General features: G+C 71.9%; 38 protein-coding genes and 3 pseudogenes. 21 read left to right on the plus strand and 20 right to left on the minus strand.

Features of this window, described 5'->3' with window-relative positions:
* Nucleotides 1-47 precede the first annotated feature (47 nt).
* Nucleotides 48-1577: a GTPase HflX gene (gene hflX / locus FHS13_RS19560; RefSeq protein ID WP_184293418.1), complete on the plus strand. Its 1530-nt coding sequence runs from the start codon at nucleotides 48-50 to the stop codon at nucleotides 1575-1577.
* A 523-nt stretch (nucleotides 1578-2100) separates the two neighbouring features.
* Nucleotides 2101-3309 carry an amidohydrolase family protein gene (locus FHS13_RS19565; protein ID WP_184293419.1) on the plus strand — a complete coding sequence of 403 codons (1209 nt, stop codon included), beginning with the start codon at nucleotides 2101-2103 and terminating at the stop codon, nucleotides 3307-3309.
* 81 nt (nucleotides 3310-3390) lie between these two features.
* On the opposite strand, the gene holA is transcribed toward FHS13_RS19565, so the two are convergent.
* From holA to FHS13_RS19590, 5 genes and pseudogenes are all read right to left on the minus strand, one after another.
* Nucleotides 3391-4353, minus strand: a complete 963-nt coding sequence (gene holA / locus FHS13_RS19570) for a DNA polymerase III subunit delta (RefSeq protein WP_184293420.1) — start codon at nucleotides 4351-4353, stop codon at nucleotides 3391-3393.
* A gap of 124 nt (nucleotides 4354-4477) precedes the next feature.
* A pseudogene (locus FHS13_RS19575) lies at nucleotides 4478-6799 on the minus strand (ComEC/Rec2 family competence protein); the annotation flags it as partial.
* Nucleotides 6800-6817: 18 nt separating this feature from the next.
* Complete coding sequence (locus FHS13_RS21785) at nucleotides 6818-8122, minus strand: helix-hairpin-helix domain-containing protein (RefSeq protein ID WP_281388857.1); 1305 nt, start codon at nucleotides 8120-8122, stop codon at nucleotides 6818-6820.
* A gap of 157 nt (nucleotides 8123-8279) precedes the next feature.
* Complete coding sequence (gene rpsT / locus FHS13_RS19585) at nucleotides 8280-8549, minus strand: 30S ribosomal protein S20 (protein WP_184293421.1); 270 nt, start codon at nucleotides 8547-8549, stop codon at nucleotides 8280-8282.
* A gap of 200 nt (nucleotides 8550-8749) precedes the next feature.
* Nucleotides 8750-9724: a hypothetical protein gene (locus FHS13_RS19590; protein WP_184293422.1), complete on the minus strand. Its 975-nt coding sequence runs from the start codon at nucleotides 9722-9724 to the stop codon at nucleotides 8750-8752.
* A gap of 220 nt (nucleotides 9725-9944) precedes the next feature.
* Here FHS13_RS19590 and lepA point away from each other — a divergent pair, with 220 nt between their 5' ends.
* Nucleotides 9945-11783 carry a translation elongation factor 4 gene (gene lepA, locus FHS13_RS19595; RefSeq protein ID WP_184293423.1) on the plus strand — a complete coding sequence of 613 codons (1839 nt, stop codon included), beginning with the start codon at nucleotides 9945-9947 and terminating at the stop codon, nucleotides 11781-11783.
* An 84-nt stretch (nucleotides 11784-11867) separates the two neighbouring features.
* On the opposite strand, the gene FHS13_RS19600 is transcribed toward lepA, so the two are convergent.
* The 5 genes from FHS13_RS19600 to FHS13_RS19620 form a co-directional block, all read right to left on the minus strand.
* Nucleotides 11868-12773, minus strand: a complete 906-nt coding sequence (locus FHS13_RS19600) for a sugar ABC transporter permease (RefSeq protein ID WP_184293424.1) — start codon at nucleotides 12771-12773, stop codon at nucleotides 11868-11870.
* Nucleotides 12773-14389 carry an ABC transporter permease subunit gene (locus FHS13_RS19605; protein ID WP_184293425.1) on the minus strand — a complete coding sequence of 539 codons (1617 nt, stop codon included), beginning with the start codon at nucleotides 14387-14389 and terminating at the stop codon, nucleotides 12773-12775. Before FHS13_RS19605 ends, FHS13_RS19600 begins: the two co-directional genes overlap by 1 nt.
* Before the next feature lie 2 nt (nucleotides 14390-14391).
* Nucleotides 14392-15642 carry a sugar ABC transporter substrate-binding protein gene (locus FHS13_RS19610; RefSeq protein ID WP_184293426.1) on the minus strand — a complete coding sequence of 417 codons (1251 nt, stop codon included), beginning with the start codon at nucleotides 15640-15642 and terminating at the stop codon, nucleotides 14392-14394.
* Between the two features lie 299 nt (nucleotides 15643-15941).
* The gene (locus FHS13_RS19615; RefSeq protein ID WP_184293427.1) at nucleotides 15942-17195 is read right to left on the minus strand and encodes a sugar ABC transporter substrate-binding protein; all 1254 of its coding nucleotides are present in this window, start codon (nucleotides 17193-17195) and stop codon (nucleotides 15942-15944) included.
* A gap of 260 nt (nucleotides 17196-17455) precedes the next feature.
* Nucleotides 17456-19060, minus strand: a complete 1605-nt coding sequence (locus FHS13_RS19620; protein WP_184293428.1) for a glycoside hydrolase family 13 protein — start codon at nucleotides 19058-19060, stop codon at nucleotides 17456-17458.
* Between the two features lie 96 nt (nucleotides 19061-19156).
* On the opposite strand from FHS13_RS19620, the gene FHS13_RS19625 reads away from it, so the two are divergent.
* Nucleotides 19157-20227 (plus strand): LacI family DNA-binding transcriptional regulator, encoded by a 1071-nt coding sequence (locus tag FHS13_RS19625; RefSeq protein WP_184293429.1) that lies wholly within the window; start codon nucleotides 19157-19159, stop codon nucleotides 20225-20227.
* 51 nt (nucleotides 20228-20278) lie between these two features.
* Here FHS13_RS19625 and FHS13_RS19630 read toward each other — a convergent pair whose 3' ends face one another.
* Entirely contained in the window at nucleotides 20279-20818 is a 540-nt protein-coding gene (locus FHS13_RS19630; RefSeq protein WP_184293430.1) for a hypothetical protein, read from the minus strand.
* 226 nt (nucleotides 20819-21044) lie between these two features.
* On the opposite strand from FHS13_RS19630, the gene hemW reads away from it, so the two are divergent.
* Entirely contained in the window at nucleotides 21045-22277 is a 1233-nt protein-coding gene (hemW, locus tag FHS13_RS19635; protein WP_184293431.1) for a radical SAM family heme chaperone HemW, read from the plus strand.
* Nucleotides 22278-22334: 57 nt separating this feature from the next.
* On the opposite strand, the gene FHS13_RS19640 is transcribed toward hemW, so the two are convergent.
* From FHS13_RS19640 to FHS13_RS19650, 3 genes are all read right to left on the minus strand, one after another.
* Complete coding sequence (locus tag FHS13_RS19640) at nucleotides 22335-22937, minus strand: DUF4870 domain-containing protein (RefSeq protein ID WP_184293432.1); 603 nt, start codon at nucleotides 22935-22937, stop codon at nucleotides 22335-22337.
* Nucleotides 22938-22982: 45 nt separating this feature from the next.
* Nucleotides 22983-23867 carry a DUF4870 domain-containing protein gene (locus FHS13_RS21580; protein WP_246405494.1) on the minus strand — a complete coding sequence of 295 codons (885 nt, stop codon included), beginning with the start codon at nucleotides 23865-23867 and terminating at the stop codon, nucleotides 22983-22985.
* 106 nt (nucleotides 23868-23973) lie between these two features.
* A complete protein-coding gene (locus FHS13_RS19650; RefSeq protein ID WP_184293433.1) occupies nucleotides 23974-24831 on the minus strand; it encodes a DUF3097 family protein in 858 nt (285 codons plus the stop codon).
* Nucleotides 24832-25021: 190 nt separating this feature from the next.
* Here FHS13_RS19650 and hrcA point away from each other — a divergent pair, with 190 nt between their 5' ends.
* Genes hrcA through FHS13_RS19665 form a run of 3 tightly spaced genes read left to right on the plus strand, consistent with a single transcriptional unit; the run spans nucleotide 25022 to nucleotide 27913 of the window.
* Nucleotides 25022-26035: a heat-inducible transcriptional repressor HrcA gene (hrcA, locus tag FHS13_RS19655; protein WP_184293434.1), complete on the plus strand. Its 1014-nt coding sequence runs from the start codon at nucleotides 25022-25024 to the stop codon at nucleotides 26033-26035.
* 4 nt (nucleotides 26036-26039) lie between these two features.
* Entirely contained in the window at nucleotides 26040-27179 is a 1140-nt protein-coding gene (dnaJ, locus tag FHS13_RS19660; RefSeq protein WP_184293435.1) for a molecular chaperone DnaJ, read from the plus strand.
* Nucleotides 27176-27913, plus strand: a complete 738-nt coding sequence (locus FHS13_RS19665; protein ID WP_184293436.1) for a 16S rRNA (uracil(1498)-N(3))-methyltransferase — start codon at nucleotides 27176-27178, stop codon at nucleotides 27911-27913. The genes dnaJ and FHS13_RS19665 overlap by 4 nt, the downstream gene beginning before the upstream one ends.
* A 79-nt stretch (nucleotides 27914-27992) precedes the next feature.
* Here the strand turns inward: FHS13_RS19665 and FHS13_RS19670 are convergent, their stop codons facing one another.
* Together FHS13_RS19670 and FHS13_RS19675 are read right to left on the minus strand one after the other, a co-directional pair.
* Complete coding sequence (locus FHS13_RS19670; protein ID WP_184293437.1) at nucleotides 27993-28682, minus strand: hypothetical protein; 690 nt, start codon at nucleotides 28680-28682, stop codon at nucleotides 27993-27995.
* Nucleotides 28679-29209, minus strand: a complete 531-nt coding sequence (locus FHS13_RS19675; protein ID WP_184293457.1) for a SigE family RNA polymerase sigma factor — start codon at nucleotides 29207-29209, stop codon at nucleotides 28679-28681. Before FHS13_RS19675 ends, FHS13_RS19670 begins: the two co-directional genes overlap by 4 nt.
* A 313-nt stretch (nucleotides 29210-29522) precedes the next feature.
* Here FHS13_RS19675 and FHS13_RS19680 point away from each other — a divergent pair, with 313 nt between their 5' ends.
* From FHS13_RS19680 to era, 7 genes and pseudogenes are all read left to right on the plus strand, one after another.
* A complete protein-coding gene (locus FHS13_RS19680; RefSeq protein WP_184293438.1) occupies nucleotides 29523-29876 on the plus strand; it encodes a histidine triad nucleotide-binding protein in 354 nt (117 codons plus the stop codon).
* A gap of 216 nt (nucleotides 29877-30092) precedes the next feature.
* Nucleotides 30093-30791, plus strand: a pseudogene (locus FHS13_RS21900) (PhoH family protein); the annotation flags it as partial.
* Between the two features lie 993 nt (nucleotides 30792-31784).
* Nucleotides 31785-32180 (plus strand): annotated as a pseudogene (locus tag FHS13_RS21590) (PhoH family protein); the annotation flags it as partial.
* Nucleotides 32181-32289: 109 nt separating this feature from the next.
* Nucleotides 32290-32781: an rRNA maturation RNase YbeY gene (gene ybeY / locus FHS13_RS19690; protein WP_184293440.1), complete on the plus strand. Its 492-nt coding sequence runs from the start codon at nucleotides 32290-32292 to the stop codon at nucleotides 32779-32781.
* Nucleotides 32778-34163: a hemolysin family protein gene (locus tag FHS13_RS19695; RefSeq protein WP_184293441.1), complete on the plus strand. Its 1386-nt coding sequence runs from the start codon at nucleotides 32778-32780 to the stop codon at nucleotides 34161-34163. The genes ybeY and FHS13_RS19695 overlap by 4 nt, the downstream gene beginning before the upstream one ends.
* Nucleotides 34160-34504 (plus strand): cytidine deaminase, encoded by a 345-nt coding sequence (locus tag FHS13_RS19700; RefSeq protein ID WP_184293442.1) that lies wholly within the window; start codon nucleotides 34160-34162, stop codon nucleotides 34502-34504. Before FHS13_RS19695 ends, FHS13_RS19700 begins: the two co-directional genes overlap by 4 nt.
* A 10-nt stretch (nucleotides 34505-34514) precedes the next feature.
* Nucleotides 34515-35483, plus strand: a complete 969-nt coding sequence (gene era, locus FHS13_RS19705) for a GTPase Era (RefSeq protein WP_184293443.1) — start codon at nucleotides 34515-34517, stop codon at nucleotides 35481-35483.
* A 25-nt stretch (nucleotides 35484-35508) separates the two neighbouring features.
* Here the strand turns inward: era and FHS13_RS19710 are convergent, their stop codons facing one another.
* Complete coding sequence (locus tag FHS13_RS19710; protein WP_184293444.1) at nucleotides 35509-36297, minus strand: IclR family transcriptional regulator; 789 nt, start codon at nucleotides 36295-36297, stop codon at nucleotides 35509-35511.
* Nucleotides 36298-36667: 370 nt separating this feature from the next.
* Here FHS13_RS19710 and FHS13_RS19715 point away from each other — a divergent pair, with 370 nt between their 5' ends.
* Nucleotides 36668-37015, plus strand: coding sequence for a hypothetical protein (locus tag FHS13_RS19715; protein WP_184293445.1), 348 nt, complete (start codon nucleotides 36668-36670; stop codon nucleotides 37013-37015).
* A gap of 48 nt (nucleotides 37016-37063) precedes the next feature.
* Here FHS13_RS19715 and FHS13_RS19720 read toward each other — a convergent pair whose 3' ends face one another.
* Nucleotides 37064-38329, minus strand: coding sequence for a M14 family metallopeptidase (locus tag FHS13_RS19720; protein WP_420220855.1), 1266 nt, complete (start codon nucleotides 38327-38329; stop codon nucleotides 37064-37066).
* Between the two features lie 308 nt (nucleotides 38330-38637).
* Between FHS13_RS19720 and FHS13_RS19725 the strand changes: the two genes are divergently transcribed.
* Nucleotides 38638-39702 (plus strand): oxidoreductase, encoded by a 1065-nt coding sequence (locus FHS13_RS19725; RefSeq protein WP_184293447.1) that lies wholly within the window; start codon nucleotides 38638-38640, stop codon nucleotides 39700-39702.
* A gap of 474 nt (nucleotides 39703-40176) precedes the next feature.
* Nucleotides 40177-41877: a 2-isopropylmalate synthase gene (gene leuA, locus FHS13_RS19730; protein ID WP_184293448.1), complete on the plus strand. Its 1701-nt coding sequence runs from the start codon at nucleotides 40177-40179 to the stop codon at nucleotides 41875-41877.
* 46 nt (nucleotides 41878-41923) lie between these two features.
* Here leuA and FHS13_RS19735 read toward each other — a convergent pair whose 3' ends face one another.
* Entirely contained in the window at nucleotides 41924-42634 is a 711-nt protein-coding gene (locus tag FHS13_RS19735; RefSeq protein ID WP_184293449.1) for a DUF2625 family protein, read from the minus strand.
* A gap of 152 nt (nucleotides 42635-42786) precedes the next feature.
* Nucleotides 42787-43638 carry a CAP domain-containing protein gene (locus FHS13_RS19740; RefSeq protein ID WP_184293450.1) on the minus strand — a complete coding sequence of 284 codons (852 nt, stop codon included), beginning with the start codon at nucleotides 43636-43638 and terminating at the stop codon, nucleotides 42787-42789.
* Nucleotides 43639-43942: 304 nt separating this feature from the next.
* Here FHS13_RS19740 and recO point away from each other — a divergent pair, with 304 nt between their 5' ends.
* From recO to FHS13_RS19755, 3 genes are read left to right on the plus strand one after another with little or no spacing between them, the layout of a single operon-like run.
* The gene (gene recO / locus FHS13_RS19745) at nucleotides 43943-44674 is read left to right on the plus strand and encodes a DNA repair protein RecO (RefSeq protein ID WP_184293451.1); all 732 of its coding nucleotides are present in this window, start codon (nucleotides 43943-43945) and stop codon (nucleotides 44672-44674) included.
* Nucleotides 44671-45492, plus strand: a complete 822-nt coding sequence (locus FHS13_RS19750; RefSeq protein ID WP_184293452.1) for an isoprenyl transferase — start codon at nucleotides 44671-44673, stop codon at nucleotides 45490-45492. Before recO ends, FHS13_RS19750 begins: the two co-directional genes overlap by 4 nt.
* A 35-nt stretch (nucleotides 45493-45527) precedes the next feature.
* Complete coding sequence (locus FHS13_RS19755; protein WP_184293458.1) at nucleotides 45528-46283, plus strand: SGNH/GDSL hydrolase family protein; 756 nt, start codon at nucleotides 45528-45530, stop codon at nucleotides 46281-46283.
* Nucleotides 46284-46518 lie beyond the last annotated feature (235 nt).

Raw genomic sequence — 46518 nt, forward strand, 5'->3', positions numbered from 1 at the left:
CGCGGGAAGAATCGCGGCGGTGGGCGCGTTGACCCAGCTGGAGGGATATGAATACTGCTGACACCCGCGGAGGCTTCCGAGACGGCCAGGAGGCCGGGGAGGAGCTCCGCGAGGGGATCGCCGTCAGGGACGGGATCGACACCGAGGACGCGCCGGGCTCCGGCGGCGACCGACACGACTTCAGGGACGACGCCCCGAACCAGGGCGAGATGGAACTCGCCGACCGGCACGCACTGCGCCGGGTCCAGGGGCTGTCCACGGAACTCACCGACGTCACCGAGGTCGAGAACCGCGCGCTGCGGCTGGAACGCGTCGTCCTCATTGGCGTGTGGGCCGGCAGCAACGGCACCCAGGCCGACGCCGACAACTCGCTCACCGAGTTGGCCGCGCTGGCCGAGACGGCCGGTGCGCAGGTCCTGGAGGGCCTCACCCAGCGCCGGTCCAGGCCCGACCCCGCGACCTACGTCGGCAAGGGCAAGGCCGCCGAGCTGCGCGACATCGTCGAGGCCACCGGCGCCGACACCGTCATCTGCGACGGAGAGCTCACACCGGGCCAGCTGCGCCAGCTGGAGGAGACGGTCAAGGTCAAGGTCGTCGACCGCACCGCGCTGATCCTCGACATCTTCGCCCAGCACGCGCGCAGCAGCGAGGGCAAGGCCCAGGTCGAGCTCGCCCAGCTCAACTACCTGCTGCCGCGGCTGCGCGGCTGGGGTGCCACGCTGTCCCGGCAGGCCGGCGGATCCGGAAGCGGCTCCGGCGGCGGCGTGGGCCTGCGCGGTCCCGGTGAGACCAAGCTGGAGACCGACCGCAGGCGCATCAACGACAAGATGGCCAAGCTGCGGCGGCAGCTCGGCCACATGCGCACCGCACGCGACGTCAAGCGCGACGTCCGGCGCACCCGTGAGGTGCCCTCCGTCGCGATCGCCGGCTACACCAACGCCGGCAAGTCGAGCCTGCTCAACCGGCTGACCGGTGCCGGCGTCCTGGTGGAGAACGCCCTGTTCGCCACCCTGGACCCGACCGTCCGCCAGGCGCGCACGCCCGACGGCAGGGCCTTCACGCTCAGCGACACCGTCGGATTCGTCCGGCACCTGCCGCACCAGCTGGTGGAGGCGTTCCGCTCCACCCTGGAGGAGGTCGCCGACGCCGACCTGATCCTCCACGTGGTCGACGGCTCGCACCCCGATCCCGAGAGCCAGATCAGGGCCGTGCGGGAGGTGTTCGCCGACATCGAGGCCACCGGTGTGCCCGAGCTGATCGTGGTCAACAAGGTCGACGCCGCCGACCCCGACGTCCTCAAGGCGCTGCGCACGCGCCATCCCGGCATGGTCGGGGTCTCCGCCCGCACCGGCGAGGGGGTCCCCGAGCTGGTGGAGGCGCTCGCCGAGGCGCTGCCCGAGCTGGCGCACGAGGTGAGGGCACTCGTCCCGTACTCGCGCGGGGATCTGATCGCCAAGGCGCACGAGACGGGCCGTGTGCTGCGCGAGGAGCACACACCCGAGGGCACGGAGCTGCATGCCTTCGTCCCCGAGCATCTCGCGGGCAAGCTGGAGGAGTACGTCCTCAGCACCGCCTGACGACGTCTCCGCGACCCGGCCCGGGCACCTCGCCCGGGCCGGGTCGCGTGTGCGGGCCCCACCGCCTCCGGGAGCGGCGTCCGCCCTCGCGGCCTGCCGTGCCCGCGGTGCCGCACACCGATGCGCGCACCTTCCCCGGCCCCGCCGCGATGCGGCAGAAGGCGGGCGTACCGGCCGTCCCCGTACCCTCTTCCGAAGGGGCGCCGGAGGCGGAAGGCACCTGGTTCCGAACCGGACCCACCTGCGGGAACATCCCCTTCCGGGACCCGGAGATCGGTATCGAGGTCTCTGGAGAGGTGTACACGGGCTCCGGGGATGGTCTACCGTTCTGGACACCGGCCGCTGTTCCCCGAGCAGCCGACGCGACCCCGCGGTCGTCGTCACGGCTCCGCGGCGGTGCCCAGGCCGCGCCACCGGCTCCCACCGGATCGTTCCAGAACAGCAACGAGGTCGCCATGCCCGCCCGTGTCCCCCACGATCCCGCCTCGCGGCCTGTTCGGCCGTACTGACCGGCGGGCATCCCATGACGGTCGTACTCCTCAGCAACATCGGTCGGTTGTGGACCGGTAGAGAGATGCTGACCAGGGCCGCGCTGCTCATCGACAACGACCGCGTGGCGTGGGCGGGGCCCGCCGCGGAACTGCCGCAGCGGCTTCCCGGCGTGTACGAGGACATCACCGACGTCGACGAGCTCGTCAACATCGGCGGCGGCCTCATCACCCCCGGCCTGGTCGACGCCCACTGCCACCCCGTGTACGCGGGCGACCGCTACGCCGAGGTCAACATGTGGGCCAAGGGGGCCTCCAAGGGCGACATCTTCGCGGCGGGCGGCGGCGTCTCCACCACCGTCACCATCACCCGGGGCACCGACCCCTGGACCCTGTGCAACGCGGTCCGGGAACGGCTGCGCCACTGGGTGATGACCGGCACCACCACGGTGGAGGCCAAGACCGGCTACCACCTGACCCGCGACGGCGAGCTCGCCGACGTGCGGCTGCTGCGGTCCCTGGAGGAGGAACCGGGAATGCCGCGCCTGCACGTCACCTTCTTCCCCGCACACGGCGTACCGCCGGAGTTCTTCGGGCGGCCGCGGGAGTACGTGTCGGCCGTCGCCTCCTGGCTCGGCGACGCCGCCATGGCGGGTGCCGACGGGGTCGACGTCTACTGCGACAACCAGCAGTTCACCACCGAGGACGCGCGCATGCTGCTGGGTGTGGGCCGGGCGGCGGGGCTGCGCACCACCATGCACGCGTGCTCGCGGCCCCGGCACGGTGCGGTGCGGATGGCGGCGGAACTCGGCTGCACCTCGGTGGACCTGCTGCACGAGACCGACGAACAGGACGTCCTCGCCCTGGCCGCCACCCGCACCCCGGTCGTGGCGTGCCCGACCACGTCGCTGCACGAGCGCCGTACGCCGCCGGTACGGGCACTGCTCGACCACGGGGTGCCCGTCGGCCTGGGCACCGACCACAACCCCGGACTGACCGGGGCCATGTCGATGCCGCTGGTGATGTCGCTGGCCATCTCCATGTTCGAGATGACCGTCCAGGAGGCGCTGCACGCCGCCACGGTCGGCAGCGCGCACGCCCTGGGCCTCGGCGACCGGGGCATGATCGCCCCGGGCAGCCTGGCCGACCTCGTCCAGTGGGACGCCGACCACGAGGGCGCCTTCGCCTGGTCGATGGGCCTGCCGGCGCTGCGTGTGTGGCAGGGCGGCCGCACCATCCGCTGACACGGGGCCCCGCGCGGAAGGGCCGGGAAGCGCAGGCGCCGGGGGCGGAGAGGCCCCGCCCGGATCTCTCGGGAGCGGGGGTCAGCGCATGCCGCGGGCCCGGGCGATCTCGATGACGGCGCGCTCCAGCGCGTACTCGGGGTCGCGTCCGGCGCCCTTGATGAGGGCGTCGGTCTCGGCGACCACCGCCATCGCCCGGCTGATCCCCGCCGGGCTCCACCCGCGTGCCTGCTGCCGGAGGGTGCGCAGCTTCCACGGCGGGACCTTGGCGCGCTTGGCCAGCTCCGCGTCACCGGTACCGCGCGGAGGCGAGGCGGCCACCGCCACACCGCGCACCGCACCGGCCAGGGCGCTGTTGAGGAGCACGGGCGCGGTACCCACCGACAGCGACCAGCGCAGCTGCTCCAGGGCCTCGGGCAGGCGGCCCTCCACGGCGCGGTCGGCGACGGTGAACCCCGAGGCCTCGGCCCGGCCCGAGTGGTAGCGGGCCACGGCGGCGGCGTCCACCTGCCCCTCGGTGTCGGCGATCAGCTGGGTGCAGGCCGCGGCGATCTCGCGCAGGTCGGTACCGACCGCGTCCAGGAGCGCCTGCGCGGCGTCGGCGGAGATCCGCCGCCCCGCGGCGGAGAACTCGCCCTTGACGAACGCCAGCCGCTCCGCCCCCTTGGAGGGGCCCTTGCAGTCCACCCGCCGGGCCCCGGCCTTGACCGCGGCCTGCAGCAGGGCCTTGCCCTTGTTGCCGCCCGCGTGGGTGAGGACCAGGCTGACGTCGTCGGCAGGGTTCGCGAGGTAGGCGGTGACGGTCTCGGCCAGGTCCTTGACCAGGTCCTGGGCGGAGCGCAGGACCACCACCCGGCGGTCGCCGAACAGAGAGGGCGAGGTCACCTCGACGACGGTGGAGGGGCCCACCTGGGAGGGCAGCAGGTCGTGGACGTCCACGTCGGGATCGGCCTCCCGAGCCGCGGCCACGACGGCGGCGACGGCCCGGTCGACGAGGAGCTCCTCGTCGCCGACGATGAGCGTGATCGGGGCGGGTGCAGGCATACCCCGAGCATGCCACGTCCCGCGGACACCCGTACGCGCTCCCGGGCGTTCGGCGGCAGGGGAACTGCCCGCGTCCGCGGCGACCGGCCCCAGGCAGGCCCCTCCCCGGCCCGTGCCGCTCCCGAGGACCGCGGACGACGGCCCGCGCGGGGGACGTGCCGTCTCCGCCGAGGACGGCGATGTCGCCGTGCAGATCGGTGCGCAGGTTGACCGGCGCGATTCCGTGCAGCACGTTCTCGGTGAACGGCGCCGGATGCCCGTAGGGGTTGCCGGCGCCCACGGAGGTCAGGGTGACGTGGGCGTCGGTGGCCTCCAGGAACCGGGGGATCTGCGTTCCCGCACCGTGGTGCGGGGTGGTCAGCACGGTCACGGCCAGCAGGTCGGGGTCGGGCCCTGCCAGCAGCCGGGCCTGGGCCTCCTGCTCGACGTCCCCCGTCAGCAGTACCGACAGGTGGGAACTGTCGGCGCGGACCACCGCCGAGGTGTTGTTGACCGACCCGCGGTACCCCGGGGCGGGCCAGAGCACCCGGAGCAGCCAGGGGCCGAGGCGCAGCGACCGGCCGCGCTCGGCGTCCTCCACCCGCACGCCCGCCTCGGTGAGGAGGCCGCCCACAGGGGTGTCGGAGAACCCGGGCGGAGCCAGGGCCGTGTGCACATCGCGGTTCCTCAGCACACCGGGGGCGCCGTCCACGTGGTCGGCGTGGTCGTGGCTGAGCAGCAGGAGCGGTACCTCGTGCACCCCCAGGCGCTCGAGGCAGGCGTCCACCGCCCCCGGATCCCGCCCTGTGTCGGCGACCACCGCAGACCTCCGCCCCACCGACAGCACGAACGCACTGCCCTGCCCCACGTCGCAGGCGGCCACGGCCCACCCCGGCGGAGGCCAGCCGCCCGGCAGGCAGCGGACGGCGAGGCCGAGGACCAGGACCGCCGCCACGGCGGCGGCGGCCGTGCGGCGCCACCGCCCGCGGGTGAGCAGCAGCACGCACAGGACGGCGGTCAGCGCCAGCGCGCCTGCGGCGTCGGAGCGCCAGGGCACCGCCCCGTGGGGGACCTGCGCCCCCGCCTCGGCCACGGCGGCGATCCACGCCGCTCCGAGCCCCGGCAGGGGCGCCGCGACGGCCGCCGCCCCCGGGGCCACCGCGGCCAGGGCGGCGAGCACGGACCCCGCGACGGTCACGGCCGCCACCACGGGGGAGGCCAGGACGTTCGCCGGGACGGCCACCCACGACAGCTCGCCCGAGAGCAGCACCAGGACCGGGGCGACCGCCACCTGCGCGGCCGTCGCGACCGCGAACGCCTCGGCCACCGGCCGGGGCAGCCTCCGCGACCACGCCCTGCTCCACGGCGGCACCAGCAGCAGGATGCCCGCCGTCGCCAGCACCGACAGGGCGAAGCCGAACGACGACGCCAGCGACGGGGCGACGAACAGCACGCCGACCACGGTGACGCCCAGCGCGCCGAGTCCGGCGTGGGCGCGTCCGGTGGCCAGCGCCAGCAGCCCCACCGAACCCATGAACGCCGCGCGCACCACACTCGGTTCGGGGCGGCACACCAGGACGAACAGCCAGATCACCGCGGCACCGCCGAGCACGGTGCACCACGGCGGTGCCCGTACCAGCCGGGCCGCGGCCAGGGCGAACCCGGTCAGGACCGCCAGGTTGGCCCCGGAGACCGTCAGGAGGTGCGTCATCCCGGTGGCCCGGAAGTCCTCCGCCGTCCGCGGCGGGATCTCCGAGTCGTCGCCCACGATCAGTGCGGGAAGCAGGCCGCGCTCGGGCTGCTCCAGCCCCGCGGCGGCCTCGTGCAGCCCCGCACGCACCCGCCCGGCCATCGCCTGCGTCCGCGACGGTGCGCCGATCTCCTCCGGCGGCCCGCGCACCAGCACCAGCGCCGCGGTGAACGGGTCGTCCTCGGCCTCGACGAACAGGCCCCGCGCCCGGAAGGGCTGCCCCGGCAGCAGGCGGGCCCACTCCTCTCCCGAGGCCATCACCACGACCGGAACCCGTGGGCCGGGGGCACCGTCCCCCACCCGTGCGGTGCGCGCCTCCACCACCCACTCCGCCCGCCCCGGCCGGGGGTTTCCCGTCCGGGCGCGCGGATCGGCGCTCACCACCGCCGAGAACTCCGTCTGCGCCCGCTGCACCGCGGCCTCCTTCGCCGCGCTCGACGACACGCGGTGCACGTGGATCCCGGTCACCACCGCCACCGTCGCCGCGCACCCCAGGCTCGCGACCACGCCGAGCACCAGCGCCTCCGCCGGCACGCGTGCCGTGAGGAACAGCAGCAGGGCCGCGGCCCCTGCGGCTCCGCCCGCCCACCACGCCACCTGCGGCGGAATGCCCGGAACGGCCAGTGCCGTGAGCCAGGCCGCCGCCGCGGGCACCACCAGCCTCAGGTCCGCCGGGCGCCCGAGCCCGTGTCCGTCGGTTCCCAGCCAGGCGACCACCCGGTCCTCCTCGGCAGGTCAGCCCACGGTCACGAGGGGGCGGAGGGCGTCCAGGGTCTTGGGGCCGACGCGGTCGACCGAGGCGAGGTCGTCGACGCTCGCGAAGGGGCCGTTGGCCTCCCGGTGGGCGATGATGTTGGCGGCGGTCACCTCGCCGATCCGGGGAAGCGACTCCAGTTCCTCCTGGGTCGCCAGGTTGAGGTTCACCAGCGGCCCGGGGCTCCCGGGTGCTGCCGCGGCCTGGGGGACGCCCACGAGGATCTGCTCGCCGTCGGCAAGGGGGCGGGCGAGATTGAGCAGGTCGAGGTCGGCGTGGGGGAGCGGGCCGCCCGCCGCCTCCACCGCGTCGGAGACACGGGAGTCCGGCGGCAGCGTGTACAGGCCCGGTTCCCGGACATCGCCGCCCACGTGCACCACCAGGTCCGCCGCGGGGGCGGCCGAGGCCGCCGGGGACACCTCGGCGGGCGCGACCGGGGTGACCGCCTCGGGGGCCTCCACCGCGGTCGGCCGGCCGCCGAGGAAGAGGACCGCGGCGACCGCCAGCGCGCCCAGGGTGAGAAGGGCGGCCACGGCACGGCGGGACAGGGTCGCCTCGGGTGCCCACCGGCGCGACAGCCGCTCCAGGAGGGTGCCCTGCCGATCGGGCAGGAACTCCGTGTAGCCGACCGGTGGCCGGCTCGGCCGGACCGCGGGCTCCCCGTTCCGCCCCGCATCCCGGCGCCGCACCCGCGCGGACGCCCCGCCCGGCTCCGGGAGAGGAGGCGCCGGAGCGGGTGGGTCGGAGGTGTTGCGGGGATCGTGCCGGAGCGGGACCGCCAGCGCGTAGGGGGCGCTCGGAAGCCGGTCGGGGCCGGTGCGGGTCGGAGCCGGCGGGTCCGCTGCGGCCCGGCCGCGATGCTCCGGGGAAGGAGGTGCCGGGCGGGGCTGTACGGAGGTGTCGCGGGGGACGCCCTCCTGCGGGCCTCCCGGTGCGCACATGCCCTCGGGAAGCCGCTCGGGGGCCGTGCGGGGCGGTGCCTGCCGGGCCTCCTGGGGCCTGCCCCGGTGGTGTGCGGCCCAGGGCGGAGGCGCGGCGGTGCCTGCGGGGGCGGGCGTGCGGACGGTGAGGGCGTTCTCGAGGTCGTCCTCCGGGCAGGGGGTGCCGGGAGGGCCGCTGCGGCCGTGCCCGGGGGCGGGGACGCGGACGGTGGGGACGTCGTCGGGGGACGGCCTGGGGCGCGGGGCACCCGCCGGGGCGGGAGGGCGGGGGATGCGGGCGCGCAGGCGCTGCTCGGCGGGGGCGGCGCAGGGACGGTGCCGCCGGCCGGCGCGGGAAGAGGTCATGAACCCACGGTAGGAAGGCCGCGGGCTCCGTGCCAGGGCGTCCTCCGTACCTGTGGACAACTTCCCCGGACACACCGAGGGCCCGGTCGGCATCATGTGCCGGCCGGGCCCCGGAAGAACCTCTCGGCCTCCGACCGCCCGTCGCGGGCGGCGGGGGTCAGGCGGACTGCAGTTCGTGCAGGCGCTTGGCGATCGCGCTCTTGCGGTTCGCGGCCTGGTTCTTGTGGATGACGCCCTTGCTGACGGCCTTGTCCAGGGCGCGGGCAGCGGCGCGCTGGGTGGCGGTGGCCTGCTCGACGTCCCCGGCCTCGGCAGCCTCACGGAACTTGCGGACGGCCGTCTTCAGCGAGGAGCGCACCGCCTGGTTGCGGACACGGGCCTTCTCGTTCTGGCGGTTCCGCTTCTTCTGCGACTTGATGTTGGCCATGCGAAAACGTGCTCCAGTTGTTCTGATTCTGCGCGCCGGACGAACAGGCGGCTCAGCTCAAGGGCAGCCGTTCCGAGAGCGGCCGGCGTGATCTCCGGCGCAGGGTGTGTGAGTCCACAGGGCTCGAATTCGAACGTGGAAGTCCGAGACACGGGCTTCCAGTATGCCGTACCCGTGCAACCGCTCCGTGCACCGACTTCTCAGGTGAGGAGCCAGCCGGCGGTGTAGGCCGCCAGGTCCTCCTCGTCGGCCTGGTCGCCCAGGTAGAGGGCCACGCCCAGGGTCATCCCCTCGGGTGCCTCCGCCTCCGTCAGACCCAGGCGGACGGCGGCCAGGGCGGTCCCGGGGGTCTCGGCCCCGTCCAGCGGGCCCCACGCGGCGTCGTGGTAGGTCGGCACCCCGAAGCGCACGGCGACCTCGTCGCGCAGGCGCAGGGCCGACACCGACTGGGTGACCTGCCGGACCATGAAACCGCCGTACAGGGCGTCCCCCGCCATGCCGGTGTCCACGCCCGGCAGCACGACCTCGTCGGCGTGTTCGGCCACCCGCTCCAGGTAGCCCTGGGACCAGTACTTCTCCTCGCGCTCCACGACGAACGACGGCACCCGGCCGCCCGGCACCAGTTCCACGTGCTGGGCCTGCACCGAGAGCACGGGATCCTCGCCCAGCTCCTCGCGCACCGCCTTCACGAGCGCGGGCATCGACGGGTCGTTGACGGTCACCGGGCGGACCTCCAGGTGCACTCCGGCGAACCCGTCCGCGGCCACCTCGGCGGCGGCTGGGGCCAGTGCCCCGCGGGCCTCCTCGCCGAACCGGTCGCGCACCAGCGAGGAGCCCCGGGCCGTGTGGCGCAGCCACGCCAGCGGGCGCACGTCCGGGTACTCCCCGGCCAGCCAGGACAGCAGCTCACCGGTGCCCTCCACCCGCGCGACGGTGCCGTCCTCGGCGATGTCACCCGCGTACACGTACACCGTGTCCACCCCGCCGGTGCCGAGCACCCGGGCCAGCGCCCCGGTGTCCTCCCACGAGCCCACCCACGCCGCATCGGTGCCCCGGGAGACCGCCCACGGCGCCGGCTCGCCCGAGTAGCGGGAGGCGAGCAGGATCCCGGCCCCCGCGACCACGACCGCGATCGCGGCAACACCCGCCAGGAGCCGTGTCAGCAGCCACTTCACCAGATCCGCTCCTTCCCGCCGAGGGCCCGCTCTCGGCCCGGCGTCGCATAACCTGGACACCGTACGCCCGCATCCGCGGCACCCATACTGCCCCACCGCCCGCCGGCCCAGGAGAGAGCGGGGCGGTTGCCATGGGATGATGGAGGATGCCGCAGGTCCCGGCCGCGGCACGGCGCCACCGACGGCGCACACGAACCCCGACCTCGTTGAACGGAGCACGGTGGCACAGCCGAACTGGACCGATCCGGCGCTGATCCGCAACTTCTGCATCATCGCGCACATCGACCATGGCAAGTCGACGCTGGCCGACCGGATGCTCCAGATCACCGGCGCCGTCGAGGACCGCCAGATGCGCGCCCAGTACCTGGACCGGATGGACATCGAGCGCGAGCGCGGCATCACCATCAAGTCGCAGGCCGTCCGCATCCCCTTCACGGCGCTGGACGACAAGACCTACACGCTCGACCTCATCGACACCCCCGGACACGTCGACTTCACCTACGAGGTCTCCCGCTCCCTGGCCGCCTGTGAGGGCGCCATCCTGCTGGTCGACGCGGCCCAGGGCATCGAGGCGCAGACCCTCGCCAACCTCTACATGGCGCTGGAGAACGACCTCGCCATCATCCCGGTGCTCAACAAGATCGACCTTCCGGCCGCCCAGCCCGAGAAGTACGCCGAGGAGATCGCGGGCATCATCGGCTGCGAGCCCTCCGACGTGCTCAAGGTCAGCGCCAAGACCGGCGAGGGCGTCGAGGAGCTCCTCAACGAGATCGTCCGCCAGATCCCGGCGCCCGTCGGCGAGGCCGACGCGCCCGCCCGCGCGATGATCTTCGACTCGGTCTACGACACCTACCGCGGCGTGGTCACCTATGTCCGCATCGTGGACGGCAGGCTCAGTCCGCGTGAGCGCATCCAGATGATGTCCACCAAGGCCTCCCACGAGATCCTGGAGATCGGTGTCAGCTCGCCCGAGCCCGTCAAGTGCGACGGTCTGGGTGTGGGCGAGGTGGGCTACATCATCACCGGCGTCAAGGACGTGCGCCAGTCCAAGGTCGGTGACACGATCACCTCCCTGGCCGACCCCGCCACGAAGATGCTCGCCGGTTACCAGGAACCCAAGCCGATGGTGTTCTCCGGCCTGTACCCGATCGAGGGCACCGACTACCCGGTGCTGCGCGACGCCCTGGACAAGCTCCAGCTCAACGACGCCGCCCTGGTGTTCGAGCCGGAGACCTCGGCGGCCCTGGGCTTCGGCTTCCGCTGCGGCTTCCTCGGCCTGCTCCACCTGGAGATCACCCGGGCCCGCCTGGAGCGCGAGTTCAACCTCGACCTCATCTCCACCGCGCCCAACGTCATCTACCGGGTGGAGATGGAGGACGGCACCGAGCACACGGTGACCAACCCCAGCGAGTTCCCCACCGGCAAGATCGCCTCCATCCACGAGCCCGTGGTCAAGGCCACCGTGCTCAGCCCCTCCGACTACGTCGGCCAGATCATGGAGCTGTGCCAGGACCGCCGCGGCAGCCTCCAGGGCATGGACTACCTGTCCGAGGACCGCGTCGAGATGCGCTACACGCTGCCGATGGCCGAGATCGTCTTCGACTTCTTCGACCACCTCAAGTCGCGTACCAAGGGCTACGCCTCCCTGGACTACGAGCTCAGCGGCGAGCAGGAGTCCGACCTGGTCAAGGTCGACATCCTGCTCCAGGGCGAGGCCGTGGACGCCTTCTCCGCGATCGTCCACAAGGACAAGGCCTACGCCTACGGCGTGGAGATGACCAAGAAGCTGCGCGAGCTCATCCCGCGCCAGCAGTTCGAGGTGCCCGTCCAGGCGGCCATCGGCGCGCGGGTGATCGCCCGCGAGAACATCCGCGCCATCCGCAAGGACGTGCTCGCCAAGTGCTACGGCGGCGACATCAGCCGCAAGCGCAAGCTGCTGGAGAAGCAGAAGGAGGGCAAGAAGCGGATGAAGATGGTCGGCCGGGTCGAGGTGCCCCAGGAGGCCTTCATCTCCGCCCTGTCCACCGACACCAGCGGCGAGGACAAGAAGAAGAAGTAGTCCACCGCCGTGCGACGGCGAAGGGGGCGCCTCCCGGTACGGGAGGCGCCCCCTTCTGCGAGGTCCGGGTTTCCCGGCTCCCGGTCAGCCCTTGACCGCTCCGGAGGTCAGGCCCTCGGTGATGTAGCGCTGCAGGAACCAGAACACCGCCAGGGTCGGCAGGGACAGCATGATGGCGCCCACGGAGAACATGCCGAAGTTGGCGTTGCGCTGGGACTCCACCAGCTGGTACAGGCCCAGTCCCAGGGTCTTGGCGTCGGTGTCGCGCAGGAACACGCTCGCCATGAGGAACTCGTTGATGGTGGAGATGAACACCAGCAGCCCCACGATCGCCAGCACCGGCGTCACCAGCGGCAGCATGATGCGGAAGAACACCTGGGCGTGCGTGGCGCCGTCCATCTGCGCGGACTCGTCCAACTCCTTGGGCACGGTGTCGAAGAAGCCCTTCATCAGCCAGGTGTTGATGCTCAGCGCACCGCCCAGGTAGACCAGCAGCAGGCCCCAGCGGGTGTCGAAGCCGACCACGGGCCAGATCTCGCCGATGTTGCTGAACATCAGGTAGATCGCCACGATCGCCAGGAACTGCGGGAACATCTGGATGACGAGCAGCCCCACCAGGCCCACCCGGCGCCCCCGGAACCGCATCCGGCTGAACGCGTAGGCGGCCAGGGCCGACAGCAGCACCGTCACCGCCGCGTTGGACACGGCGAAGAACAGCGAGTTGGCGTACCAGGTGGTGAAGGGCGTGTTCCGGAACAGGTCCTGGGCGTTGGCCAGGCTCGCCCCGGTCGGCCAGAGCTGCGCGCTGCTCAGCGTGCCGAGCGGGTTCAGCGCGGCCGAGACCACGAAGAGGACCGGGAAGATCGCGAACGCCGCGACCACGATCATCACCACGTGCCGCCAGCCGAGCCTGCGCGCCCACAGGGCGAACCGGGCGGCGGGACTGCGCCGGTAGGAACCGCGCGTAGCGCCGGGGGCATCCGCCGCCATCAGTCCACCTCCTTGAGGGTCTTGCTCCGCCACAGGCTGACCACGGACATCACCGACACGACCAGGAAGATCATCACCGACAGGGCCGCCGCGTAACCGTACTGCGCGGTGGCCTCGCTGAAGGCCATCCGGTACGTGTACGTGATGAGCAGGTCGGTGGCCCCCGCGGTCGGGTCGTCGGGAGAGAACGGGCCGCCCTTGGTGATCAGCCACACCGCGTTGAAGTTGTTGAAGTTGAACGCGAACGTGGAGATGAGGATCGGCGTCATCGCGACCATCAGCATGGGCAGCGTCACGTGCCGGAACGCCTGCCAGGGGCCGGCGCCGTCCAGCTGCGCCGCCTGGCCCAGCTCGCGCGGAATGGCCTGGAGCGCGCCGGTGGCCACCAGGAACATGTACGGGTACCCCAGCCACACGTTGGCCAGGATCACCGCCGCGCGCGCGGTCCACGGGTCGCCCAGCCAGTCGACCTCCGTGCCCAGCAGCTGGTTGAACAGACCGAAGTCGGTGTTGAACATGTCCCGCCACAGCAGGTACATGGCCAGAGAGCTCATCGCGTACGGGAGCACCACCAGGAGCCGGTAGGCGGTCTTCCCGCGCAGCTTGGGCACGTGCAGGGTCAGTGCGACCGCCAGTCCCACCGCGAACACCAGGAAGGTGACGGCGGTGGCGAAGACGACGTTCCACACCAGGATGGAGAAGAACGAGCCGGCGAAGGTCGGGTTGAACAGGAAGCGGGCGAAGTTGTCGAAACCGACGCCCACCTGCCAGCCCTGCGCCAGGCGCTGTCCCTCGTCGTTGTAGAAGGCGCCCCGCTCCTCGTCGGCGTGGTAGACCTCGCCGGTCGCGGAGTCGGTGATGCAGTCGCACTCCTCGTCGTAGACGCGGGTGGCGGTGCCCTCGAAGGCGGCGGACAGGCCGCTGGCGCGGATGCCCGTGCCGTCGCCGGTGGGTACCGCGAAGTCCTCCAGGTCGCCGCTGCGCGCGTTGACCTCGGCAGGTGTGAGGAGCGTGTACCCGAAGGCCTCGGTGACCTTGCCGCTGCCCGGGTCCACGGTGGCGCCGGACAGCTCGGTCATGCCCTCGCTGTCGCCCGCGTAGGTGTTGCCCTCGCCGTCGGTGAGGAGGAAGACCAGGTCACCGGTCTCGGGCGACCCGGTGGTCGCCACGGTCAGCGTGTACTCCGCGCCGCCTTCGGGACGCGACACCGAGTAGGCCTCGATGGCCGCGATCGCCTGCTCCTTGCCTCCGCGATGGCCGTCGCTGAGGTTGGTGACCGACGTGCTCATGGTGTAGAGCACGGGGAGGATCTGGAAGGCGATGAGGAAGAGCACGCCCGGAAGCAGGTACTTGGCGGGGACGGTGCGCTTGGACAGGTAGATCCAGTAGACCAGGGCGACGACGGCGGCCACCACGGCGATGCCGAGCCAGTTGCCCGCCACGTACAGCGGCAGTGCCGCGTAGACGCCCACCGCGGTGAACAGGCTCAGCAGAGCGATCTTGAGGATCTGGCCGCCGAGGGATCCGCCGCCCGCGAACCGGCCCCCCGGAAGGGGGGGACGGGCGGGCGCCCCCGTGGTGGGGGCGCCCGCGCTGTCGTGGTTCTTGGACGCCACGACTATCCGCCGATCTTCTCGGCGATCGTGTCGTGGGCGCTCTCCATGGTCTCGCGGACGTCGGCACCGCCGATGATCGCGGCCTCGGCCTTGCCGAGGGGCTCCCAGGTCTCGCCCATCTCCGGGATGGAGGGCATCGGCATGCCGTCGGCGCCCGCCTCGGAGATCGCGGCGATGGTCGGGTCGTCGGCGGAGACGGACTCCAGGGCCTCGGTCTGGACCGGCATGCGCGGGTCGGCCTCGTAGAGGCTGAGGATGAAGTCGGTGTCGGTGGCGTAGTTGGCGACGAACTCCTGGGCCAGCGCGCTGTTGGCGCTGTCCTTGGTGACGAAGAAGGCCTGGTAGCCGATGTACGGGCTGGCCGGGTCCATGCCCTCGAAGCCGGGGATCGGGCTGATCTCGTAGTTGACGCCCGACTCGTTGGCGTCACCGATGTTCCACGGGCCCGCGACGAAGAACGGGGCCTCGCCGTCGAAGAACAGGGCGGCGTCGTTCTGGGTGTCGATGGAGCGCCGCAGGACGCCCTCGCCCTCCTCGCCGTACTCCGCGACCTTCTCCATGGCCTCGATGGACTCGTCGGAGCCCACGCCCAGGTCCTCGGGGTTCCAGTTGCCCTCGTCGTCCTGGCCGAACAGGTAGCCGCCCGCGGAGGTGAACAGGGTGTTCATGCGGTACGGGTCGCCCTCCTGGCCCACGGCCATGGACAGGACCTCGCTGACCTCGCCGTCGTCCTTGAGCTCCTGGCCGGTCTCGACGAGCTCCTCGAAGGTCTCGGGGGCCTCGGGGGCCAGGTCGGCGTTCCGCATCAGGAAGAGGTTCTCCTGGGAGTAGGGAACGCCGAAGAGCTGGCTGTCGTAGGTGAGCGCCTCGATCGAGGTCTCGCTCAGGCCGTCGGCGCGGTCCTGGGGGAGCTCGATGGGCTGGATGGCGCCGTTGCGGACGAGGTTGCCCGTCCAGTCGTGGGCGCCGATGAAGACGTCGGGGGCGTTGCCCGCCTGGTGGGCGTTGAGCAGGTCGCCCTGGATGTCGCCGAAGGCGAGCTCCTGGACCTCGACCTCGACGCCGTTGGCCTCGGAGAAGGCCTCGGAGGCGGCCTTGATGGCGTCGGCGCGCTCGGGGTCGGACCAGACGACGAGGGTGCCCTCTGCCGCGGTCCCGCTGTCCTCGGAGTCACTGGCGCCGCCACCGCACGCGGTCGCCATCAAGGCGATCGCGGTAATTCCGGTGACCGCGGACGCACTGCGGAATCTCATGGTGTCTTCCTTCCGGGAGGCCTTGGTGACCAGGTTGCGCATGCAGTGCTCCGGAGATCCCGGATGGGGCGTCGGCATGCGTGGTGATGTGACGTTAGCAATAACTTGCAATCTTTGAAAGTCTTTGCAGGCTACTGGGATAAAGATGTGGAAACGCCATGGAAACGGTGGTGTGACGGCGTGCTCTTCGTGGTGAAACCATGACGGTGCGCTGATGATTTCTGTGAGCGAAGCTCAATTCGTCACACCATGGGGTGATCTTTCGCAAAGGAGGGGATCGACCTCCGCTCCCGGTGTGCTCACCCCAGCTCGTTGCGGATCTGGGCCTCCGCCGCGGCCAGGGCGCCGGCCGGGTCCGCCCCGTCGATGATGTCGGCGCTCGCCTGGCCGAAGGGGCTCCACACCGCCTCCATCTCGGGGATCGCCGGCATCGGCAGACCGCCCTCGCCCGCCTCCTGGAACGCCGCGACGTCGGGGTCCTGCTCGGCCACGACCTGAAGGGCCTCCTCCAGCGCGGGGATGCGCGGGTCGGCCTCGTAGAGGATCACCGAGAGCTCGGCGTTGTCGGCGAGATCGGACGCGAAGCGCGCCGCGAGCTCCGGGTCCTTCGCCGCGGAGGAGACGAAGAACGTCTGGACACCGAGCAGGGGCCGGGCCGGGTCGCCGTCGGCGAACGCCGGCACGGGGCTGACCTCGTAGGGGATCCCCGACTGCCGCACCGTCGCCAGGCTCCACGGGCCGGTGATGTAGAACGGTGCCGCGCCCTCGGTGAAGAGCACCCCCGCGCTCTCGGCGTCGACGCTCCTGCTGAGCACCCCCGACTCCCCCAGCTCCGCCAGCCGCTCGAAGGCGGCGACCGACTCGGGCGCGGCCACCCCCAGGTCGCTCGGGTCGGGGTCGCCCGCGGCGTCCTCGCCGAACAGGTAGCCGCCCGCCGAGGTGAAGAGCGGGTGCAGATGGTAGGCGTCGCCCGTCTCACCGACCTGGAGGCTCAGCACCCGGTCGGCGCTTCCGGCGGACACGGCCTCCTTGCCGGTCGCGACCATCTCCTCGAAGGTCGCGGGCGCCTCGGGGGCCAGGTCGGTGTTGCGCAGCAGCGCCAGGTTCTCGGTGGCGTAGGGGATGCCGTAGACCTCCCCGTCCCGGGTGACCGCGTCCAGCGCGCCCTCGACGAACTTCGGTCCGTCCTCGGCCGGGTCCAGGGCCACCGGGGCGATGGCGCCGGCCTCGGCCAGCTCGCCGGTCCAGTCGTGCGGACCGACCAGGATGTCCGGTCCCATGCCGTTCTCCAGGGAACTCTTGAAACTGGAGCGCAGCTCCGCGTTCTCGACCGAGATCACGTCGACCTGGAGGCGTGACGTGCGCGAGTAGGCCTCGGCGAAGGTCATCAGGGCGAGGGCGCGTTCGTCGTCGGCCCAGATGACCAGGTTCTGGCTGCCGATGTCGGTCTCCGTCTCGCCGCCGCCGCAGGCGGTCGCCAGCAGGACCGCGGCGCAGGCTCCGGCGATCGGCGCGAGCGGACGCCGGCGGGGGAAGCGGGAAAAGGGGTTCATGTCGTACCTCCGGTGGAAGGCCCGTCGGGACCCAGGGGGATGCGGAGAGCGGCGGCGGCCCGTGGAAGGGGCGCCGCGTCGGGGGCGGCTCCGGTGGTCCGAGGCGAAGCACAGCGGGTGCCGCCGGCGGGCGGCGGGGAAGGGGGCCGCCGCCCGCCGGTCCCCGGCGGGGGTGGCGGGCGGCGGAGGGCGCCGGCGGCCGGCAGAGGCGGTTCTGCGGCCGCCGGCCCGTCCGTCGAGGTGGTGGCGGGGGAGAGGCCTCAGGCCCTCCGCAGCCACACCGCGGTCTCGGCGGGCAGGGACATGGAGCCGTTCCGGGGAGCCTCGACGGGGCTGCTGGACAGGAGCAGCTCACCGGTCGCGGGCACGTCCACGGGCTCCTCGCCGAGGTTCACCAGGACCCGCACGCCGGGCTCGCGCTCGAAGTGGAGCACGTCCTCGGGCGCGTCGAGCCAGGCCATGGACCCGTCGCCGAGGGCGTCGAGCTCCCGGCGCAGCCCCAGCGCGCGGGTGTACAGCTCCAGGGTGGAGCCCTCCACGCCCCGCTGGGACTCGCGGGTGTAGGTCTTCCACTCCTCGGGCATCGGCAGCCACGGGGTCGACCCCGCGGGGCCGAACCCGAACGGGGACTCCGAACCCGACCACGGCAGCGGCACCCGGCAGCCGTCGCGGCCGCGGTCGGTGCGGCCCGAACGCTCCCAGGTCGGGTCCTGCAGGGACTCCTCCGGCAGGTCGGTGACCTCGGGCAGGCCGAGCTCCTCGCCCTGGTAGATGTAGACCGACCCGGGCAGCGCCAGCATCAGCAGCGTCGCCGCGCGCGCCCGGCGCAGGCCCTGCGCACCGCCGCCGAAGCGGGTGACGTGGCGGACGACGTCGTGGTTGGACAGCACCCACGTGGTGGTCGCGCCCACCGCGCTGTTGGCGGCCAGGGAGCCGTCGATCACCTCGCGCAGCCGCTCCGCGTCCCAGGGCGCGGTCAGGTACTCGAAGTTGAACGCCTGGTGCAGCTCGTCCGGGCGCAGGTAGCGGGCGATCCGGTCGGCGCTCTCCACCCAGGCCTCGGCGACCAGGGCGCGCTCACCCGGGTAGGAGGCGGCGATCCGCGACCAGCGGCGGTAGATCTCGTGGACCCCGTCCTGGTCGAAGTAGGGCAGCGTGGTGCTGCCGTCGAGCATGTCGGCCTTGGCGTCCTCGGCGATGTCGGGAAGCGCCGGGTCCTTGACCATGCCGTGGGCGACGTCGATGCGGAAGCCGTCCACGCCCCGGTCCAGCCAGAAGCGCAGCACGTCGTCGAACTCGTCGTGCACCTCCTGGTTGGTCCAGTCGAAGTCGGGCTGTCCGGGGTCGAACAGGTGCAGGTACCACTGCTCGGGGGTGCCGTCGGGGCGCGTCAGCCGCGTCCAGGCCGGCCCGCCGAAGATCGACTTCCAGTTGTTCGGGGGCAGTTCGCCGTCCGCGCCCCGACCGTCCCGGAAGATGTAGCGCTGCCGCGCGGGGCTGCCCGGCTCGGCGGCCACGGCCTCGCGGAACCACGTGTGCTCGGACGACGAGTGGTTGGGCACCACGTCGATGATGACGCGCAGGCCCAGTCCGTGGGCGGCCTCCAGGAGGGCGTCGAAGTCCTCCAGGGTGCCGAAGCGGGGGTCGACGTCGCGGTAGTCGGCGACGTCGTAGCCGCCGTCGGCGAGCGGTGAGACGTAGAAGGGCGTGAGCCAGATCGCGTCCGCGCCGAGCTCGGCCAGGTGGGGGAGGCGCTCGCGGATGCCGTTGAGGTCGCCCTCCCCGTCCCCGTTGGAGTCGGCGAAGCTGCGCACGTAGATCTGGTAGATGGCCGCATCGCGCCACCAGTGGGACTCGTTCGTCATCTGCGGGGTCCTTCCCAGTGGATGTCTGCAAGTTCTTGCGCAAGGTTACCGTCAACTTTCAACCATGTGACGGCGATCTCGACTAGAGTTGCCCGCATGGGTCCACGACTTGCCGACATCGCACGGCACGCAGGCGTCAGCGAGGCGACGGTCTCGCGTGTGCTCAACGACAAACCCGGTGTCGGCAGCGAAACCCGCAAGGCCGTCCTGACCGCGCTCGACGTGCTCGGTTACGAACGGCCCGCCCGGCTGCGCCAGCGCTCCGCCGGCCTCGTCGGCATGGTCATCCCCGAGCTGGACAACCCGGTCTTCCCCATGTTCGCCCAGGCCGCCGAGGGAGCCCTGGCCCAGCGCGGCTACACCCCGGTGCTGTGCACGCAGACCCCGGGCGGCATAACCGAGGACGAGTACGTCGAACTGCTGCTGGAGCGCAACGTCTCGGGCATCCTCTTCGTCTCGGGGCGGCACGCCGACAGCACCGCCCCGCACGAGCGCTACCGGTCCCTGGTCTCCCGCCGGCTGCCCATCGTGCTCGTCAACGGGTTCACCGAGTCCGTCCCGGCCGCGTTCATCTCCTGCGACGACCGCGAGGCGGGGAGGCTGGCCGTCAACCACCTGGTCGCCCTCGGGCACACCAGGATCGGGTTCACCAGCGGTCCCGAGCGCTACGTCCCCGTGCACCGCAAGCTGGAGGGCTACCACCAGGCGATGGCCCAGTACGGGCTGGACGCCGACGGCCTCGTGCAGCTGTCCCTGTTCGGCGTGGAGGGCGGCCACGCCGCCGCGGTCCGGCTCATCGAGCGCGGGGTGACCGCCATGGTCTGCGGCTCCGACATGATGGCCCTGGGGGCCATCAGGGCGGCCCGCCAGCGAGGGCTGCGGGTCCCCGAGGACTTCTCGGTGGTGGGGTACGACGACTCCCAGCTCGTCGCCTTCACCGACCCGCCGCTGACCACCGTCCGCCAACCGGTCAACGCGATGGCGCTGGCGGCCGCGCGCGCCCTGTGCGACGAGATCGCGGGGCACCCCGTCTCCCACACCGAGTACATGTTCGACCCCGAGCTGGTCGTGCGCGGTTCCACCGCCGTCGCCCCCCGCGCCGCCACCCCCGCCGTCGTCTCCTCCGCTCCCGCGCCCGGCAACCGGCCCGCGCCCGCCACCTCCTGACGCCGAGCGCCCGGCCCCTCGGGGCCGGGCGCTCCTCATCCGCGCGAACGGTCAGCGCAGCACGGGAAAGCGCCGCACCAGCGCCGTACCGGACCACCAGCGCCCCAGCCCCAGGGTGTCGGCCGAGTTGACCAGGGCCAGGCCCACCAGGGTCAGGGCCATCACGATGTGGTCGTCCATGAAGGGGTTGGTGGCGGGGGGCAGCACCGCCGCCCACATCAGCACGAGCAGCAGCGCCCCGCTGGCCGCGGCCACGCGCTCGCCGATGCCCAGCATCAGCGCCGCGCCAATGCCGAGCAGCCCCGCCATGAACAGGGCGTCGGCCCAGGCCACCCCCGCCAAGGAGCCGAAGGCCCCGGCGAAGGGGCCCGAGACGGCGTTGCCCAGGAAGCCCGCGGTGGGGCTTCCGCCCGACAGCCAGGCCCCTTCGGCCGGGGTGGAGAACCCCAGGCCCAGGAGCTTGTCGAGGAAGGCCCACAGGAAGACCCACCCGATGGACAGGCGGATCAGGGCGAAGACGTTGCGGGCGGCGGCCGAGCCGACGACGGGCCCGGTCCTCTGAGGTGCGACCCCGGGGGTGACGGTGGACATCGTTGTCCTCTCCTGTTCTGTGGAGGTCTCTCCCCTTCAGCCAATCCCTCCGCGGCTCCCGGGCCGAGGCCCTCTTGTAGCGGTGTGGGCGGCCGGAAGGCCCTCCGGCTCGGGACCTCCACCTGTTTCGCAGGTCAGCGGCCCCGCACACGCCCTCCGGCAGGTGCGGTGTGACCGTTGTCTCCCCTGGTACGGGGCAGGCCTCGGGGTCGGTGACACTGGAGGCATGCCTTCCGTTGTCCTCGACGGGGACCCCGTACCGCGTACCGGGGATCTGCCCGCAGCCTCACTCGCCGAACTCGCCGGGCAGCCGCTGGGGTTCTACGTCCACGTGCCCTTCTGCGTCACCCGCTGCGGATACTGCGACTTCAACACCTACACCGCGGAGGAACTGGTGTCCCGGGACGGGACGGCCACCGCCTCCCGCGAGACCTACGCCGACCAGGCCGTCGCCGAGATCGCCCTCGCCGACCGCGTGCTCGCGGGGGACCGGCCGCCCGTGAGCACGGTGTTCGTCGGCGGAGGCACCCCCACGCTGCTCGCCGCCGAGGACCTGGGCAGGATCCTGGCCGCGGTCCGCGAGCGCTTCGGCCTGGCGGAAGGGGCCGAGATCACCACCGAGGCCAACCCCGAGACCGTCACCCCCGACTACCTGGCCCGCCTGCGCGAGGCCGGCTTCACCCGGGTCTCCTTCGGCATGCAGAGCGCCCGCTCCCACGTGCTGAGGATCCTGGAGCGCGGGCACACGCCGGGCCGCCCCGAACAGTGCGTGGCATGGGCGCGGCAGGCCGGGTTCGAACACGTCAATCTCGACCTGATCTACGGCACCCCCGGTGAGGGCGACGACGACTGGCGGGCCTCCCTGGCGGCCGCCGTCGCGGCCGGGCCCGACCACGTCTCCGCCTACTCCCTCATCGTGGAGGAGGGCACCCGCCTGGCGGCGAGAGTACGCCGCGGCGAACTGGCCGAGCCCGACGAGGACACGATGGCCGACCGCTACCTCATGGCCGACGACGCCCTCACGGCGGCCGGGTTCACCGCGTACGAGGTGTCCAACTGGGCGCGCGGCCCCGAGGCGCGGAGCAGGCACAACATGCTCTACTGGACCGGCGGCCACTGGTGGGGTGTCGGGCCCGGCGCGCACAGCCACGTGGGCGGCACCCGCTGGTGGAACGTCAAGCACCCCGCCGCCTACGCCGCCCGCCTGGCGGCGGGGGACAGCCCCGGTCACGCCCGCGAGGTCCTCACGGAGGAGGAGCGCCGCTTCGAGCGGATCCTGCTGGAGCTGCGCGTGGAGCAGGGGTGTCCGCTGGAACTCCTGGAACCCGCCGGCCGGGAGGCCGCCCGCAGGGCCGTCGGCGAGGGCCTGCTCGACGCGGCGGCGTTCGGGGAGGGACGCGCCGTCCTCACCCGGCGCGGACGCCTGCTCGCCGACGCGGTGGTGCGCGACCTCACCTGAGACCTGAGACACGCGGAGGGCCCGGCCGGAGCCGGGCCCTCCCGCCGTCCGGGCGGCCTACGTGACCCAGTTGACGTTGAACGGGTAGCGGTACCACTCTCCCCGGTTGGCGGCCATACCGCCCAGGATGCCGAAGACGAGGGAGATCACGACGACGACCGGCCACAGCAGCGCGCCGATGAGGACCACCGTCAGCAGCGAGGAGACGAAGGTGCCGATCAGGACCAGCAGCTGGAAGTTCAGCGCCTGGGCCGCCTGGTCGCGCACGAACGGCGACTCGTCCTTCTTGACCAGGTAGATGATCAGCGGGACGAGGAAGCTCAGGCCGCCGCCGGACAGGAGGCCGAGGAGGCCGCCGCCCAGGTGGGCGAACAGACCCATCTGCCGCTCTTCCGCGTTGGGCTGGCCGGTCGTGGCCGACGACGGCCCGTAACCGCCCTGGGGCGGCATGCCGTAACCGCCCTGGGGAGAACCGGGGGCCTGGTAGCCGCCGGTCTGCTCGTAGCCGCCCTGGTACGGGTAGCCGCCGGGCGGGGGCGGGTAACCGCCGGGCGGAGGCGGGTGGCCGCCGGACGGGCCCTGGTGGCCGGGCTGCCCTCCCGAGGGCTGCCGGCCCTGGCCGTAGGGGTCCTCCGGAGGAGGTGTGTTCGGGTAGGACATGCTCTTTCCTTCGGGCCGGGGCTCGGATCTGCGGTGCGGGGGCGCCTACTTCAGGAGGCGGATGCTCACCGGGTAGCGGTACCACGTCCCCTTGTTGGCGCTGCTCGCTCCTATGACGCCGAGAACGATCGAGAGGATCCACACCAGTGCGATCAACAAGGAGCCGATCCAGGACAGGTTCGGGAGGAAGATACCCAGTCCGAGGAAGGCCACCCAGGCGAAGGCGTAGGGGATGAGCAGGGTGATCTGGAAGTTCGCCGCCTCCGAGGCGTGGTGGCGGACGAAGGGAGACGCGTCCCGCCTGGCGAGGTAGACCGCCAGCGGAGGGACCCATCCCAGGCAGCCGACGACGAAACCGCCCAGGTGGGCGAGCATCGCCGCGAGGATTCCGCCGTCCCCGGCGGGGGCCTGGGGCTGCGGGTAGGGGCCCGGCTGCTGCGGGTAGGGCCCCGGCTGCTGAGGCTGGGGGTGCCCCGGATGCGGCTGCCCGTACTGCTGGTGGGCGGCATGGGCGGAATACGGCTGCCCGTGGGGCGGGGCGGCGGGCGGCGGGGTGAAACCGGGCCGGCCGTACGCCTGGGGCGGATGCGGGTACCCCGGTTGGGCTCCGGAGGGCTGCGCGTACCCGGGTTGGGCTCCGGAGGGCTGCGCGTATCCGGGTTGGGCTCCGGAGGGCTGCGCGTATCCGGGTTGGGCTCCGGAGGGCTGCGCGTATCCGGGTTGGGCTCCGGAGGGCTGCGCGTACCCCGGCTGCGACGGGGGTGCTGCGGGCCGGTCGTGCCCGGGTGCGGGGGAGGAGGGGGCGTCCGCGGCGGGCTGCTGTCCGCCCGAGGGCTGCGCGTCCCGGGGCGGCCGGGGCTGCTGCCCCGGGGTGGGGTCCCCCGGGGCCGGGTCCTCCGGGGTCGGGGGATTCGTCGGGGTCTCGCTCATGCTCTTCCTCGGTTCCGCTGTCGGGAGGCGTCTGCCGGCGGCCGCGTACCGCCGGGGCGGGCAGCGGCGGTGTCCTGACCGGAGGGGCCCGTTGCCTGGACAGATCCTAGGACGTCCTCGGCGGATACCGCCTGTCCGGACCCGGTGCGGTGACGAAGTCGATCAGCTCCTCCACCCGGCCGAGCAGGGCCGGTTCCAGGTCGGCGTAGGAGCGCACCGATCCCAGGATCCTGCGCCAGGCCTCACCCGTCTCCATCCGCCAGCCGAGTGCGCGCACCACCCCCTCCTTCCAGGGAATGCCGTAGGGCACCTCGGGCCAGCCGGGGATACCCACCGCGGCGGGCCGCACCGCCTGCCAGACGTCCACGAAGGGATGCCCGACCACCAGCACGTGCTCCCCGCCGACTCGGCCCGCGATCCGGGACTCCTTGGAACCGGGGACCAGGTGGTCCACCAGCACGCCCAGGCGGCGGCCCGGTCCGGGGGAGAAGTCCGCCACGACCGAGGGAAGGTCGTCGATCCCCTCCAGGAACTCGACGGCCACCCCCTCCACGCGCAGGTCGTGGCCCCAGATCTTCTCGACCAGCTCGGCGTCGTGCACGCCCTCCACATAGATGCGGCTCTCCCGGGCCGTGCGCGCCCTGGCGCCGGGCACCGCCACGGAGCCCGAGGCGCTGCGCAGGGGACCGCGCGGTGCGGCGGCGGGACGTACGAGGGTGACGGGCTCGCCGTCCATCAGGAACGCGGCCGGTCCCAGCTCGAACACGCGGTGCCGGCCGTGCCGGTCCTCCAGGGTCACGGTCGCCTTGTCCCAACCGACGACGGCGCCGCAGAACGCCTCTCCGGCGTCCTCCACGACCAGGTCCCGGCTCAGCGGCACCTCCCGCACAGCAGACTTCCCCGGACGCCGCCGGTCGCCGGCGAGCACGTCGCGGCCGTAGCGGCCGGATCCCTTGGTAGCCACGGTGGCGCATTCTACCGGCGGGGCACCCGGACATCCCGGTGGCGCAGCGCACACAAGGGACGACCCGGCCCGGCCGCCGCCCGCGCGGCCGGTACCGAAGCGGCCGCGCGGCCACATGATTGCTACCGTCGGGTTTGCGTCCGGGCATAGAATTAGCACTGGGAACCATGGAGTGCCAGGAGGTGGCGAGTTGCTGGATGAGCGCAAGCTCGCGGTCCTGCGTGCTGTCGTCGAGGACTTCGTCAGCACCAACGAACCGGTCGGATCCAAGGCATTGGCCGATCGCCACAAGCTCGGGGTGTCCCCCGCCACCATCCGCAACGACATGGTCGCGCTGGAGGAGGACGGCTACATCGCCCAGCCGCACACCAGTGCGGGCCGGGTCCCCACGGACAAGGGATACCGCCTCTTCGTCGACCGGCTCTCCTCGGTCAAGCCGCTCTCCAAGGCCGAGCGGCGCGCCATCGAGTCGTTCCTCAGCGGCGCAGTCGACCTCGACGAGATCATCGCCCGCACGGTCCGCCTGCTGGCCCAGCTCACCCGCCAGGTGGCGATCGTCCAGTACCCGTCGCTGACCAGGTCCGCCGTGCAGCACGTGGAACTGGTGCCCCTGGGCGGACAGCGCCTCATGATGGTGGTCATCACCAACACCGGCAGGGTCGAGCAGCGCGTCATCGACGGACTGGGGGAGATCGACGAGAGCGCGGTCGCGGATCTGCGGACGATGCTCAACCGCGCCATCGCCGGACTCCACCTGGGCGACGTCCCCGAAGCGGTGGAGGACCTGCCCTCCCAGGTCCGTCCGGAGGAGCGCCGGATGGCGGCGTCGGTCCTCTCCGTCCTGCTGGAGAGCCTGGTCGAACGGCACGAGGAGAGGATCGTCCTCGCCGGGACCGCCAACCTTGCCGCCGTCGACTTCGCCGCCAGTCTGAGAGACGTCCTGGAGGCGCTGGAAGAGAACATGGTGCTCATCCGTTTGCTGGGTGAGGCGAAGGACCCGTCGATGCTCACGGTGCGCATCGGCGCGGAGAATTTCCACGAGGGTCTGCGCTCCACCTCCATCGTGTCGGCCGACTACGGTGTGGGAAACCAGTCGCTCGCCAAGATCGGTGTCGTCGGACCCACCCGGATGGACTACCCGGGGACGATGGGAGCGGTGCGCGCCGTGGCTCGGTATGTCGGACAGATTTTGGCAGGACATTAACTCAGTGGCCAGAGACTATTACCAGATTCTCGGGGTGCGTCGCGACGCGTCCAAGGACGAGATCAAGAAGGCGTACCGGCGGCTCGCACGCGAGCTGCACCCCGACATCAACCCCGATCCTGCGACCCAGGACCGCTTCAAGGAGGTGACCCAGGCCTACGAGGTCCTCTCCGACGAGAACAAGCGCCGGATGTTCGACATGGGCCAGGACCCCTACGCCCCCGGTGGCGGCGGCGCGGGCGGTTTCGGGGGCGCGACGGGTTTCCCCTTCGACGACATCGTCAACGCCTTCTTCGGCGGGCAGACCGGCGGCCGGGGACCGCGCGACCGGGTCCGGCGGGGACGCAGCATCAAGATCCGGGTCGAGCTCGACCTGGCCGAGACCGCGTTCGGTGTCTCCAAGGAGATCACCTTCCCCACCGCCATCCTGTGCGAGACGTGCCAGGGCGAGGGGACGTCCCCGGGCACCCAGCGCACCACGTGCGACATGTGCCACGGCCAGGGCGAGGTCTCGCAGGTCACCCGGTCCTTCCTGGGCCAGGTCATGACCTCGCGCCCCTGCCCGCAGTGCGCCGGCCAGGGCTCGGTCATCCCCAGCCCGTGCGGTGACTGCGCGGGTGAGGGACGTGTGCGGGAGAAGGTCACCCGGACCGTCACGATCCCGGCCGGCGTCGACGACGGCATCCGGATCCAGCTCGCCGGTGAGGGCGAGGTGGGTCCCAACGGCGGTCCGCGCGGCGACATCATCCTGGAGATCGTCCAGCGGCCGCACCCCACCTTCGAACGGCGCGGCGACGACCTCCACTGCACGGTCTCGGTACCGATGACGGCGGCCGCGCTGGGCGCCTCGTTCTCCTTCGAGACCCTCGACGGAACCGAGAACATCGACATCCGCCCGGGCACCAATTCCGGCCACGTCATCACCCTGCCGAACAAGGGCGTCACCCACCTGGACGGCGGAGGGCGCGGCGACCTGCGCATCCGGATCGACGTGGAGACGCCGGGCAAGCTCGACGAGGAGCAGGAGGCCCTGCTGCGCAAGCTCGCCGAACTGCGCGGGGAGGACCAGAACCCGGGCCGCTTCAGCCCCGGGCACGGCGGCCTCTTCTCCAAGCTCCGCGACGCCTTCGGTGCGAACAAGTGACCCCACCGGTCTTCCTGGTCCCGTCCGGTGACCTTGCCGCCGACCGGGTGACCGTCTCCGGCCCGGAGGGCCGCCACGCGGCCGCGGTACGGCGTATCCGAACCGGGGAGACGGTCGACCTGGCCGACGGCGAGGGCCTGCGCGCCCGCTGCACGGTCGTCGGCGTGGGCAGGGACGAGGTCGTGTGCGAGGTCCTCGAACGCGTTCGGGAGCCGGCACCCGCCCCGCACCTGACCGTGGTCCAGGCACTGGCCAAGGGCGACCGCGGTGAGCTGGCCGTGGAGATGATGACCGAGGCCGGCGTCGACTCCGTCGTCCCCTGGGCCGCCGAGCGCAGCGTCACCCGCTGGAAGGGCGATCGGGCGGCCAGATCCCTGGCCAAGTGGCGGGCCACCGCCAGGGAGGCGGCCAAACAGGCCCGCCGCGCCCGCCTGCCGGAGGTGGCCGAGCAGGCCGACCGCGAAGCGGTCGCCGCCCTGCTGGCCGCCGCCGACCTGGGCGTGGTCCTGCACGAGGACGGGGCGAGCAGGCTGTCCGAGCTGGAACCGCCCCGGGGAGAGGGCGCGCGTGTCGTCCTGGTGGTCGGGCCCGAGGGCGGCTTCTCCGACGCCGAGCTCGAGGCCTTCGCGGCCGCGGGTGCGGTGCGGGCCCTTCTGGGACCGAGCGTGCTGCGCACCTCCACCGCCGGGGTGGCCGCCCTGGCGGTGCTCCAGTCCCGTACCGGCCGCTGGTAGGGCGATACAGCGGTACCGCAGCACGGAGAAGGGCCCCCGACCGCTCAGCGGTCGGGGGCCCTTCTCCGTGCGGGGGAGACTACTGCTCGGCCGTGGCCCGGGGGGTGGTGCCCTCGGGGGCCGCGCCGCCGTCCGCGGACCCACCGGTGTCGCCGCCGCCCGACCCCTCGGAGCCGCCGCTGTCACCGCTGCCTTCCGACCCCTCGGAGCCGCCGCTGTCACCGGTGTTCTCGCCGCCGGTACCGGTACTGGGCTCCTCGTCCGGCTCGCAGTCCTCGGGCGCGCCCTCGGGGGACGCGCTCGCATCCTCCTTCGGCGGGCACGAGGGCTTGGCGGAGGGGTCTTCGGCGGGGGCGGAGGCCTCCGCCGACGGACTGGGGCTCTCCGTCGGTTCCTCCACGTGCTCCTGCTGCGGCGGGGGCAGGGGCTGTGCGGGGACCGCGGGCTCGGCCGGGTCCTCGGTCTCCACCTCCGCCTCCGGAGGCGTCCCCTCCCGGTCCGCGCCGGCCGGGACGATGTCCAGGACCTGCTCCCGCACCTGGGGCGTGGACATGAGCACGGAGGCGGCGATGAGGGCCGCTCCCGCGACGGCGACCGCCGGCCGCAGCCAGGGAAGACCGAACCAGGCGGAGCCCCGGCGGCGCTCGGCGCGTTCGCGGATGAGGTTCAGGGCCTCGGGCGAGGTCGTGACGGTGTCGGCCTCGGCCTTGAGGAGCTGCCGCAGCTTGGCCTCGAACTCGTCGTTCATCGGATCTGTCGGGCTGGTCATGTCGTCTGCTCCAGAACAGAGCGCAGCGCGGAGATGCCGCGGGACGTGTGGCTCTTCACCGCACCTCGGCTGATGCCCATGGCATGCGCGATCTGCGCCTCGGACAGGTCGCCGTAGTACCGGAGCACGATGGCCTCTCGCTGACGGGTGGGTAGCTTGCGCAGGGCGCGGATCACGGCCTCGCGCTCCAGCAGGTTCAGTGCGCCGTGCTCGGCGCTGGGGGCGTCGGGAAGGGCTTTGGGGGCGTGCTTCTCCACGACCGCCCGATGGCGCAGCACGGACCTCGCCTTGTTGACCACCGCTTGGCGCAGGTAGGACAGGGCCTTGCTGGGGTCGCGCAGGCGTCGCCACGCTCCGTGCATCGCCACGAAGGAGTCCTGTACGACTTCCTCCGCTGTGGCGTGGTCGCGGACGAGCAGGGCCGCCAGGCGTACGAGCGGACGGTAGTGCTCCCTGTAGAGCTCCGTCACCGCGTGGTCGGCGTCCCATTCCACCGAAAGTGGAGCCGCGGTGGCTCTGGCCACCAGGGTTTCTGTCGTCACATCAGTTCGACGCACACCCTTGTCGCGGGGTTTACGAAAGGGCATACCTCTTCATTTCCAGGTAGACGCGCGAGTCGGTCCGAACACGTCGGGGGCCGGTCGGGACGAACGCTCACCGAAAACCGGACGCGCACGGAGGGAAAGACTATCGCGCTTACGGTACCGATCATCGCGCAACCGCGGTTTCCCGGGTGGAACGGGACGCATCCGGCCTCTCACGAGCGGTTGCCCGGCACCTGCGGCATCATGGTCGTCGCAAGGCCGCCGCGGCTGCCGACGAGAACGACGGAGGTCACCGATGTCCCAGCAGGCCGATTGCCTGTTCTGCAAGATCGTGCGAGGGGAGGTGCCGGCCGAGATCGTTCGCGAGGGGGAGCGGACGGTCGCCTTCCGCGACATCAATCCCCAGGCGCCCACGCACGTCCTCGTGATTCCCCGCGACCACCACGAGAACGTCGCCGAGGCCGCCGCGCAGGACTCGGGCCTCGTGGACGCCGTCGTGCGCGACGCCCACGAGGTCGCCGTCCAGGAGGGCATCGCCGACAGCGGCTACCGGCTCGTGTTCAACACCGGGAGCGGTGCCGGGCAGACGGTGTTCCACCTCCACGGACACGTCCTCGGCGGCCGCGGCCTGGAGTGGCCCCCCGGGTAGCCGGAAAAGGGATCGAGCCGGGCGGGGCGCCTTGGTAGACTCGTGTCCAGTGGGCTTTCCCCAGCCGGCAGCGGCCCTCGGGCCGACCGCGGGAAGCAGCACCCGGCGCCGCACGTGCAAGGAAGCGGCGCCCGGACCGTCACATGAGGCGCCCCGCCGGCCGAGGCCCGAGGCGTCCGACCCGAAGGGCAGGGACAGCGGCCGCAAGGCCACACCATGGCCGAGACAACGCACGAGCACCCGCAGCACGACGCACAGGTCAAGGTCGTGGTGCCCGACGAGCACACGATGATCAGCCTGCTGGGATCGGGGGACGAGCTCCTCAGGGTGTTGGAGCGCGCCTTCGACAGCGACATCCACGTCCGCGGCAACGAGTTCACCATCAGCGGCGCCCCGGAGGAGACCGCTGTGGTGGTCCGCCTCGTCGAGGAGCTGATCGAGCTCGCCAAGAGCGGGACCCACGTCACCCCGGACACCGTCGAGCGCATGGTCTCCATGCTGCGCTCCCCGGGGGCGGTGCGCCCGGCGGAGGTGCTCACCACCAACATCCTGTCCAACCGGGGCAAGACCATCCGGCCCAAGACGCTCAACCAGAAGCACTACGTCGACACCATCGACCGGTACACCGTCGTCTTCGGTGTCGGCCCCGCCGGTACCGGCAAGACCTACCTGGCGATGGCCAAGGCGGTCAAGGCGCTCCAGGACAAGCAGGTCAACCGCATCATCCTGACCCGCCCCGCGGTCGAGGCGGGCGAGCGGCTGGGCTTCCTCCCCGGCAGCCTCTACGACAAGATCGACCCCTACCTGCGGCCCCTCTACGACGCGCTGCACGACATGCTCGACCCCGACTCCATCCCCAAGCTGATGGCGGCCGGGACCATCGAGGTCGCACCCCTGGCCTACATGCGGGGACGCGCGCAGCCGGTGGACACCGATGTCCTGACCCCGGACGGCTTCCGGCCGATCGGTGAGCTGGGCGTCGGCGACCTCGTGGTGGGGTCCGACGGCAGGCCCACCCCGGTGCTGGGGGTCCACCCGCAGGGCAGGAAGGCGATCTACCGCTTCTCCTCGCAGGACGGCGCCTCGACGCTGTGCTCGGAGGACCATCTCTGGACGGTGCGCACGCGCGACGGTGCGTCCCGTGTCCTCACCGCCAAGGAGATCGCGGAGAGCGGTCTGCGCCGCGCGCACGGCCACACGTACGAACTCCCGCTGCTCAGCGGGCCGGTGGAGTTTCCCGGGCAGGAGGTCCCCGCGGACCCCTACGCCCTCGGGTTGCTCCTGAGCGGGGAGCATGTCTCCGGCGGGACGGCACCGGGCCTCTCCACCGGAGGCCCCGGACCGGCCCGGGCGCTCGGGCTGCCGGGAACGGAGGCCGGCACCCCGGTCGGCACCGCGACCGCCGTCCTGCGGGAACCGGGTCCGGAGGGTGCCGCCCCCGGGACGGAATCCGTGCCGGACCGCTACCTGTACAACAGCGCCGAGGTGCGCCTGGCCCTGCTCCAAGGGCTCTTGGACGCGGGCGGAGAACCGGTCTCCGGGAAGGACGGCACCTGCCGTGTCCGGTACGGCACCGGCTCGCCGGTGCTGCGCGACGCGGTCCTGTTCCTCGTGCGGTCCTTCGGGGGCGTGGTCCGCACCGCTCCGGCGGCGGAAGGGACACCCGGTCCGTCCCGGGACCGCGAGGTTTCCCGCGGACCCGGCACCCATGTCCTCGACCTGTGCCTGCCGGAAGGCATCATGCCCTTCCGGGTCCGGAGCAAGGCGGACGCGTACGACGTCGGCGGAGGGCGCCCCGTGCGCTTCGTCGACTCCGTCGAGCCCGCCGGCGAGGCCGAGTGCGTGTGCATCCAGGTGGCGGCGGAGGACTCCCTCTACGTCACCGAGGACTTCCTGCTCACGCACAACACCTTGAACGACTCCTTCATCATCCTGGACGAGGCGCAGAACACCTCGCCCGAGCAGATGAAGATGTTCCTCACCCGGCTCGGTTTCGGGTCCAAGATCGTCGTCACCGGCGACGTCACGCAGGTGGACCTGCCCAGCGGGCAGAGCAGCGGCCTGCGGACCATCGAGAACATCCTGCGTGACATCGACGACATCGCCTTCTGCAAGCTGACCAGCGAGGACGTGGTCCGGCACAAACTCGTCGGGCAGATCGTCGACGCCTACGGCCGCTACGACGCCGTGCAGCAGGAGCGCCAGGGCACCCGCCGGGGCGAGCGGCGCGGCCGCGGGCCCCGCCGTGACACCCCCGGGGGCACCGGTGCGGGGACCGACGGCCCCCGGCAGCAGGCAGACTGAGAACAGTACAGTGTCCGAGCCGGTGGGCCCGCGTGTGCGGGCTCACCGGTTTCGGGTGCCCGGGTGCCCCTGCGCCCGGTCCGACGACCAAGTGAGGCAACCGCAACCGATGAGTATCGACGTCGCCAACGAGTCCGGCGTCACCACCGTGGATGAGGAGCGGCTCTCCCGCCTGGCCCGGTACGTCCTCGATGCCATGCGGGTCCATCCGCTGGCCGAGCTATCCGTGGTGCTGGTGGACGAGGAGCCCATGGCCGACCTGCACGTCCGCTGGATGGACGAGCCCGGACCCACGGACGTGCTCTCCTTCCCCATGGACGAACTGCGCCCCGGTGGCCCCGGCCGCACCAGCGAGCCGGGCGTCCTCGGTGACGTCATCATCTGCCCGCAGGTGGCCGAGCGCCAGGCGGAGAAGGCCGGACACAGCACCGAGGCCGAGATCGACCTGCTGTGCACGCACGGCATCCTGCACCTGCTGGGCTACGACCACGCCGAGCCCGAGGAGCACAAGGAGATGTTCGGCCTCCAGGGCGAGATCCTCGCCTCCTGGAGGGAGAGCGAGGCCGACCGCACCGCAGCGGGGGGCGAGGACGGCCGATGAGCGCCTGGTCGGACATCGCGTCGGCCGGCGGTGACCCCGCCCACTGGGGCACGGCCTTCGCGGTCGCGCTGGCGCTGACCGCCGCGGCGGCGTTCCTGGTCGCGGCGGAGGTCGCCGTCACCCGGGTCATGTCGGTGGGGCTGTCCGCCGCCTCCGGTTCGGAGCGCAGGGCCGAGGGCGGCCGCGCCTGGAACCGGGTGGCGGCAGACCCCGCACACCACCTCAACGTGCTGCTGCTCCTGCGCGTGGTGTGCGAGGTGTGCGCCGTTCTGTCCGCAGGCCTGGGCACGGTGTTCCTGCTCGGACTCGGATGGCCCGCGCTGGTGCTGGCCGCCGTGGTGATGGTCGCCGTCGAGGCGGTGCTGATCGCCATAGCGCCGCGTATTCTCGGCCGCCAGTTCTCGGCGCCGATCGCCCGGACCAGTGCGACGGTCCTGTATCCCGTGCAGGTGGTGCTGGGACCGCTCGCCCAGCTCCTGGTCGGCGCCGGGCGCGCGCTCACCCCGCGCGCCAAGGGCGACCGGGGAGGCCCCTTCAGCACCGAGGTGGAACTGCGCAGGCTCGTCGACCTGGCCGAGGAGGGGGAGGTCATCGACGCCGAGGAGCGCCAGATGATCCACTCCGTGTTCAAGCTCGACGACACCTCCGTGCGCGAGGTGATGGTGCCCCGGCCCGACATCGTCTTCACCGGCCGCGACGCCGACGCCGACGCCGTCCTCACGCTGGCGCTGGCCAGCGGCTACTCCCGCATCCCGGTGACGGGTGAGGACGAGGACGACGTGGTCGGCATCGTCTACCTCAAGGACCTGGTGGAGCAGCTGCGCGACCGCTGGGCCGCCGCCGCCGGCAACCCCGGCACGGAGGTCCCGCTCACCGCCGCCGACGTGATGCGCAGGGCGGTGTTCGTCCCCGACACCAAACCGATCGACGAGCTCCTGCGTGAGATGCAGAAGCAGCGCAACCACGTCGCCGTGGCCATCGACGAGTACGGCGGCACCGCCGGGCTCGTCACCATCGAGGACATCGTGGAGGAGATCGTCGGGGAGATCACCGACGAGTACGACCACGAGATCCCGCCGGTGCAGCTGCTGGACGCCGACCGGGTGCGGGTGACCGCGCGCCTGCCGCTGGGCGAGCTAGCGGAGCTGTTCCCCGAGCGGGACCTGGAGGTGGCCGACGTCGAGACCGTCGGCGGACTGGTCGCCTACGTGCTGGGCCGCGTGCCCGCCGGCGGGGCCCAGGCGGAATACGCTGGTCTGCGGCTGACACTGGAGGGCAAGAGCAGCCGCCGCAACAGGATGACCACCGTCCTGGTGGAGCGCCTGCCCGAGAGCGGCGCCGCCGGGGACGAGGACAAGGACACGAGGAGTACGCAACAGTGACGGAGACAACGGGGCTGGGTCCCGAGGACGGCAAGCTCATCACCCTCGCCCGGGCCTCGCGGGCCCGCAACTCCGCAGCCGAGGGTGCCGCGGTGCGCGACGAGACGGGGCGCACCTACGTGGCTTCCACGGTGTCCCTGCCCTCGCTGCGGCTGAGCGCCCTGCAGGCCGCGGTGGCCGCCGCGGTCTCGGGTGAGGCGACCGAGCTGGAGGCCGCGGTGGTCGTCACCGAGGCGGGGGAGCTGTCGGAGGCCGACCGTGCGGTGGCCGACGACCTGAAGACCGGGACGGTGGTGATCGCGGCACCCGACGGCGTGCCCGCGAGCATCACCCGGCGTTAGGGAAGGCCCGATGAACGACCTCGACCTCGAGAAGCTGCGGATGCCGCTGCCGATGCCCTCGCACCCGGAGGGGTTCCGCAGCGGGTTCGCCTGCTTCGTCGGCCGCCCCAACGTGGGCAAGTCCACCCTGATGAACGCGCTGGTGGGGCAGAAGGTGGCGATCACCAGCAGCCGTCCCCAGACCACCCGGCGCACGGTGCGCGGCATCGTGCACCGCCCCGACGCGCAGCTGATCATCGTGGACACCCCCGGCCTGCACAAGCCGCGCACCCTGTTGGGGGAGCGGCTGGACTCGCTGGTACGGTCCACCCTGGTCGAGGTGGACGTGATCGCCTTCTGCCTGCCGGCCGACGAGCCGATCGGCCGGGGGGACACCTACATCGCCAAGGAGCTGGCCGCGCAGACCGACACCCCGGTGGTCGCACTGGTCACCAAGACCGATCTGGCCGACAAGGGAACCGTCGGCAAGCAGCTGATGGCGGTGAACGAGCTGGGGGACTGGGCCGACATCGTCCCGGTGTCCGCGCAGGGGGGCTTCCAGCTCGACACCGTCACCGAGGTCCTGTGCTCCCACCTGCCCGAGGGACCGCCGCTGTACCCCGACGGCGACCTGACCGACGAACCCGACGAGATGCTGGTGGCCGAGTTGATCCGCGAGGCCTCCCTGGAGGGCGTGCGCGACGAGCTTCCGCACTCGATCGCGGTCGTCGTCGACGAGATGGGCGAGCGCGAACCCGGCAAGAGCGGCAAGGACCTGGTCGACATCTACGCGTCCCTGTACGTGGAGCGTCCCAGCCAGAAGGCGATCGTCATCGGCACCAAGGGCTCACGCCTGCGCGACGTGGGCTCGCGGGCGCGCAAGCAGATCGAGGCCCTCCTGGGCAGGAGGGTCTTCCTCGACCTGCGGGTGCGCGTGGCCAAGGACTGGCAGCGCGACCCCAAGCAGCTGCGCAGGCTGGGTTTCGACCAGCAGACGTGAGCATCGGGCCCGGGGGGAAGCGCGATCAGCTCCGGCTGTCGAGGTCCTCGGCGAGGCGCGCCGCGCACTCCTGCACGATCGGTGCGGCGCGCTCGACGAAGCCCCGGCCCACCCGGGCCTCGGGGCCCGACACCGACACCGCCATCCCCGACGGGGCACCGGGGACCGGTGCCGCCACGCAGCGCACGCCGACCTCCTGCTCGCCGTCGTCGACGGCGTATCCGTCGCGGCGCACCGCCCGCAGCTCCTCGAGGAAGCGCTCGGGGTCGGTGATGGTGCGCTCGGTGGCCGCGGGCATCCCCGTGCGGCGGACGGTCGCCAGTACCTCGGCGTCGTCCAGCTGCGCCAGCAGTGCCTTGCCCACGCCCGCCGAGTGGGGCAGCACCCGGCGGCCCACCTCGGTGAACATGCGCATGGAGTGCGGCGAGGGCACCTGCGCCACGTAGACGACCTTGTCCCCGTCCATCATCGCCAGGTTGGCGGTCTCGCCCAGCTCCTCCACCAGCTGCGCCAGGTGCGGGCGCGCCCACGCGCCGAGCATGCGCGAGGCCTTCTCCCCCAGGCCGATCAGGCGGGGGCCCAGAGCGTAGTGGCGCGAAGGCAGCTGGCGCACGTACCCGCTGCCGACCAGGGTGCGGATGATGCGGTGGATGGTGGGCAGGGGCAGCCCCGACGCCTCGGCGAGTCGGCTGAGCGAGGCCTCGCCGCCGACCTCCGCCATGATCTCCAGGAGGGCGAACGCGCGGTCCAGGGACTGGACGCCGCCGGAGCGCCTGCCCTGGTCGTCGTGGATGGGGGTCTGTGGGACTGGCAACGGTCACGCTCCGGGCACGGTGGTGGGACACGGCTTTTGCGATGTGAAAAGCACTTCCCGCTGTCAGGTCTTCTATAGCACGCGACCGCCTCCGACCGTCCGTGTCCGGGGAAGCGGTGGGGCGGCAGAAACCGCTGGTATGCAGGTATGCCCGGAGAGTCACGGGGCGTATCGAATGGGAGACGGATGGCGGATCATCCCGGTTTGTGGGATGTGTTCCTCGTTACAGTGAGGGCTCCCGAGTGACCCGGTTCACGTCTGCTCTCCCTTCGGAACCGGGAAACCGGGAACCAGCGGACAGCGGCACCGCCCCGCGCGGAGTCGGGAACCACGTGTCGGCGCCGCTGTCGGAGACCGGAAGTTGAGAAGCATGTTCCCCCAGACGCGTTTTCTCGCGGTGGCCGTGCCGGTGGCCGCGATCCTGATGCTCTCCGCCTGCTCGTCCCAGGCGACCGAGGAGGATTTCACGGAGATCCTGACCGCCAACGGGGTGAGCCAGGAGCACACCCGCATCACCGGACCCGACAGCGAGGGGATGTTCATCGCGGTCTACGAGGTGAACGAGGGCTGCGAACTGCACATCTCGTGGGACGGAGGTGAGAAACCCGTGATCGTGGGCGCCCAGGCCGACCGCTACTTCCACCCGGCGCCCGAGACCACGTACCTGGAAGGCTTCGGCGCGGACCGCATGAGCCAGGCGTGCGAGGGCGAGTTCTGAGCCGGGCCCCGGGGCCCCGGGAGCCTCGGCTCCCGGGGCCCGCTCCGGTCAGGAGCAGTAGGAGGCCTGCGCGCCGACGATGCGGTAGGGGCAGTCCGCGTAGTCGAGCAGCCGCAGCACGGCCTCCTCGTTGCGGGCGGTCTCCCTCTCGATCACCGACGACGGCGGGTAGAAGCCGCCCTGCCGGGCATTGCGGGGGTACATCTCGAAGGTGAAGTTGACGATCCGCTGGTCGCCCCACAGCCAGTCGCCGATCGACCCGTCGGTGATGTACAGGTCGCTGGACTGCTGGGGCGTGTACCCGTTGGCCTGCGCGATGTAGGTGCCCAGCGCCTCGTGGGTGTCGTACTCCTCGCGGGTCATGCCGGGGACGACCTCGCCGTAGGTGTAGCCGAACGGCCAGAGGACGAGCTCGCTGTAGGTGTGGAAGTCGACGGCCGAGGTGATCTGCTGCTCCCCGCCGACGACCCGGCTGCGCACGAAGTCGGCGATGACGCGCACCTCCGGCGCCGACTCCGGTGCGGAGCCGCGGTAGGTGGCGCTGCTCGGGCTGCCGGAGGAGCCGTTGCAGCAGCCCCACCTGTAGTCCCAGTTGCGGTTGAGGTCGGTCCCCACGGAGCGGGAACCCGCGTTGGGCTGGCGGTTCTTGCGCCAGTTGCGCCAGGTGCCGCCGGCCATGTCGTACTCGCTGCCGTCGGGGTTGACGTTGGGCAGGATCCAGATCTCGCGGCTGTCGACCAGCTCGGTGATCCGCGCGTCCTCGCCGTACCCGTCGGTGAGCATGTGCATGAGGTGGACGGCCATCTCCACGGTCAGGTGCTCGCGGGCGTGCTGGGCGTGGACGAACAGGACCTCGGGCTGGTCCTCGTCGGTGGCGGCGTTGTCGCTGATCTTGACCGCCACGATGTCGCGGCCCTCGTAGGAGGTGCCGATGACCGTGCTCCGGGCGATGCCGGAGTGCTCGGTCACGACCTCCTCGACGATGTCGAGCAGTTCGGCGTGGTCGGTGTATCCCGGGTCGGGCGAGGCGAGGGCGGTGACGGCGGAGGCCTCGCGCACGTCGAGGCCGAGGTCGGCGATCTCGTCGGCGTCGGCGGGGGTGGCGGTCACCAGGAGAGTGCCGCCCTCGACGTGGTCGATGGCGGCGCCGGTGGCGGCGACCGCCGTGCGGTCCTGAGCAGTGTCGGCACCGCGGACCTCGTAGAGGCCGGAGCCGGCCTCCGCGGAGGCGCTGCCGGCGACCGGTGTGCTGAGGAGGAGGGCGCAGACGGCCAGGGGCGTGAGCGCGCGCAGGGGGGACGGGGGACGGAGCACGATGCCTCCAGGAGCGGGTTCGAGGCTTCGGACAGATGGACGACATTGCACGAAACGTCGGCACTTTCTGTCAATGGGCATAACCCTGTGTTATGGGGGCGGTCGGGTGCGCAGGGCGCCGAGCGCTCCAGGTGAGGCCGGTGCCGGGGAGTTCCCCGTGGCCGGATCCGGCCACGGGGGTGGGCCGACAGGCACTTGTGTGCAAGGCCCGTTGGGGCACCGCGAAGGCGAACGGGATGAGCGCTTCCCCTACGGTGTAGGGGTTCCCGAGGAACGATCCCCCTTTCGACCGACATGGAAGACCTGCTGTGAGCACACTGTTCGACCCCGTCAAGATCGGCCGCCTGGAGCTGCCCAACCGCCTCTTCATGGCGCCGATGACCCGTTCCCGCGTCCCCGGTGAGGGGGAGCCGGGCGACCTCGTCGCCGAGTACTACGCCCAGCGCGCCTCGGCCGGTCTGATCATCACGGAGGGGGTCCAGCCCAGCGTGCGGGGCCAGGGCTACATCGACACCCCCGGCCTCCACAGCGCGGGTCAGGTGCGGGCGTGGCGGCGCGTCACCGACGCCGTCCACGAGCGCGGCGGGCACATCTTCGCCCAGCTCATGCATGCGGGCCGCATCGGCCACCCCAGCCTCTACCCCGACGGCGGGCTGCCCGTGGGCCCGTCCCCGATCGCCTCGGGCCAGTCGATGTTCGACGGCGAGAAGATGGTCCCGCACCCGGTGCCGCGCGAGATGGACGCCGATGACATCGCCCGGGCCACGGAGGAGTTCGTCTCCGCCGCACGCAACGCGATCGAGGCGGGCTTCGACGGGGTGGAGGTGCACGGGGCCAACGGCTACCTGATCCACCAGTTCCTCGCCGACGGGAGCAACCGGCGCACCGACGGGTACGGGGGCGGCGCGGAGGAGCGCTCCCGCTTCGCCGTCGAGGTGGTCGACGCGGTCGCCGACGCGATCGGTGCCGACCGCACGGGCCTGCGCATCTCGCCCGGGGTCACCTTCAACGGCATCTCCGAGAGCGACCCCCTGGAGCAGTACCTCGCCCTGCTGGACGGACTGGCGCACCGCACGGACCTGGCCTACCTGCACCTGACCGAATCGGGAACGGCCGCGCACACCGAGTGGATCCGCGAGCGGTGGTCGGGCACCTTCGTCCTCAACACCGCCTCCAGGCTGGACCTGGACACCCCCGCGGCCGCCGTGGAGAAGGGGAGGGCGGACGCGGTGGCCGTGGCCACGGCCTGGATCTCCAACCCCGACCTGGTGGAGAGGGTCCGCTCGGGCGGTCCCTACCAGGAGGGTGACAGGGCCACCTTCTACGGCGGCGGACGGCGGGGCTACACCGACTACGCGGCGCTGGGCGCCTGACGGGCCGGCGGCGGAAGGAGAAATCCCGCCGGGGTACCGGCGCGCCGCCTTCGCGTCTGGCTCAGCGCGGATCGGCGGCGGCCTCGGATGTTGGCCGCATCCTGGGTACTCCGGCGGGACTCGAAACGACCCCCCTAGCACTGAAGGGTTCATCTGGAATGGTACAGACCTCTATCGGTCTCTTGAAGTCGAGGTACTGATTTGCCTTGAAATCGAGACAATTGCGCGGCGGGGCCCGTCGGCGTTCACTTCTGTCCAGCCGGGAAGGTCCAGGTCAGGTGATGTGTGTCCCACCTGTTGGACGCGAGTACCGATTTCGCGGAACCGTCTGCTAGCGTTGCGAACATCATGCTGCGCGAGCTGCTCCTCCTTAGCGGCCGCGGCGGGGGTCGCTAGAGGTCGACTCCCTCGCCGCGGGACTTCGGCTTGCCTTGGTCGACCAGTGACCACTTGCCACATCCACAGGAGCCCCAGATGGTGCCGCAGCAGCAACCCAGCCCCATGCCTTTCCACCGCTACACGCCCTTCACACCGGTGGACCTGCCCGACCGCACCTGGCCGTCCAAGGTGATCACCGAGGCGCCCCGCTGGCTGTCCACGGACCTGCGCGACGGCAACCAGGCGCTGATCGAGCCGATGGACCCCGCCCGCAAGCGTGAGATGTTCCAGCTGCTGGTCGGGATGGGCTACAAGGAGATCGAGGTCGGCTTCCCCGCCGCGAGCCAGACCGACTTCGACTTCGTCCGCGATCTGATCGAGGACGGGCTGATCCCCGACGACGTGCAGATCTCGGTGCTGACGCAGGCCCGTGAGGACCTGATCGAGCGCACCGTGCAGAGCCTGGTCGGCGCCAAGCGCGCCACCGTGCACCTGTACAACGCCACCGCGCCCACCTTCCGCCGGGTCGTCTTCAGGGTCGATCGCCAGGAGTGCAAGGACATCGCCGTCCAGGGCACCCGCCACGTCATGCGCTTCGCCGAGCAGTACCTGGGGGAGACCGAGTACTTCGGTTACGAGTACTCGCCCGAGATCTTCGTCGACACCGAGCTGGACTTCGCCCTGGAGGTCTGCGAGGCGGTCATGGACGTCTGGCAGCCCGGCCCGGGCCGCGAGATCATCCTCAACCTGCCCGCCACGGTCGAGCGCGCCACCCCCAACGTCTACGCCGACCAGATCGAGTGGATGAGCCGCAACCTGTCGCGCCGCGAGCACGTGGTCCTGTCCGTGCACCCGCACAACGACCGCGGCACCGGCGTGGCCTCGGCCGAGCTGGCCGTGATGGCCGGTGCCGACCGCGTCGAGGGCTGCCTGTTCGGGCACGGCGAGCGCACCGGCAACGTCTGCCTGGTCACCCTGGGCCTGAACCTGTTCAGCCAGGGCGTGGACCCCAGGATCGACTTCTCCGACATCGACGAGATCCGCCGTACCGTCGAGCACTGCACCCAGCTGCCCGTCGCCCCCCGCCACCCCTACGGCGGAGACCTGGTCTACACCGCCTTCTCCGGCTCCCACCAGGACGCCATCAAGAAGGGCTTCGCCGCGCTGGAGGCCGAGGCGGCCGCGGCCGGGACCCCGGTCGACGAGTTCGGCTGGGACGTGCCCTACCTGCCTCTCGACCCCAAGGACGTCGGCCGCAACTACGAGGCCGTCATCCGGGTCAACAGCCAGTCCGGCAAGGGCGGCGTGTCCTACATCATGCAGCGCGACCGCTCCCTGGACCTGCCGCGCCGCCTGCAGATCGAGTTCTCCCAGGTCATCCAGAAGTACACGGATGCCGAGGGCGGCGAGTTCAGCGGCGAGCGCATCTGGGAGATCTTCTCCGAGACCTACCTGTCCGACAGCGGCCCGGTCGCGGTCCTGGCGCACCGCTCCTCCACCGGGGAGGACGGCACCTACCGGATCGAGGCCGACGCCCGGGTGCGCGGTGAGATCCGCGAACTGTCCGGCACCGGAAACGGTCCCATCTCCGCGTTCTGCGACGCCCTGGCCGACGTCGACGTCAAGGTCCGCGTCATGGACTACGTGGAGCACTCCATGGGCGGGGACGGTGACGCCCGCGCCGCCGCCTACGTCGAGGCCGAGATCGACGGCACGGTGGTGTGGGGTGTGGGCATCCACAGCAGCATCACCACCGCGTCGCTGAAGGCGCTGTGCAGCGCCATCGGCCGCGTCTGAGCGGACGGGGCCCGCGGTCGCCGCGGGCCCCTCTGCCCGTCCCGCCTCAGAGAAGGCCGAACGGTCCGGGGTCGGGCAGGCCCCTGGTGGCGCACAGCGCGCGGTGGGCGCCGGTGAGCTCGCCGAACGCCACCGGTCGGCGCGAGGCGGACGCCGGGTTCTCCCGTGTCCCGGCCGAACACAGGCGCGGGGCGAACGACAGCCCCTGCGTGGTGTCCAGGGCCCGGGCCTCCTCGCGCCAGCCCGGCCAGCGCAGACCGTCGTAGAGGTCCGCCGCCCCGCCCTCCAGCAGCCACAGCAGCCATGCGGAGTAGGGCATCTCCAGCGGCACCCAGCCCAGTGAGCCGGGGGAGAAGTAGACGATCTCCCCGGGCTTGCCGGGGTGCTCGTCGCCCTCGCTGCCCGGGCCGTTGAGGGCGAACACCCCGCCCAGCACGTCGTGGCCCACCGTCAGCCGCAGCGGAGGGCCGAAGACGACCGCGGTGCTCAGGTCGTTGACGTCGCCCAGCCCCGGCAGCTCCCGGCCCCCTCCGCCGTGCACCCGCACCCACCCGTCGTCCAGGACCAGGCCGCCGCACTCGAGGGCCATCGCACCCAGGAAGGAGCGCGCGGTCACCTGCAGCCGGTGCAGGCAGGTACGCCCGCGCGCGGAGTCCACGGGCAGCACGCGCACCGGGACGCCGCTCCGGGCCAGGTGCTCGGACAGCACCGGCCAGGCAGGGCGTTCCACGTCGACCAGTTCGCTCAGCTCGCGCATCGGGGGAGTCCTCCGTCAGACCTCGGGGAAGGCGCGCAACGGGGGACCACGTTACCGGTAGCTCGCGACAGCCCACGCGGGGGACCGCGGCCACGTCTTCCCCGCCCACGCGAAAGGGCCGCGCCCCGGAGGACGCGGCCCGATGCCCGTGTCTACTGCCAGCCGAACTTCTGTGTCCAGGCGTTGCCGGACTCGCCGACGCCGATCGCGACCAGGCCGCAGTTGAGGATGTTGGCCCGGTGTCCGGGGCTGTTCATCCACGCCTGCATCACCTGTTCGGGGCTGGTCTGGCCCTTGGCGACGTTCTCGGCACCCCAGGAGCTGTACCCGTGGCGCTGGGACCGCTCGCCGGGCCCCTCGCCCTCGGGGTTGTGGTGGCTCATGTAGTTGCGCCGGTTCATGTCCTCGCTGTGCTCCTGAGCGGCCGCGGTGAGCCTGGAGTCCACGCGCAGCGCGCCGCAGCCCGCCTCCGCGCGCTCCTGGTTCACCAGGGTGACGACGGCGTCGGTCACCGCGGAACCCGAGGAGCTGCCGCTCCCGCCGCCGCTGCTTCCGCCACCGCTCTGGCCGCCACCGCTGCTCTGGCCGCCGCCCGAGCTCCCACCGTCCGGGGAGGACTCCTCGGCGGATTCCTCCTCGTCCTCGGGGGAGGCGGTGACCGTCACGTCGGCGCTCTGCGTCTCCTCGCCCTCGGAGGGCGGCGTCCGCTCCGGCTCCGAGGCGGGGTCCTCGCTCGGGGGAACGAAGAAGTTGTCGACCGCCTCCGGCGAGGGCGAGGGCGAGGCCGTGGCCTCACCGATGTCCTCGGGAACGGCCGTGCCGTCCGCGGTGGTGCGGAAGGGGTTCAGCTCGCCACCGGCTCCGGAGAACAGCAGTGCCCCCGCCACGGTCAGCCCGACGGGGACTGCGGCCAGTGTGACCAGGAGCGGTACCGGGCGTCTCCGGCGGGTCCGGGTGGAGCTGCGAGCACTCGCTCTGCGCTTGCCCCGGCGTCCACGCGCCATATCGCTCTCCTCTTGCATGGATGAAGGTCGGGTTCCTCCGCGGGGCACTCGATTCCGGCGGGGGATCCTCTTCCCTCTGCCGGCGGTTCGCGGACTCCCGTGGGTCGTGCCCGCAGGCACTGGTCGTTCCGGCCGCCGCAGGGGGGGGGAGGGGCGACGCCGGACACCTAGCGGGTGAGATTAGACCAAATATCTTAAAAAGGGAATCCAAAACATAACAAACCAGGTCAGAGGGGTGGGCCGAAATGGGGAACGGCACCCCCCGGGGGCAGGGACGGTCCTCCGCATCCGCGACAATAGGGGAGTGAGTCTCTACCGCGACGAGGGCGTCGTGCTGCGCAACCAGAAACTGGGCGAGGCCGACCGCATCATCACCCTCCTGACCCGAAGGCACGGCCTCGTCCGCGCCGTCGGCAAGGGTGTGCGCCGCACCCGGTCGAGGTTCGGTGCCCGGCTGGAACCCTGCACCCACGTCGACCTGCAACTGCACGCGGGACGCACGCTCGACGTCATCACCCAGGCCGAGACCCTGCGCCCCTACGGTGAGGCGGTGGTGGGCGACTACGCCCGCTACACCGCCGCCAGCGCCATGCTGGAGACGGCGGAGAAGGTCGTCGCCGTGGAGAAGGATCCCGCCCTGAGGCAGTTCCTCCTGCTCATCGGCGCACTGCGCACCCTGGGCGAGGGCAGCCACGACGCACGCCTGGTCCTGGACGCCTACCTGCTGCGCTCCCTGGCCGTGGCCGGGTACGCCCCGGCCCTGACCGAGTGCGCCCGCTGCGGCAGCCGCGGGGAGCACCGTGCGTTCGCCGTGCACGCCGGCGGTAGTGTCTGCTCGGTGTGCCGCCCGCACGGCAGCGTTCACCCTTCCCCGGACACCCTCCGGTTGATGTTGTCCCTGCTCAGCGGGGACTGGTCCCATGCGGACGCCAGCGATCCCGGACACCGCTCCGAGTGCAGCGGTCTGGTCGCGGCTTATCTGCAGTGGCACCTGGAAAACGGAATCCGATCACTGCGCCACGTGGAGCGTTCTTGAGTCTGTTCAGCTTCGACACCGGCAAGCGGCGCCAGTACGCCGCTCCCGAGCCGCACCCCAGCGGGGCGCGTCCCCCCCAGATCCCCGCAGACCTGGTGCCCCGGCACGTGGCCGTGGTGATGGACGGGAACGGGCGCTGGGCCAAGCAGCGCGGGCTGCCGCGCACCGAGGGCCACAAGGCGGGGGAGTCCTCCCTCTTCGACGTCATCGAGGGGGCCCTGGAGCTGGGCATCCCCAACCTGTCCGCCTACGCCTTCTCCACCGAGAACTGGAAGCGCTCGCCCGACGAGGTGCGCTTCCTCATGGGCTTCAACCGCGACACCATCCGCCGCCGCCGCGACATGCTGCACGAGCGCGGTGTGCGCGTCAAGTGGGCGGGGCGCGCCGGGCGGCTGTGGAAGAGCGTCATCAAGGAGCTGCGGGACGCGGAGGAGAGGACCCGCGACAACACCGCGCTCACCCTTCAGTTCTGCGTCAACTACGGCGGACAGGCCGAGATCGTCGACGCCGTCCGCGAGCTGGCCCGCAAGGCCGCCTCCGGGCAGATCTCCCCGGAGAAGATCACCGAGGACACCCTGGCCCAGCACCTCTACGCCCCCGACATCCCCCCGGTGGACCTGTTCGTCCGCTCCTCGGGGGAGCAGCGGCTGTCCAACTTCCTCCTCTGGCAGTCCGCCTACGCGGAGTTCGTCTTCCTGGAGACGCTCTGGCCCGACTTCGACCGCCGCCACCTGTGGCAGGCCTGCGAGACCTACGCCCGCCGCGACCGCCGCTACGGCGGCGCCGAACCCAACCCCGTCACAGAGGAGAGCAAGTGATCCAGTCCGACGACCAGCCCCTGCTCCGACCGGGCATGTCCCTGGTCTCGGTGGGCGACAGCTTCACCGAGGGTGTGGGCGACCCCTATCCCGACGGGACCTTCCGGGGGTGGGCCGACCGGCTCGCCGAGCACCTGGCCGACCACCTGGGCGAGATCCGCTACGCCAACCTCGCCGTGCGCGGCAAGCTGATGCGCCAGATCGTCACCGACCAGATTCCGCCCACCCTGGAACTGGCCCCCGACCTGGTGACGCTCAGTGCGGGTGGCAACGACCTGCTGCGCCCGGGCGGTGACCCCGAGCGGATGGCCCGCATCCTGGACCTGACCGTGGGCCGCCTGCGTGCCGCGGGAAGCCAGGTGGTGCTCTTCACCGGGGTCAACATCGCGACGGGCTACATGCGGGGCACCATCGGCCTCTTCGCCCGCCACTACATGAACATCCGGGCCATCGCCGACAAGTACGGCTGCTACCTGGTCGACCAGTGGTCGATGGAGGTCCTCACCGACGCCCGCGCCTGGGACGCCGACCGGCTGCACATGTCCCCGGAGGGGCACCGGCGCCTGGCGCTGAGGACGGCCGAGGTGCTGGGTGTGCCGGTGGCGGAGCGCTGGGACGAGCCGTGGCCCGAGCAGGAACCGCTGTCCTGGGCCCGCGCCCGCAAGGAGGACCTGGCCTGGGTGCGCGAGTCGCTCGGTCCGTGGATCGGCCGCCGGCTGACCGGCCGCTCCTCGGGGGACACCGTCACCGCCAAGCGCCCCGAGCTGACCGTGCTGACGAAGGACCGCTGAGAGATAGTGCCTGCTTCGGGGCCTCCGCTTCGCTTCGGCCCCGGTTCGGGCGCCTTTCGGGCGGGGTTCTTCGTCGCTGCGCTCACTGTGTTTGCTTTGGGGCCTCCGCTTCGCTTCGGCCCCTGCTCGGGCGCCTTCGGGGCGCGGTTCTTCGTCGCTGCGCTCACATCCTCGTGCCTCGGATGTTCGCTCCACTCCTGCAGAACCCCGCCGGCGCCCTCACGGCACACCCCCT

This window comes from Nocardiopsis algeriensis (assembly GCF_014203695.1).
GTDB classification, from domain to species: Bacteria; Actinomycetota; Actinomycetes; order Streptosporangiales; family Streptosporangiaceae; genus Nocardiopsis; species Nocardiopsis algeriensis.

Coding starts and splice junctions, on each gene's coding strand:
- FHS13_RS21785 (WP_281388857.1), bottom strand. CDS start 8,122: ATGACCTCTTCCCGCGCCGGCCGGCGGCACCGTCCCTGCGCCGCCCCC.
- hemW (WP_184293431.1), top strand. CDS start 21,045: ATGCCTTCCGTTGTCCTCGACGGGGACCCCGTACCGCGTACCGGGGAT.
- holA (WP_184293420.1), bottom strand. CDS start 4,353: ATGCCTGCACCCGCCCCGATCACGCTCATCGTCGGCGACGAGGAGCTC.
- FHS13_RS19680 (WP_184293438.1), top strand. CDS start 29,523: ATGTCCCAGCAGGCCGATTGCCTGTTCTGCAAGATCGTGCGAGGGGAG.
- FHS13_RS21580 (WP_246405494.1), bottom strand. CDS start 23,867: ATGAGCGAGACCCCGACGAATCCCCCGACCCCGGAGGACCCGGCCCCG.
- FHS13_RS19610 (WP_184293426.1), bottom strand. CDS start 15,642: ATGAGATTCCGCAGTGCGTCCGCGGTCACCGGAATTACCGCGATCGCC.
- FHS13_RS19755 (WP_184293458.1), top strand. CDS start 45,528: ATGTCCCTGGTCTCGGTGGGCGACAGCTTCACCGAGGGTGTGGGCGAC.
- FHS13_RS19615 (WP_184293427.1), bottom strand. CDS start 17,195: ATGAACCCCTTTTCCCGCTTCCCCCGCCGGCGTCCGCTCGCGCCGATC.
- ybeY (WP_184293440.1), top strand. CDS start 32,290: ATGAGTATCGACGTCGCCAACGAGTCCGGCGTCACCACCGTGGATGAG.
- leuA (WP_184293448.1), top strand. CDS start 40,177: ATGGTGCCGCAGCAGCAACCCAGCCCCATGCCTTTCCACCGCTACACG.
- FHS13_RS19740 (WP_184293450.1), bottom strand. CDS start 43,638: ATGGCGCGTGGACGCCGGGGCAAGCGCAGAGCGAGTGCTCGCAGCTCC.
- FHS13_RS19695 (WP_184293441.1), top strand. CDS start 32,778: ATGAGCGCCTGGTCGGACATCGCGTCGGCCGGCGGTGACCCCGCCCAC.
- FHS13_RS19565 (WP_184293419.1), top strand. CDS start 2,101: ATGACGGTCGTACTCCTCAGCAACATCGGTCGGTTGTGGACCGGTAGA.
- FHS13_RS19735 (WP_184293449.1), bottom strand. CDS start 42,634: ATGCGCGAGCTGAGCGAACTGGTCGACGTGGAACGCCCTGCCTGGCCG.
- FHS13_RS19715 (WP_184293445.1), top strand. CDS start 36,668: ATGTTCCCCCAGACGCGTTTTCTCGCGGTGGCCGTGCCGGTGGCCGCG.
- FHS13_RS19625 (WP_184293429.1), top strand. CDS start 19,157: ATGGGTCCACGACTTGCCGACATCGCACGGCACGCAGGCGTCAGCGAG.
- FHS13_RS19600 (WP_184293424.1), bottom strand. CDS start 12,773: ATGGCGGCGGATGCCCCCGGCGCTACGCGCGGTTCCTACCGGCGCAGT.
- hflX (WP_184293418.1), top strand. CDS start 48: ATGAATACTGCTGACACCCGCGGAGGCTTCCGAGACGGCCAGGAGGCC.
- FHS13_RS19640 (WP_184293432.1), bottom strand. CDS start 22,937: ATGTCCTACCCGAACACACCTCCTCCGGAGGACCCCTACGGCCAGGGC.
- rpsT (WP_184293421.1), bottom strand. CDS start 8,549: ATGGCCAACATCAAGTCGCAGAAGAAGCGGAACCGCCAGAACGAGAAG.
- FHS13_RS19670 (WP_184293437.1), bottom strand. CDS start 28,682: ATGACCAGCCCGACAGATCCGATGAACGACGAGTTCGAGGCCAAGCTG.
- FHS13_RS19620 (WP_184293428.1), bottom strand. CDS start 19,060: ATGACGAACGAGTCCCACTGGTGGCGCGATGCGGCCATCTACCAGATC.
- era (WP_184293443.1), top strand. CDS start 34,515: ATGAACGACCTCGACCTCGAGAAGCTGCGGATGCCGCTGCCGATGCCC.
- FHS13_RS19630 (WP_184293430.1), bottom strand. CDS start 20,818: ATGTCCACCGTCACCCCCGGGGTCGCACCTCAGAGGACCGGGCCCGTC.